Here is a 55,884-nt window from a genome sequence, read left to right on the forward strand (position 1 = left end):
CCTCGGTGATGATATGGGCACCAGTCTGGCGGTCGATATGGCGCTACGGACCCATGAAATCCCACACAGCTGGCCGCCAGAGGTTGAAGCGCAGGTCAGTAAGCTGAAAGAAGAAGTGCCGGAAGAGGCCAAAAAAGGACGCGTCGACTTACGTAAGCTGCCGCTGGTCACGATTGATGGCGAAGATGCCCGTGACTTTGACGATGCGGTCTACTGTGAGAAAAAACGCGGTGGCGGCTGGCGGTTGTGGGTTGCTATCGCGGATGTCAGCTATTACGTCCGTCCTGGCACGCCGCTGGATGACGAAGCGCATCAGCGCGGTACCTCGGTCTATTTCCCGTCACAGGTGGTGCCGATGCTGCCGGAAGTGCTGTCGAACGGTTTATGTTCGCTCAACCCGCAGGTCGATCGCCTGTGTATGGTGTGCGAAATGACCGTTTCCTCAAAAGGGAAACTGACCGGCTTCAAACACTACGAAGCGGTGATGAATTCGCATGCGCGTCTGACCTACAATAAAGTCTGGAACATTCTGCAGGGCGACAAAGAGCTGCGTCAGCAGTATGCGCCGCTGGTTAAAGATCTTGAAGAGCTGCACAACCTGTATCAGGCGCTGGAAGCAGCACGTGAAGAGCGTGGCGGCATCTCGTTTGAGACCGAAGAAGCGAAGTTCATCTTCAACGCCGAGCGCCGCATTGAGCGTGTTGAGCGCGTTTCGCGTAATGACGCCCACAAGCTGATCGAAGAGTGTATGATCCTGGCGAATATCGCCTCGGCACGCTTCGTTGAGAAAAATCAGGAACCGGCGCTGTTCCGCGATCACGATCGCCCGACCGACGAAAGCATCAAGAGTTTCCGTACCGTGCTCAACGAGCTGGGACTGAGTCTGCCCGGCGGCAACAAACCGCAGCCGATCGACTATGCCGCACTGCTGAAGCAGGTGGCCGATCGTCCTGATGCGGAAATGCTGCAAACCATGCTGCTGCGTTCGATGAAGCAGGCGGTTTACGATCCGGAAAACCGCGGTCACTTTGGTCTGGCACTCTCGTCATATGCTCACTTTACCTCGCCAATCCGCCGCTACCCGGATCTGACATTGCATCGCGCCATCAAGTATCTGCTGGCAAAAGAGCAGGGTGAAGGTAAAGGTCTGGTACAACGCGCCATCAAATATCTGATGCCGAAAGACAGCAACGCGATCAAAGATCGGATGACTGCGACCGGTGGCTATCACTACGAAATGCCGGAGATGCTGCAACTGGGACTGCACTGTTCCCTGACCGAACGCCGGGCTGATGAAGCGACCCGCGACGTCGCGGACTGGCTCAAGTGTGACTTCATGCAGGATCAGGTCGGCAACGTCTTCAACGGCGTGATCTCCAGCGTCACCGGCTTTGGCTTCTTTGTCCGCTTGAGCGATCTGTTCATTGATGGTCTGGTGCATGTCTCGACGCTGGATAACGACTACTACCGTTTTGATCCGGTCGGTCAGCGTCTGATTGGCGAGTCCGGCGGCCGCACCTATCGTCTTGGCGATATTGTGGAAGTACGGGTCGAAGCGGTGCACATGGACGAGCGTAAAATCGACTTTGCCCTGATCTCCAGCCAGCGTCAGGTACGCGGCGAAGGTAAAACCGAGCGCGATCGGGCGAAGCGTGATGGCAAACCACCGTCTAAACGCCGTCGTGATGTCAGCAAGAAGTCCAATTTTGAGCCAGACGCTGCTTTCCGCGGTGACAAGGGCAGACCGGCAGCGGCAAAAACCGAGAAAAAAAGTAAAACCGTCTCGGAAAAAAGCCGTAAAATCGCCGCCGCCACGCGGGCTAAGCGCGCCAGCAAAAAAGCGCAAACTGACTGATGCGCATAGCCGCCCTTTCTCAGCCGGGAAAGGGCGGTAATTTATTCATTTCCACACACTGAGCAGATCGATGAGCGAAATTATTTTTGGTATCCATGCCGTGCAGGCGCTGCTGGAACGCGACCCACAACGTTTCCAGCAGGTCTTTATCCTCAAAGGCCGCGACGATCGTCGCCTGCAACCCCTGGTCGCCGCGCTGGAAGCTCAGGGGATCGTAATTCAACTCGCAGAGCGTAAGTGGCTGGACAGCCAGGTGGAAGGCGGCGTGCATCAGGGTATCGTGGCGCAGGTTAAACCGGGCCGTCAGTATCAGGAAGGCGATCTGCCGGATCTGCTGCAGAGCCTGGAAAAACCGTTCCTGCTGGTGCTGGACGGGGTTACCGATCCGCATAACCTCGGAGCCTGTCTGCGCAGCGCCGATGCAGCGGGCGTGGATGCGGTGATCGTGCCAAAAGATCGTTCCGCTCCGCTGAACGCCACCGCCAAAAAAGTGGCCAGCGGTGCGGCTGAGAACGTGCCGTTAATCCGCGTTACCAACCTGGCGCGGACGCTGCGCTTGCTGCAGGAGTACAACATCTGGGTAGTCGGCACGGCCGGTGAAGCCGATCACACCGTGTATCAGAGCAAAATGACCGGCCCGATGGCGCTGGTGATGGGCGCAGAGGGCGAAGGCATGCGTCGTCTGACCCGTGAACATTGCGATGAGCTGATCAGTATTCCGATGGCGGGCAGCGTCTCTTCGCTGAACGTCTCGGTCGCTACCGGCGTCTGCCTGTTTGAAGCGGTGCGCCAGCGCAACGCCTGATCTCCGATGTGATCCTCGCCACAAATTAGTTTCTGTACCAGGCATAACTGCGCGTCATTCGTATATACCCAAAGGATTTCGGGTTGCATTGAGGCGGCAAGAGAACGAATCCCGATGAGCTTACATGAGTAAGTGATTCGGGTGAGTGAACGCAGCCAACAAAAATGCAGCTTGAAAGACGACGGGTATACTTACTGAGTGACATCCGCGAGGAGTGGTTATGACCTGGACAACACACACCGTTTTTAATCAGCCCCATCCTCTCAGTAACAGCAACCTGTTCCTTTCCGATACGCCGTTGAGTGAAGCGCTACAGCGCGAGGGCGCGGAGTGGGATCGTGAATGGCTGGCTTCCGTCGGGCTGCAGCTTGGCAGCGCTGAATCACTGGAGCTTGGCCGGCTGGCCAATGCCGAACCGCCCGAACTGCTGCGCTACGATGCGCGTGGCGTGCGGCTCGATGAAGTGCGTTTTCATCCCGCCTGGCATCTGCTGATGCAGGGCGTCTGCGCCAGCCGTCTGCACAACCTCAGCTGGCAACCGACGGTGCGCGAACATGCCAGCGTGGCGCGTGCCGCCCGTTTTATTCTGCATGCTCAGGTTGAAGCGGGCACGCTCTGCCCGGTGACGATGACCCACGCGGCAATCCCGCTGCTTCAGACTTATCTGCCGGCCGCGTTCGAAGGCTGGCTCGATCCGCTGCTCAGTGACCGTTATGACACCCATGCACAGCCCGGCGATCAAAAGCGCGGTTTGCTGATCGGCATGGGCATGACAGAAAAGCAGGGCGGCAGCGATCTGCTCACTACCACCACCCGCGCGGAGCCGCTGGGCGCGCGCGGCCCCGGTGAAATCTACCGGCTCACCGGTCATAAGTGGTTTTTTTCGGTGCCGCAAAGCGATGCGCATCTGGTACTGGCACAGACGCCGGCGGGACTGAGCTGCTTCTTCCTGCCGCGCCTGTTACCGGACGGTTCCCGCAATGCTATCCAGATCGAGCGGCTGAAAGATAAGCTGGGTAATCGATCCAATGCCAGCAGCGAAGTCGAGTTTCGCGGCGCCACTGGCTGGCTACTGGGAGAAGAGGGGGAAGGGGTCCGGCTAATCCTGAAAATGGGTGGAATGACCCGTTTTGACTGCGCGCTCGGCAGTCACGGCCAGATGCGGCGGGCTTTTTCAGTTGCGCTCTATCATGCACACCAGCGCCAGGTGTTGGGTAAAAATCTGGTGGATCAGCCACTGATGCGTCAGGTGCTGGCGCAGCAGTCGCTACAGCTGGAAGGACAGACCGCCTTACTGATGCGGCTGGCCCGTGCCTGGTCGCAGCCGGCAAAACCGCATGAGGTTGCCTTTGCGCGCCTGTTTACCCCGGCGGCGAAATACCAGATATGCAAAGCAGGTGCGCCGTTTGTGGCAGAGGCGATGGAGGTGTTAGGCGGCATTGGCTACTGCGAAGCGAGTGAGCTGCCGCGGCTGTATCGCGATATCCCGGTTAACAGTATCTGGGAAGGGTCGGGCAACGTGATGTGTCTCGACGTGTTGCGCGCGCTTTCGCGGCAGAGCGATGCGGCAGAGATGCTCAGCCAGGAATTTGAGGCAGTCAAAGGCAGTAACCGCCATTTCGATGCGCGCTGGCGTCAGCTTCGTCTGCGACTGCACAAAATACCGGAGGCGCAGGCGCGTGAACTGACCCGCAGTCTGCTGCTGCTGGCAACGGGCGCACAGTTGCTGAAATATGCCGAGCCGCCGCTGGCGGATGGCTGGTGCCGGCAATGGCTCGATCAGCGCGGCTCACGTCCACTTGATGCCGCGCTGGCCGACCGCTTACTGGCCCGCGCCTGCGGTGGGTGAGGCTCCGTACAGGATCGCGCTGGCGTACCATAAGCCAGGCATCACCGTTTCACTCAGCGCCACTATCTGATAGTAGGTCGCACCGGACTGATTGGCCCGGGCGGCCACGGCGCGCTGTGCATCATCGGGTGAACCGTGCACGTTGACGGTGATATTGCCCAGCTTCGGTAAACCGGCGCTTTGCGCCCGTGAAATTTCCTGCGCCTGTTGCGTCGGCGCGGGCGGCGCTTTTGGGGTCGTCTGAAACGCAGAACAGCCTGCCAGTGACAGGCTTAACATCAGTAAGTAAGCGAAACGCATAGGAAAACCCTCATTCAGGACGAAGCATTAAGTGTATGCCATCGTCCCGAATGCCGTCAGGATTTGAGGTTAAAAACGCTGACCAGCTGGGTCAGGTGATGGCCTTTATCACTCAGGGTCTGGGCGCTACTTTCCGCCTGCGCCACCAGTTCACTGTTCTGATGCGTCGCCTGGCTGATCTGGTTCATCGCCAGATTAACCTGACCAATGCCGGCAGCCTGCTGTTGCGCCGCCACGTTGATCTCGCCCATCAGCGCCTGGACCTGCTCAATGTGCGTCACGATGTGGGTCATCGCGTCGCGGGTCTGCTCAGATAACAGATGGCCTTCCGCCACATTGCCGATTGAGGTGGCGATTAGCCCATCAATCTCTTTCGCGGCCTGCGCCGAGCGCTGCGCCAGCGCCCGTACTTCGGCCGCTACCACCGCAAATCCGCGTCCCTGTTCACCGGCACGCGCGGCTTCAACCGCGGCATTCAGCGCCAGGATATTGGTCTGGAAGGCGATAGATTCGATCACATGGGTGATATCCGCAATGCTTTGCGACGAGATTTTAATGGCCGACATGGTGTTAACCGAGCGCACCACGGTCTGGCTGCCCTGGCTGACGATAGCGCTGGCTTCAGACACCAGCGACATCGCCTGGCGCAGGCTATCGGCGGTATGTTCTACCGTCGCACCAAACTGCTCCATGCTGGCCGAGGTCTGCTCGACGCTGCTGGCCTGACGCCCAATCTGCTCGCTGATATTGTGGCTGCTGGCGGCGATGGTATCGGTGCCGTCACTGATCTCCTGCGCGGCGCTGCGCACCTGACCGACGATCTTCTCCAGACCATCGCCAATGCCGTTGATGGCGTTGATCAACTGGCCCACTTCGTCGCGACGTGGCGTATCGAGATGCACCTGCAAATTACCGGCGGCATACTGCTGCGCCAGATGAATCACCTGCTGCAGCGGACGGGTAATCGCCCGGCGGCTGTACCAGACAAAGCCAAGCGCAAACACCAGCACCAGCGCCAGGCCGGTGAGTAAAAACAGGTTACGACTGTGGGTAATCGGTGCCAGCAGGCTGGCGCGGTTAACCTCACCAACAATCACCCAGTTCCAGCCCGGTAACTGCTGCCAGGCCAGCATGCGGTTCTCTCCGGCCATCTCCACCTGCCGTATCCCTTGCGGCTGGGTCAGCAGTTGCTGCTGTATCGCGTTATCCCAGCCCGGCAGTTTCCCTTCGTTTTGCTGATCAAACAGATACTGACCCTGAGCGCTGCCGGGCGCGCCGTTAATCACATAAAAGTGGCCGCTGTCGCCCAGCCGACGCGCGAGGATTTTCTCACGCATCAGGGCGTATTGCTGATCGATACCGACCCCGACAAACAGAATGGCGACTACCGTGCCGCTGGCATCTTTGACCGGCTGATACTGGGTGATGTAGCGATGGCCAAACAGCGTGGCGAGGCCACGGTAGATTTCCCCCTGATGCACGCTTTTCCAGGCGGCGCTGGCGCGATCGAGCTGGGTGCCGATGGCGCGACTGCCATCCTGCTTCTTCAGCGAGGTGGAAATGCGGATAAAGTCTTCGCCGTCACGCACGAAAATGGTGGCGACCGCAGCAGTGCGTTCGGTGAAATCGTCCACCGCTGTCTGGTCGAGGTTGAGCGTCTTTAAGCCAGCACGCAGCACCGGCGTCGAAAAGCTGCCCACCTGCACCCGGGCACTTTCATCGAGGCTAAAGCGCCTGGGTAAAAAGCTGGTAAACAGATTGGTGTAGTTGCTCACCTCTTCGGAAAGCGTGGCGTTGAACATGGTCGCCATTTCACTGATGCCCTGCACCTGATTGTGCATATCATCAATCGCGAGGTTTTCCAGCTGGCGTGAGGCGGTGTGGCTCTGGGTCAGCGTCAGAACCAGCAGTAATAACGCTACGCTGAGAGACGTCAGTACAGACAGCTTAACTCCAAGACTCAGGCCGCTGAGAGAGAGACGCTTCATAAATTACCTTTGATCACATTGGGGGGATACCGGATCAACGGCAGCAACGCGAAAAAGTTTAGTCCGCAAGCTGACGACCGGCAGCGGGGGAATGGCTTCGCAAATGTTGTGGCAGAACGTACACTCAAAGCCTGTGCTTCGCCCCTTTCAGGAGAGAATATGATTGAACTCACCACGGAAACGCTGGCAGGAATTGAGTGTCTGCACGCCGCGCCAGCTGGTCAGCGCCGTAACCGGCTGCCGACAGTGCTGTTTTATCACGGCTTTACGTCGTCGAAAGAGGTCTATGCCTATTTCGCCGTCGCCTTAGCGCAGGCCGGATTCCGGGCGGTGATGCCGGATGCGGATCTGCACGGCGCACGCTATCACGGCGATGCCGAAAGCCGCCTGAGTCGCTTCTGGGATATCCTGAAAAAAAATATTGATGAGCTGCCGCAGCTGGAATCGGCGCTGCGCGCTGACGATCTGATCGCCGGTGAGCGATTTGCGGTCGCCGGGGCGTCGATGGGCGGCATGACGGCGCTGGGGGCGATGGCCCGCTATCCGCAGATCCACAGCGTCGCCTCCATGATGGGTTCCGGTTACTTTATGCAGCTCAGCCAGACGCTGTTTCCGCCGCTGGTGGTGCGCTCGCCGGAACAGCAGGCACAGTTTGATGCCCGGATGGCACCGCTGGCGGAATACGATCCCAGCACCCGGCTGGACACGCTGGCCAATCGTCCGCTGCTGCTGTGGCATGGTGAAGCTGATGAGGTGGTGCCCTTTGCTGAAAGCGCCCGCCTGGAAGCCGCGCTGCGCAGCAAAGGATTAGCGCAGCATCTGACGTCACTGTCGGAACAGCAGATTGGACATAAGATTACGCCGTCAGGTTTGACGGCGCTGGTGAGCTTCTTTAAGCATCAGCTTTAAACATCAGACGTAAAAAAGGGCGGAGGGGTCTGCTCCGCCCTGGCCTGACCCATTTATTAGCGGGCAGTGAACCGTTCTGACAGTCGGGCTGGCGCACTGATCGGATTACTCTCCGGTGCATCCAGTCGATTAACGTAGACATAACCCTCAGCCGCTTTGCTGCTGTGACTTCTCATCTGCTGCGCACAGTCAGCATTGCTGGCAAGAGCGGGTAGAGACAGGAAGAGACCCAGTAAAGTGGCGATGACGTACCTTTTCATGGCCGACTCCTCACTTCAGGGAAGACACTCTGTTAGACGCTGGTAAGCCAAACCGTAACGCCTGCATTAAGTTTAGCGACTGGCGATATTATCGCCAGATCGTCTGCCTGAACCTCTTCATCAGCCTTTTTGAACAATCGCTGCTTAACGCGCTGTATTCACATGATTAGCACGAAAAGCCTGCGTATCTGGCACGCCGGATGGCATTTGTTGAAATGTGCGCTTGAGTTTAGTGGCCCCCGCCAGTATGATTACGCGTCAATTTTTCAGCCGCATTCTCAGGCTGTGTCCCACAAGCGCTCGTCACAACGAACTTTTGTGGGACACAGCCTATAACGTTCCTTGCTTCCATGGGCCGCGGTTGACCCCGACAGGAGGCTGAATAATCCGTAAGGAGCAATTTCGATGCGTCATTACGAAATCGTATTTATGGTCCATCCTGACCAGAGCGAACAGGTTCCGGGCATGATCGAGCGTTACACTGGTGCCATCACTGGTGCACAGGGCACGATTCACCGTCTGGAAGACTGGGGCCGCCGTCAGCTGGCTTACCCGATCAACAAACTGCACAAAGCGCACTACGTTCTGCTGAACGTTGAAGCGCCGCAGGAAGCGATCGATGAGCTGGAAACGAACTTCCGCTTCAACGACGCCGTTATCCGTAGCATGGTTATGCGCGTTAAAAACGCGGTAACTGAAGCATCACCGATGGTTAAAGCGAAAGACGAGCGTCGTGAGCGCCGCGAAGATTTTGCTAACGAATCCGCTGATGACTCAGATGCTGGGGATTCTGAAGAGTAATCCATCGTGACGGTTAATCGACTGCGCTTGTCTGGCACGGTGTGCAAGACGCCGGTTCGAAAAATTAGCCCGTCAGGAATTCCGCACTGTCAGTTTGTGCTTGAGCACCGCTCAGTGCAGGAGGAGGCCGGGTTTCACCGGCAAGCCTGGTGTCGTATGCCGGTGATTATCAGCGGCACTGCCCATCAGGTGATTACTCAACATATAACGGTCGGCACGCAACTCATACTCGACGGTTTCATTAGCTGCCATCAGGCACGCAATGGCCAGAGCAAAATGGTGTTACATGCCGAGCAGATTGAATTGATAGATTCTGGAGACTAGCCAAATGGCACGTTATTTCCGTCGTCGCAAGTTCTGCCGTTTCACCGCGGAAGGCGTTCAAGAGATCGATTATAAAGATATCGCAACGCTGAAAAACTACATCACTGAAAGCGGCAAGATCGTACCAAGCCGTATCACTGGTACTCGCGCAAAATACCAGCGTCAGCTGGCTCGTGCTATCAAGCGCGCGCGTTACCTGTCTCTGCTGCCGTACACTGATCGTCATCAGTAATCGGCAACTGTCCATTAACGACTTTAAGAGGATAAGGTAATGCAAGTTATTCTGCTTGATAAAGTAGCAAACCTGGGCAGCCTGGGTGATCAGGTTAACGTTAAAGCGGGCTACGCTCGTAACTTCCTGGTACCACAGGGCAAAGCTGTGCCTGCTACCAGGAAAAACGTTGAATTCTTCGAAGCACGCCGTGCAGAACTGGAAGCTAAACTGTCCGACGTTCTGTCTGCAGCAAATGCACGCGCTGAGAAAATCAATGCACTGGGCACCGTAACCATCGCGTCTAAAGCAGGCGACGAAGGTAAACTGTTCGGTTCTATCGGTACCCGCGACATCGCTGATGCAGTTTCTGCAGCTGGCGTTGAAGTGGCTAAGAGCGAAGTTCGTCTGCCGAACGGCGTTCTGCGCACCACCGGTGAGCACGAAGTGAACTTCCAGGTTCACAGTGAAGTATTCGCGAAACTGATCGTGAATATCGTTGCTGAGTAATTTTTATTACTGAGCACTGCGGGAACGCCGGCCTTGTGCCGGCGTTTTTGTTTTTATTGCCGCCTGAACGCTATTGCGCGCGGATAAAGCTGCCATCCGGCTGACGCGTAAACAGCACCGGGCCGTTAGCGCCCTCTATCGTCAGTCCGGTCACTGCGCCCTGTGCGTCCTGACGGATTTTGACCTGCTGACCGCTTTTCAGTGAACTCAGCGGCTGATCGCTGCCTTCCACTCGCGCCATCGCAAACACATCATTTACCGGCAGACTGTTGTCACGAAACAGCTGGGCCAGCGTCTGGCCTGAAGCGACCGTATAGTTGCGCCACTCTCCCTGTGAATCCGCTTTTGGCGTCGGCTGCGGCTGAGAAGAGGATGAGTCGGCTTTGTGGTCATAAATATCCGCCTGCATCGGCACCTCTTTCTCAGCGGACGGCGTAACCGGACGCTCCACCGGATAGCGCGGTGTACTGACCGGCCAGAGAAACGCCAGCAGCATCACCAGCAGCGCGATAACAATGCCACGGCGATGCGGCGCAGGCAGCGGGTCCATCCAGCCGATGTGGTCGGTAACATGCCAGATACGATGAAGCCATGTCGGTAGCCGTGATGACGCGTCTGAAGCCATTCGTGGTTCCTCCTCTCCAGCGGGTTGCTGCGGCTTGCGTGCGGCCAGCCAGGTTTGCAGCCGGGATACAATACGCGTTGCGCGCGTCCTGCGGCGTCGTGGGGCGATCTGGCCCATGTGTTCTCTCTTTTGGTGTGCAACAGACGGCGTAATTCCGTCAACAGTTATAGTATGGGCAATACCGGCGCGAAGTGCCTGCCAGCATTGATAAATTTGACGGGGGTATTGTTTCTCTTTCGCCGCGAAAAGTCATCTGCGATGCAGGGCATTTTACGCCAGCGGCCTGCACTGCTATGCTGCCGGTTCGAATTTATCCGAGAGTGAAAGGAACGAAGATGACTACCCCTTCTTTCGACAGCGTCGAAGCACAAGCAAGTTACGGTATTGGTTTACAGGTTGGCCAGCAGTTGCTGGAATCTGGTCTGCAGGGGCTGCAGCCAGAAGCACTGCTCGCGGGCCTGCGCGACGCGCTGGAAGGGAACTCGCCGGCGGTACCGGTTGATGTGGTTCATCGCGCACTGCGTGAAGTGCATGAACGCGCAGAAGGCGTGCGCCGTGAGCGCACCGAAGCGATGGCGGCAGAAGGCCAGGCATTCCTGCTGGAACATGCGCAGCGTGAAGGCGTGAGCAGCACCGAATCCGGCCTGCAGTTCAGCGTCATCACCCAGGGCGAAGGTCCTATCCCTTCCCGCCAGGATCGCGTACGTGTGCACTACACCGGTAAACTGATTGACGGCAGCGTGTTCGATAGCTCCGTAGCACGTGGTGAGCCAGCAGAATTCCCGGTCAGCGGCGTGATCGCGGGCTGGATTGAAGCGCTGACCCTGATGCCGGTTGGCTCAAAATGGGAACTGGTGATCCCACACAACCTCGCGTACGGCGAACGTGGTGCCGGTGCCTCTATCCCGCCATTCAGCACCCTGATTTTTGAAGTAGAGCTGCTGGAAATCCTGTAATACCCCGGCGCTGCTCCCCTTGCGGGGGCAGCGTTGCGTCCCCTCGCGGGCCTGACCTGAGCATCTGTCAGCGTGCCGGACAAGGGGAACGCCAGCGGCGGTTCTGCCCGCCGCTGCCTCTTGCTTCTTACTGCTGTAAATTTACTTGCCAGAGAGCAAAACCGATCGCATCCGTGCCCTTTGGCTGGAGCGGATACTGTGCATGCTGCTGAATAAAGTGGGTCGCTTTATCGCCTGGCGCGGTTTCAAAGCGAATATCCAGCGGCGTGGCAGAGGCAATCGGCGCCAGACGCCAGTTATTGTCCGCCTGCGGCCTGACTTCGCCCTGTTTTTTGGTTTCCGCACTGATATAGGCGGCCACCACGGAACGGTTCTCATCCGGTGAGGCGAAGGCAATATACTTATCGCCGGTACCGGCAAATTTGCCGCCGTAAGCGCGATAGTTGTTGGTTGCCACCAGGAAGGTTGCCTGCGGATCGATCGGCTTGCCCTGCCAGCTCAGCTGGCGAATGCGTGAGGCCTGCGGATGAATCAGCTGACACTCAGCGTCATAACGCGCTGGCTGGGTCACATCGATCTGATAATTAACCCCGTCAATTACGTCAAAGTTGTAGGTACGGAAATCCCAGTTGATCAGCGACTGGGTTTTGCTGCTGTGCGGATCGATCTGATTGAACTGGCCCGCCGAACATTCCAGCCATTCTTTGACCTGCGCGCCGCTGATTTTCATCACCACCAGGGTATTCGGATAAAGATAGAGATCGGCGGCATTGCGGAAGGTCAGCGCTCCTTTCTCAACTTCAACGTAGCTGGCCGGATCGTTCTTGCGGCCACCCGCTTTAAACGGTGCTGCCGCAGAGAGGACCGGCAGACGACCCAGATCCGGATCGCCCTGAATGAAATGTTCAACGTAGGCGCGCTGCGCATTATTCACGATCTGCACGGTCGGATCGTCCTGCACCAGTGACAGATAGCTGTACATCACATCGGCGGATTTGCCGATCGGCTTGGCCACAAATGCCCGCGTAGCACGATGATCGTCAGCCAGCACCTTCACTAGCGCCGGATCTTCCGCCGCTAATGACTTTTTCGCTGCGGTATCATAAATCGGCCGCGCCTCGGCTTTGCCGCTGCTGACCTGCCAGCGTCCGCCGTCATTATCCAGCACCAGATCGACCACACCCAGATGATCGCCCCACATGCCGGGCATCACGGCTGGAATGCCGTTCAGCGTCCCCTGGGCGATATCCGCCCCTTTGATACTGGCGAAATCACTGCCCGGGAATACCGCATGCGCATGGCCAAACATAATGGCGTTGATGCCTTTAACCTGGCTAAGGTAGTAAACCGAGTTTTCCGCCAGCGCATGATACGGCTCGCTGCTCAGGCCGGAGTGGGGAATAGCAACGATGATATCGGCACCCCTGGCGCGCATTTCAGGTACGTAGCGGCGGGCGGTTTCAGTGATGTCATCCACCCGCACTTTACCCTGCAGATTGGCTTTATCCCACACCATGATCTGTGGCGGCACAAAGCCGATGTAGCCAATCTTCACCGTCTGCGTTTTGCCGTCACGATCTACCACCTCGGTCGATTTAATCAGGTAGGGGGTGAACAGCGGCTTGCCACTTTTGCTGTCAATAACGTTGGCGTTGACATAAGGAAAGCGTGCGCCAGCCAGCGCTTTTTTCAGGTAAGGCAGGCCATAGTTAAACTCGTGATTACCCAGATTACCGACGCTGTAGTCGAGAGTGTTAAGCGCTTTATAAACCGGATGGATCTCGCCCGCGCTAAGCCCTTTGGCCGCCATATAATCGCCGAGCGGGCTACCCTGGATGATGTCGCCATTATCGACCAGCACGCTGTTTTTAACCTGCTGGCGCGCCGCATGAATCAGCGTGGCGGTCCGGACCAGGCCGAATTTCTCGGTCGGGGTATCTTTGTAGTAGTCGAAATCCATCATGTTACTGTGCAGATCGGTGGTCTCGAGTATCCGCAAATCGACCGTTGCCGCCTGCGCGGCGACGGAAACGCTCAGGGCCAGTAACATCATTCCAGGCTTAAACATGCTTGCTCCTGCTGCCAGATAAGTTAAAGCTCTCAAAATAATGTAAAAGCCTGATGAGTGGTCAGTTTAAATCGTGATGGATGTATCGTTTTGGCGCATCGGTCAGCGGACAACGGCTTTCAGACTGTGGCGGGGCCGGCAGGCGTGGCGATAAACAGGTAACTATGGTATTGATATATCTATAAATTGCGCCGTGCTGCCGCCGTACAATCGGCTGGCGGAGCGGAACTGCTAAAATGTAACCATCAGGCGTTGAACTGAACGTGCAGCAGATGGACACAACGAGGTGAAAAATGTTAGAGCAAATTTGCCAACTGGCACGCGAAGCGGGCGACGCGATTATGCAGGTTTACAACGACGCCGCGCCGCTTGACGTTTCTCACAAATCGGATGACTCGCCGGTCACCGCTGCCGATATCGCCGCGCATCAGGTGATCGTCAACGGTCTGGCGCAGCTTTCGCCTGAAGTACCGGTTCTGTCAGAAGAGGACCCACCGGCCTGGGAGGTGCGTCAGCACTGGCAGCGCTACTGGCTGGTCGATCCGCTTGATGGCACCAAAGAGTTCATCAAGCGTAACGGCGAATTCACCGTCAATATTGCGCTGATTGACGCCGGCAAGCCGGTGCTGGGCGTGGTCTATGCACCCGCGCTGGGGGTAATGTACTCTGCCGCGGAAGGCAAAGCCTGGAAAGAAGAGGGGGGCCACCGTGAACAGATTCATGCGCGTGACGCCCGGCCACCGCTGGTGGTGGTGAGCCGCTCACACGGCGACGATGATGAGATGAAGCAGTATCTGAAACAGCTGGGCGAACATCAGACCGTGGCAACCGGTTCATCGCTGAAGTTCTGCCTGGTGGCGGAAGGCAAAGCCCAGCTCTATCCGCGCTTCGGGCCGACCAACATCTGGGATACCGGCGCAGGACACGCGGTGGCGATGGCGGCGGGTGCCCATGTACACGACTGGCAGGGCAAAACCCTGGATTACGCGCCGCGTGAATCCTTCCTCAATCCCGGCTTCCGCGTCTCGTTGTTCTAACCGATTAAGCGGGAGGCTCGCCTCCCGCCACTCTGCAACCGCTACTGCGCCAGCAGGGAGGTCACCAGCGTCACCACCTGCTGCACTTCTTCCTGCGTCAACGGCCCATCCTTAACAAATTTCACCGTGCCGCGTTTATCCAGCACCACGATGGCGGAGCCGCCCTGTTGCAGCTGCCAGGCACGCTGCACATTGCCTTTGTCGTCAACGATGAATTGTGACCACGGATACTGCTGCTTATTGCTCTCAATACTGCTGCGGACAAACATGCCGGTCCCTGGAATCGCGTCATCCGTATTGACGATGGTGGTGGTCTGATAGCGATCATGCGGCAGCTTCGCGGCTTTGATCGCTTCAACTAATGCCGCATTCATTTGTTTGGCTGATGAACGCCCGGCAATATGCTGAATCACGCGAACTTTCCCGCTCAGCTGCGCACTGTTCCAGTTTTTATAGCTAAACTTATCCTGCTGCAATAACAGCTCACCTTTGTCATTCACGCCGACGGCCGGTACGCGCGCATCCTGCTTCAAATCATGCGCCATAACGCTTGCCGGTATCAGTAACGACAAAACTATCGCTGCCAGAGTGATTCGCATCGCTGTTTCCTTAAGTGATCAGACCAGTTAGTCATTTTATTGCAATAGTAGGCGGGGATGATGCTGCTGTCCTGGAAAGGTGTCAGGTTTGTTATCAGCAGCACAATTCCTTAACGACTGAAGGTTTATACTGCGTTGTGTGAGCGTAATAACAGAGTCTTCTGTAATGATGTGTCAACTCAGTAAAAAAATTCATTTTTCGGAACATCAGCAGCGCTGAGTGTTCTATAGTTTATCCCGAATTCGCGCTTCATGGGCTCGTACCTATTTTGGAAACGGCGAAGCGTGCTTAAAATTGTACAGGAGTTAATCAGTATGAAGATCTTCCAGCGCTATAATCCGCTGCAGATAGCGAAATATGTAAAAACGCTGTTCAAAGGAAGGTTGTATATCAAGGATGTCGGCGCGTTTGAGTTTGATAAAGGGAAAGTGTTAATCCCGCGCGTCAAAGACAAACAGCACCTGAGCGTGATGTCAGAAATTAACCGCCAGGTCGTTCGTCTGAAACTTGAGTTCAACTAATCAAAAGGGCGCCGATGGCGCCCTTAGTGTTTATCCAGGCAGGGCAGGCTCAGTCTGAGCGCCGGTCATGCTCACAATCCTCACGTACTACCTGTACCCCTGCTTGCTCCGCGCTGTCCCTGTCCAGACTGCCTGCAACCATTACGCCTGACAGGCCAGGCGCTTAGCCATTCTACTCTTCTTCGCTCTTGGTCATATTCAGCACCGGCGGCCGCTCATCAATGCGGGTCACCAGTAACTGGTCGATGCGGTAACTATCAATGTCCACCACTTCAAATTTATAACCGGCAAACTTCACGAAGTCGGTACGCTTGGGAATTTTACGCAGCATATACATCATAAAGCCGCCGATGGTTTCGTAATTGCCTGACTGCGGGAAGTCATCGATGTCCAGTACCCGCATCACATCATCAATCGGCGTACCGCCTTCCACCAGCCATGAATTCTCATCACGCGCCACAATCTGCTCTTCCATGCCCTGACCGACCAGGTCGCCCATCAGCGTGGTCATCACGTCATTCAGGGTGATGATGCCAACCACCAGCGCATATTCATTCATGATCACCGCGAAGTCTTCACCGGCGGTTTTGAAACTTTCCAGCGCTTCAGACAGCGTAAGCGTATCCGGCACAATCAGCGCAGAACGGATCTGCAAGCCGCTGTTCAGCGCCATACTCTGATTTCCCAGCACCCGCAGCAGCAGTTCTTTTGAGTCAACGTAACCGACGATATGATCGATATCGCCGCTGCACACCAGGAATTTAGAGTGTGGATGTTGGGCGATTTTGGTTTTAAGGCTGGTTTCATCTTCATGCAGGTCAAACCAGACGATGTTTTCGCGTGAGGTCATCGACGATGGAACGGTACGTGACTCCAGTTCAAACACGTTCTCGATTAACTCATGTTCCTGTTTCCGCAGCACCCCGGCCAGCGCACCGGCCTCCACCACCGCATAGATATCGTCAGAGGTGATATCGTCTTTGCGCACCATCGGCAGTTTGAAGATGCGAAAGAAGACGTTAGCCAGACCGTTAAACAGCCACACCAGCGGACGCATTAACAGCAGGCAGAAGCGCATAGGGTTAATGATGCGCAGAGCGATGGTTTCCGGGGCGATCATACCGACCCGTTTTGGCGTTAAGTCGGCGAACAGGATAAACAGGCTGGTGACGATGGTGAACGAGCAGATGAAACTGAGCTGCTCCGCCAGTTCTGGTGCGACAAAGCGGTTAAACAGGCTGCTGAACGCCGGCGAAAAAGCCGCATCGCCGACAATACCGCCGAGAATAGCCACGGCGTTCAGACCAATTTGCACCACGGTAAAGAACATGCCCGGCGTTTCCTGCATTTTCAACACGCGTTGCGCGTTGATATTGCCCTCATCCGCCAGCAGTTTGAGTTTGATCTTGCGGGCGGCCGCCAGCGAGATTTCCGACAGGGAAAAAAATGCACTGATTACGATCAGTAACAGGATGACAAGTAAGCTATCTAACATAAGAGATCCAAAGGGTTATCCACTTGTCATTTTTGGCCTGGGCAGCGTACAGGTGAGATCGTAACTGATCTGCTTACCCGTCAAACAGGGCTATCCGTGCCAAAAATGTCTGCGCCAGTTCGACAGGAAAGGACAATGTCGGGGCAGAAATGAAAACAGGCGAAATGCCTGTGGTGGCAGATTATAGCAGGTGCTATCACCGGGCCGCCAGAGGGCAAACGCCCTGTTGACGCGCGGAGAGCTGGCCGGTCCGGCGCGGTCTTGGTTCAGATTAATCCGAGTGAAGCCAGCGGCGACAATCATTCCTCTCCACAGCGGTTGTATCGCCCGCGTCATTTACCGACAATAACCGGGCATTTGACTTAGAAGTCGATTTTACGCCGCCGATTAGCATAAAGTGCGGCTATTATGAGGGTGTTGCCGTCGCGCTAGCGCAGGCAAAGATGATTAATAAGTGCCCCGCGGAAAAGGGGCCGGCATGTTTAACAGGAGTACAGGTGCCACGATTTCATGTTTATTGCATGGCCAGCCTGCTGCTTGCCGCGCCCGCCCTTGAGGCGGCAACGGTACGATTACAGGTAGAAGGTTTAACCGGGGATTTGCAAAAAAACGTCAGGGCGCGCCTGTCGACCATCGGCAACGATGAAGTCTCGAACGACGGCCGCTTTCGCGCACGCGTTTCGGTAGCGATAAAAGAGGGGCTGCGCGCGCTCGGCTATTATGAGCCGGAGATTGACTTTGAATCCCGTCCTGCGCCGCCAAAAGGCGGTCGTCCGGTATTGGTGGCGCGGGTCACGCCCGGCGAACCGGTTAAAATTGGCGGCAGCAGCATCGTCATAGAAGGCGATGCGCGTAACGATGCCGACTATAAAGCCTGGGTAGCGCAGGGACGGCCCAAAGTAGGCACCCAGCTTAACCACGGTCAGTATGATAAATTCAAAAGTGGTTTTTCTAATCTTGCTCTGCGCAATGGTTACTTCGATGGCAACTTTAAGAAAAGCCAGTTAGGCGTATCGGTCGAACGGCGCGAAGCGTTCTGGGATATTGATTACGACAGTGGTCAGCGTTACCGCTTTGGCGATGTCAGCTTTGAAGGCTCGCAAATTCGCGAGGAGTATCTGCAAAATCTGGTGCCCTTTAAGCAGGGCGACTATTACACCTCCCGCGATTTAGCCGAGCTGAACCGCCGTCTCTCCGCCACCGGCTGGTTTAACTCAGTGGTAGTGGCCCCGGAGTTTAAACAGGGCCGCGAAACCAAAGTTCTGCCGCTCAATGCGGTGATGTCACCGCGTACCGAAAACACCATTGAAACCGGGGTAGGCTACTCGACGGATGTCGGACCGCGCCTGAAAGGCACCTGGAAAAAACCGTGGATCAACGATCGCGGCCACAGTCTGGCAGCCAGCGCCTACGTTTCAGCGCCGGAGCAGCAGGTCGATCTGAGCTATAAAGTTCCGCTGCTGAAAAGCCCGCTGGAGCAGTATTACACCTTCTCCGGTGGCCTGAAGCGCACCGACCTCAACGATACCAAAGCCGATACCACCACGCTGGCGATGTCGCGCAACTGGGACAGCAGCAGTGGCTGGCAGAAAGCGATTAACCTGCGCTGGAGCCTGGACCACTTTACCCAGGGCAGCGTCACCAACACCACCATGCTGCTCTATCCTGGCGTCAGCGTGAACCGAACCCGCTCACGCGGCGGCTTAATGCCGACCTGGGGCGACACACAGCGCTACTCGGTGGATGTTTCTGATACCACCTGGGGTTCGGATGTCGATTTCCTGATTCTGCAGGCGCAGAACGTCTGGATCCGCACGCTCGGTGATAAACACCGTTTTGTCGCGCGCGGCAATCTCGGCTGGATCGAAACCAACGACTTCGAAAAAGTCCCGCCGGATCTCCGCTTCTTCGCGGGCGGCGACCGCAGCATTCGCGGTTACAAATACAAAGATATCTCACCACGCGATGAGGACGGCAAACTGACCGGTGCCTCTAAGCTCGCCACCGGATCGCTGGAATATCAGTACAACGTCAGCGGCAAATGGTGGGGAGCGGTCTTTGTCGACTCGGGCGAAGCGGTCAACGATATCAAACAGAGTAATGTTAAAACCGGCGCCGGCTTCGGCGTGCGCTGGTCTTCACCGGTGGGGCCGATCAAGCTGGATATCGCCCGACCGATTGGGGATGACGAGGAACATGGATTGCAATTTTACATAGGACTGGGGCCTGAACTATGAAGCTGTGGAAAAAGGTCCTGATCGGCATTCTGATTTTTCTGGTGCTGCTATTAGGCGGCGTGGCGTTTTTAGTCGGCACCACGCCCGGTTTACATCTGCTGCTAAACGGTGCCTCACGCTGGGTGCCGGGCTTATCGATCAAGCAGGTCGATGGTGGCTGGCGTAATCTGACCCTGAGCGGATTGCGTTATGAGATGCCCGGCGTCAGCGTCGATGCCGGTCAGATTCACCTCGCCGTCGATCTCAACTGTCTGCTGCACTCATCGGTCTGCGTGAACGATGTTTCGCTGAGCGATATCAGCGTGGTGGTCGACAGTAAGAAAATGACGCCGGCCAGCGAGCCGCCGCCGGAAGAGGAGAGCGGCAACGCCAACCTCAGCACGCCTTATCCAATCACCCTGCGGCATCTCGGCCTGCACAATATCAATGTGAAAGTTGATGACACCGCCATCTCGCTGCTGGATTTCACCACCGGCCTGCAGTGGCAGGATCGCGCGCTGACGCTTAATCCGACCCATATTCAAAGCCTGCTGATTGCCCTGCCGAAAGCGGCGCAGGTTGCTGATGAGCAGGTGGTACAACCGAAAGTGCAGCAGCCGAAACCGGCGGAGAAGCCGCTGGGTGAAACCCTGCAGGCGATGTTCGCGCAACCGCTGCTGCCGGCGTTACCCGATTTCCGCTTGCCGCTGGATATTGATGTGCAGCAGATCCTTGGCGAACAGCTGCGCATCACCGGCGACACCGACATTGCGATCGGTCGGCTGCTGCTGAAAGCCAAAACCGCTGACCGCCAGATGCAGCTCAGCACGCTGGAGGTGGACTCGAACCTCGGCAAGCTGAACGGCAGCGGCCAGGCCACGCTGGCGGATAACTGGCCGGTCGATTTCACCCTTAACGGTGACGTGAATACCGATCCGATCAAAGGCGAAAAAATCGCGCTGAAGCTTAACGGTGCCATGCGCGATGAGCTGAAGTTGGCGCTCAACCTTTCCGGTCCGGTGAAAGCACAGCTCGATGCTACTACCCAGCTGGCGGTGGCGGGTTTGCCGCTGTCGCTGCGGCTCACCAGCCCACAGCTGCGCTGGCCTTTAACCGGTGCGGTGCAGTACCAGGCCGATAACCTCGACTACCAGTTCAAAGGCAAAGCGACCGACTACGTCATGTCGCTGCGTACCGCGGTGAAAGGGGAAACGGTGCCGCCGGCGAACATTTCACTGACGGGTAAAGGTAACGTCGAGCAGTTCAGCCTCGATAAACTGCGCATCGCGGCATTGCAGGGCAATATCGATCTGACTGCGCTGGTCGACTGGAGTAAGGCGATCAGCTGGCGCAGTGAACTGACGCTGGCCGGCATCAATACCGCTCAGCAGTATCCCGACTGGCCCGCCCGGCTGGATGGCAAAATTACTACCCGCGGCAGTCTCTACGGCGGAAGCTGGCAGTTAAGCGTGCCGCAGCTACAGCTGAAAGGGAATGTGAAGCAGAATGCGGTCACGGCGGATGGCTCGCTCACCGGCAACAGCTACAACCAGTGGAAGATACCCGGCATTAAACTGGCGCTGGGTCGTAATCATCTGGATGTGAAGGGCGCTTTGGGTGAGCAGCTGGATCTTGATGCCAGCATCGACGCGCCTCAGCTCGACAATGCGCTGCCGGGCCTGGGCGGCGTGGTCAACGGCACGATTAAAGCGCGTGGCACCCTGAGCGCGCCGCAGCTGCTGGCCGATCTCAATGCCCGTGGCCTGCGCTGGCAGCAGATGCAGATTAACCGCGTCACGCTGAACGGTGATGTCCGCTCCGGCGAGCAGGTGGCCGGCAAGCTGCAGTTGCGCGTCGAACAGCTGAAGCAGGATGCGCTCAGCATTAACCTGCTGACCCTGAATGCCGACGGCAACGAGCATCAGCATCAGCTGAAGCTCAATGTGCAGGGCGAGCCGGTGTCAGGTCAGCTGGCGCTGAACGGCAGCTTTGACCGCCAGGCGCAGCGCTGGAAAGGCGAACTGAACAATACCCGCTTCGATACCCCGGTAGGAGAATGGCGACTGACGCGGGCGATGGCTATCGACTACCTCAATAGCAAACAGACCGCCACCATCGGGCCGCACTGCTGGCAGAACCCGAATGCCCAGCTCTGCGTACCGGAACCGGTGGAAGCCGGTCCGAGCGGCAAGGCGCACGTGGTACTGAATCGCTTTGATCTGGCGATGGTTAAACCGTTTATGCCTGATGCGACCCAGCTCAGCGGCGTATTCAGCGGTGACGTGCGGGTTAACTGGCGTGCCGGCGAAGGCCTGCCAACCGGTACGGTGTCGCTGAAGGGTAACGGCGTCAAAGTTCAGCAGGATGTGCAGGGCAATACGCTGCCCGTCGCCTTCGATACCCTGAACCTGAATGCGGCGCTGCGTGACGGCCGTGCGCAGCTCGACTGGCTGATCCGCATCGCCAACAACGGTCAGCTGGATGGTAACGTCCAGATCACCGATCCGGAAAACCGCCGCACGCTGGGCGGCAACGTCAATATCCGCAATCTGTCGCTGGCGATGCTGAACCCGGCACTGATGCAGGGCGAGAAGATCAAAGGCAACCTGAACAGCAGTTTACGGCTGGCGGGCAGCGTGCAGCAGCCGCAGGTGTTTGGTCAGCTCGGCCTGTCTGATGTCGATGTTGATGGCAGCTTCATGCCGGTCGATCTGACCGCCGCCAACCTCAATCTGGTGTTTAACGGCATGAGTTCGACCCTCAACGGGCTGATTCAGACCGCGCAGGGCAACATCAACCTCAACGGTAACGCCGACTGGAGCCAGCTTGATAACTGGCGTGCACGTGTAGCGGCGCAGGGCAGCCGGGTCCGGGTAACGGTGCCGCCGATGGTGCGGATGGATGTCTCGCCGGATCTGGTGTTTGAAGCCACGCCTGCGGCATTTAACCTGTCGGGCCGGGTGGATGTTCCCTGGGCGCGCATCACGGTGCAGGAAGTGCCGGAAAGCGCCACCGGCGTCTCTTCGGATGAAGTGATGCTGGATCAGAACCTCAAGCCGATTCAGCCGCAAACCGCCGCCATTCCAATCAACAGCAATTTGGTGATCCACGTCGGTAATGATGTGCGGCTCTCCGCGTTCGGACTGAAAGCGAAGCTCAATGGCGATCTCAAACTGGTGCAGGACAAATCCGGCCTCGGCCTCAACGGCCAGATCAATATTCCTTCCGGCCGTTTCCACGCCTATGGCCAGGATCTGATTGTGCGTAAGGGCGAGCTACAGTTTGCCGGACCGCCTGACCAGCCTTACATCAACCTTGAAGCGATCCGTAACCCGGAGGCGACTGAAGATGATGTCACCGCCGGACTGCGCGTCACCGGCCTGGCAGACGAGCCAAAAGCTGAAGTCTTCTCCGATCCGGCGATGTCGCAACAGGAAGCGCTCTCTTACCTGCTGCGCGGTCAGGGACTCGGCAGCGACGGCGACAGTAACGCGTTAACCTCAGCGCTTGTTGGCTTAGGGGTTGCACAAAGTGGGCAGGTTGTGGGTAAAATCGGCGAGACATTCGGTGTCAGTAATCTGGCCCTTGATACTGCCGGTGTTGGCGACAGCCAGCAGGTGCAGGTCAGCGGCTATGTACTACCGGGTCTGCAGGTAAAATACGGTGTTGGCATATTTGATTCACTGGCGACGTTAACCTTGCGTTACCGCCTGATGCCTAAACTCTATCTGGAAGCCGTGTCCGGTGTGGATCAGGCTCTCGATTTGCTCTATCAGTTTGAGTTTTAGCAATGCGAATAATTGTCTACGGCAGTTTACGGCGCAAACAGGGAAACAGTCACTGGATGACGAATGCGCAATGGCTGGGTGATTTCCAGATTGAGGGCTTTGAGCTCTACAGTCTGGGACATTATCCCGGCGTGATTGAAGGCAATGGAGCGGTGCAGTGTGAAGTGTACCGCATTGATGCCTCCACCCTTGGCGAGCTGGATGCGTTACGCACCAAGGGAGGGGAGTACAAACGTCATCTGATTCAGACGCCGTTTGGCAGCGCATGGCTTTATGTTTATCAACGCTCAGTGGCAGGACGCCAGCGTATCATGAGCGGGGACTGGCTAAAGCGTGATGAAGAGCCAGAGGCCTGAACAAAAACACCGTCCAGTTGGACGGTGTTTTTTTTTCGACTTATCGGCTGACAGCAGAATTACTTCTTCTGTGCGCGCTCGTAAGAGGAGATGATTTCGGCTTTAGCAGCTTCGGCATTATCCCAGCCATCCACTTTCACCCATTTGCCTTTTTCCAGATCTTTGTAATGTTCAAAGAAGTGGGTGATCTGTGCGCGCAGCAGTTCTGGCAGGTCGTTCACATCTTTAATGTGATCGTACTCTTTAGAGAGTTTGGTGTGCGGAACCGCAACCAGTTTGGCATCTTCGCCAGACTCGTCGGTCATTTTCAGCACGCCAACCGGACGGCAGCGGATCACAGAACCTGGCTCCAGCGGGTATGGCGTTGGGACCAGCACGTCAACCGGATCACCATCCAGTGACAGGGTGTGGTTGATGTAGCCGTAGTTGCACGGATAGAACATGGCGGTAGACATGAAGCGGTCTACAAACAGGGCACCAGACTCTTTATCAACTTCATATTTGATCGGATCGGCATTGGCCGGGATCTCAATGATTACGTAGATATCTTCTGGCAGGTCTTTACCTGCTGGCACCTGGTTCAAACTCATCGGGCATTCCTTCAGTAGTCGTATGTTGAGTGTCGGCTATTATAGCCAACTGACTCTGAAAGTATGCCCTCTTTTTGGCGTTTCGGAATGCACCCTAACGCTACTTTGCCGCGACAAACAGCGAAACAATTCCGGCTGCAATCAGCGGTCCGACCGGCACGCCGCGGAAAAACGCCACGCCAATCACCGTACCAATCAATAACCCGCCAATGACCGAGGGCTGAACGCTCATAAAGTTAACGCCGCGACCGCCCAGCCAGGCGACAAAAATGCCGACCAGAATCGCCACGATCGACTTCCAGTTGGCAAAGGATTTGAGCAAGGTTGAGGCGGGCAGCGATCCGCTGGCCAGCGGCGCCATCACCGCCACGGTCAGGATAATGATGCCTAAGGTAATGCCCTGCTTCTCTACATAGGGGAAAAATTGCGCCAGCGGCGTAATCTTGATCGCCAGCAGCACCAGAATGGAGATGGTGACGGCGTTGTTGTGAACGAAATAACTCAGAATGGCGAGGCAGATCAGAATAATGGTCGAGGCATAAGCAGCCATGGTTTCTCCCTGAAAATGAATGGATGCGCTGAGGACTTCAGCCAGCGCATAAACGGGTGGTAATCAACAATCATCCGGATTAGCGCAGCTGCCGGTGCTCAGCGATTGCAACATCAGCGCCTGGTTACGCACCAGGCTGACGCTCTGCGCACTCAGCGCCACGCTGCCGAGCGTGCCCTGCGCGCTGAGCTGACTGCGGCTGGCCGCCAGCCAGCTGTCACGGTAGCTGAGCCAGGCACGCTGGGCCTGACGTAAGCTGTTTTTAGGCTCGCCGGTTAACCGGTTCATCAGTTTGCCATACTGATTATTCATCTCCTGATCCCAGGCTTTACTGGCTGCGGCATAACACTGATTCATCGCAAGGGTGGTCGATGCGCCGTTCAGGCAGTGCGCCAGAGCGGCATCCGCCGGCCGATCCTGCGCCATTGCCACGTCGCTGGCCAACAGCAGGGCCAGAAGCCATCCTGTTTTCATTATTCTTCCCCGGGTAACTGATAAGCGGCGTCCAGCTTGATAGATGTCTCCGTGATGATCAAGTCGATAACCATTCATTAAGGTTAAAGTTTAGCGGGGTGATGGCCGATACCTGTTCCGTTTTAGGGCCGCTGGAAATTTCGCCTTTTCTCATACACGGAAACTATCAAGATGAAACAGTTATCACTTCGCACGGGGTTGCTGGCATTGCTGGCATTTATGACACTGCTGCTGTTGGCGGTGAGTTTTATGGGTATCGTGGCAATTAACAAAGGGAACCGGTCGCTGGATGTAATTAATCGCATTCAGGGAGTTGAGCTGAACAGCCTGTATCAGAGCAACGCGGATTTAATGCGCGCCCGCGCCAACGCGGCGCTGGCGGTGAGAAAAATTGAAATTGGTTTGCTGGAAGAGGGGGCCGGCGTCACTAAGCTGGCACAGGCCGATGTGCTGACATCACAGCAGAACCTGAAGCGTTTTATTGATGCGGGCACGGTCACGGCACACGGCAAAAAGCTGGCGGATGCGGTGGCAGGCAGCTACAAAGCCTATCTTGAGCAGGGAATCCGGCCAATGATGAGCGCGCTGGATAAGCAATATACCGACGAATATTACCAGCTGCTGGAGGGCAACCTGGCCTCACTGGCTGCCCGCTACAGCAAAGCGGTGGATGATTTCGGCCAGTACGCCAATCAGGTAACCGCCGCGCAGCTGGCTCAGGCGGCCTATAACGAAACCAAAATGAAAGTTCTGATCGCCGTTGCGGTGGTGCTGACGCTGCTGTTGCTGGTGCTCGCCTGGCAGCTGCTGCGCCGGATGCTACTTCAGCCGCTTAACAACGCCATTGTGCATCTCGAACAGGTTGCCGCTGGCGACTTATCACAAACCCTACCGGCAGCCGGTAACAATGAACTGGGACGGCTCAACCATGCGCTGGCAGAGATGCAGCAGGCGTTGCGCGCCTCGGTCAGCCAGGTGCGGGAAGCCAGCCTGCAAATCGACATCGGCAGCCGTGAACTGGCCGCGGGCAACGTCAATCTGTCGCAGCGCACCGAAGAGTCCGCAGCCTCGCTGGAGCAGACTGCAGCCAGCATGGAGCAGTTAACCGCAACGGTGCGGCTCAATGCCAGCAACGCGCAGCAGGCACATCAGCTGGCGAATGCGGTGTCAGATACCGCCGATCGCGGCGCTGAAGTGGTGTGCTACGTGATGGAGAAAATGCATGAGATCACCGACAGCGCCAATCGCATCGGCGACATTCTCAGCGTAATCGACGGTATCGCCTTCCAGACCAATATCCTGGCACTTAATGCAGCGGTTGAAGCGGCGCGCGCCGGTGAACAGGGCCGCGGTTTCGCGGTGGTTGCCAATGAAGTGCGCACCCTGGCGCAGCGCAGCGCCAACGCCGCCAAAGAGATCCGTACGCTGATCGGGGATTCGCAGACGCGGGTCAAAGAGGGCAGCGAGATGGCGACGCGTGCCGGGGAAACCATGGATGAAATTTCAGGTGAGGTGATGCGCGTCACCGCGCTGATGAAAGAGATCTCAATGGCCTCTGACGAGCAGAGCCGCGGCATTGAGCAGGTCAACCTGGCAGTAACGCAGATGGATGAAGCCGCACAGCAGAACGCCGCGCTGGTGGAGCAGGCAACTGCGGCGACCCAGTCGCTGGAGGCCCAGTCCGGTCAGCTACAGGCGACCATGGCGCAGTTCCGCTTGCAGCCGGTCTGAAAGCAAAAAAAGGCGCGATATTCGCGCCCTCAGACAGCAGACCAACTCAATGTGATGGGAGCACACGTCAGTAGCAAAGCATCGCGGGCCACGGATGGCATTTTTGCGTCTTTGCGGAGGACGTTTGCTCCCTGAGCCAGGGCCTGTTTAATAACGTCAGGGCGCGATATTCGCGCCCTTTGATTGTCGTCAGATTAGCCCTGGCGGCAATCCGGGAATTCGCCCAGGAAACGCTCAACGTCGTTGACCATCGCCTCGTTACCGCAGTAAAACGGGCAGCGCTGATGCAGCGTGACCGGCGGGATATCCAGAATACGTTTCTGACCATCGCTGGCCTTACCGCCTGCCTGCTCCGCGAGGAACGCCATCGGGTTGCACTCATACAGCAGACGCAGCTTACCTTGCGGATGGCTGGCGGTGCTTGGGTAGAGGTAGATGCCGCCCTTCAGCAGGTTACGGTGGAAATCGGCCACCAGCGATCCGATATAGCGGGAAGTGTAAGGACGGTGCGTAGCAATATCCTCTTCCTGACAGAACTTCAGGTATTTCTTCACGCCCTGCGGGAAACGAATGTAGTTACCTTCGTTAATCGAATAGGTATAACCGGTTTCCGGGTAGGTCATGCGCTCGTGGCTCAGGCAGAAAACGCCCAGCGACGGATCGTAGGTGAACGCATGCACGCCTGCACCGGTGGTGTAGACCATCATGGTTGACGAACCGTACACCACGTAACCGGCAGCGACCTGCTTGTTGCCCGGCTGCATAAAGTCAGCTTCGACAACCGGCGTACCCGGCTCACTGACGCGGCGATAGATAGAAAAGATAGTACCGACAGAAACGTTAACGTCGATGTTCGACGACCCATCCAGCGGATCCATCAACACCACGTATTTACCGTTTTCCTCACCTTCAAAGATAACGAACTCGTCCTCTTCTTCAGACGCGATACCGGCGACGATGCCACGGGCTTTCAATGCCGCTTTCAGTTTTTCGTTGGCGAACAGATCCAATTTCATCTGCTGCTCACCCTGAACATTCTCAACCCCACTGGCACCGAGAATATCCACTAAACCGGCTTTGTTAATGTCGCGGTGGATAATTTTGGCACCCAGCTTGATGGCTGAAATCAGCGCCGTCAGTTCACCTGTGGCGTGCGGAAAGTCGTGTTGCTTCTCGACGATAAATTCGCCTAACGTTTTCATAACACATTCCCTGAATCTTCGATGGAGTGGCAGCATGCGTAACAGTCTGCCAACGTATGCGTACGCAGTTTAGCCGATTGAACTTCAAAAACCATAGTCCTAATCCGTTTCTTCCGTCTGCGAGCAGCGTTACACTGTGCGCCGAACTTTTGAGTAATGGATCTCGTTATGCGCATTCACATCCTTGGGATTTGTGGCACGTTTATGGGCGGTCTGGCGATGCTGGCCCGTTCGCTTGGCCATCAGGTGACCGGTTCGGACGCCAACGTTTACCCGCCAATGAGCACGCTGCTTGAGCAGCAAGGCATTGAATTAACAGAAGGTTATGACGCAAGCCAGCTCGATCCGGCACCGGACTTAGTGATCATCGGTAATGCGATGACGCGTGGCAATCCTTGTGTGGAAGCCGTTCTGGAACGCAACATTCCTTACCTCTCTGGCCCGCAGTGGCTGCACGACTTCGTGCTACGCGATCGCTGGGTACTGGCCGTGGCGGGAACCCACGGCAAAACCACCACAGCCGGCATGGCAGCGTGGATTCTGGAGGCCTGCGGGCTGGAACCAGGCTTCATTATTGGTGGTGTGCCAGGAAACTTCGACGTCTCGGCAAAATTAGGAAAAAGTCCATTCTTCGTGATCGAAGCGGATGAGTACGATTGCGCGTTTTTTGATAAGCGATCCAAGTTTGTCCATTACTGCCCGCGCACGCTGATCCTCAATAACCTTGAATTCGATCATGCGGATATTTTTGACGATCTGCGGGCGATCCAGAAGCAGTTCCATCATCTGATCCGGATCGTGCCGGGGCAGGGTAAGATCCTGCTGCCCGAAAACGATCACAACCTCAGGCAGGTGATGGCGATGGGCTGCTGGAGCGAGCAGGAGAGTATCGGCGAACACGGCCGCTGGCAGGCGAAAAAACTCACGGCGGATGCGTCGCACTGGGAAGTGTGGCTTGATGGCGCCAGAGTGGGCGAGGTGAACTGGGCGCTGGTCGGTGAGCACAACATGCACAACGGACTGATGGCGATCGCCGCAGCGCGGCATGTCGGCGTGAAGCCGGAGGATGCCGGCCAGGCGCTGAACAGCTTCATCAACGCGCGTCGCCGGCTGGAGCTGCGCGGCGAGGTCAACGGCATCAAAGTGTATGACGATTTCGCGCATCACCCGACCGCGATTCTGGCGACCCTGGCTGCGCTGCGTAGCAAAGTGGGCGGAACGGCACGAATTCTGGCGGTGCTGGAGCCACGATCGAACACCATGAAAATGGGCGTGAATAAAAACGAACTGGCACCGTCGCTGGCGCGTGCTGACGAAGTTTTCCTGTTCCAGCCGCACCACATCCCGTGGCAGGTTTCAGACGTGGCTGACGCCTGTATGCAGCCGGCGCACACCACCGCGGATATCGATACGCTGGTCTCGATGATTACCAAAGCGGCGCAGCCGGGTGATTCGATTCTGGTGATGAGCAACGGCGGATTCGGCGGCATTCATCAGAAGCTGCTCGATAAACTGGCTTAACAGAACAAGCGCCCGCCGGGGCGCTTTTTTTTACCTTAACCTGACACCGGCCCGCATTTTATTTCCCGCCAGACTTCACCGCTCCTGACTTCACACGCCACGGCATCCTTAACGTTTCACCGTACAGCAACAGAAACTTATCGCCGCGCGCGGTGAATAGCCTCCTGAGCTGAAGCAAATGCGCGTGATGTGGCGTCTGTCGTGAGAATGATCGGCAGCGAACTGCCTGAAAGCGCGCCGGAGCGGGATAAATAAGCGGACCGACAAAGACAATGCCCGACCGTTTACTCACCCGTAGCCTGAGCATGCAGAGAATGGCCGTGCATCCTGGGGTCTGGAAGCGCGCGTCGGACCGCGGCAGAGGATTGGGGATAATCGCGGATGTCCGGCCGCTGCCGGTAAACGCCGGCTGTGATGGCACAGCGGCATCGGGTCGCGTAACGCTGCCTGCAGGCGGGCAAACTGCCCGCCCCGACATCGCTTAGCTTTCGGCCAGCTCGCGCAGATACTGGAAGATCTGTCGCGCAGATTTCGGCGGCTTGTTGCCCGCTTTCTCTTTCTGCGCGTTGCGGATCATGCTGCGCAGTTGCTGACGATCGGCCTGAGGATAAAGGGCGATCACATCCGTCATGGCGTCATCGCCCTGTTCAATCAGGCGGTCACGCAACATCTCCAGCTTATGGAACAGCGCAACCTGCTGGTTGTGGCGGTTCTTCAGCTTATCCAGCGCCTGGCGGATCGGCTCGACGTCCATGCTGCGCATGATTTTACCAATCAGCTGCAACTGGCGACGGCGACCCTCTTTCTTAATACGCTGCGCGAGTTCGATTTCGGCACGCAGGCGCTCATCCAGCGGGATCTTATCAAGGGCATTTTTGCCCAGGTCGACCAGTTCGGCACCCAGGCGTTTCAGCTCTTCAGCGTCGCGCTTTATTTCGCTCTTACTGACCCAGATAATCTCTTCATCTTCTTCTTCATGATTATCTGGCACATCGTCGAGCCACTCATCGGGCTGTTTGGTCATTAGTGGACTCCCAAAAAAAGAGGCTAATCCTACCAGTTTATCGGGTGACTGCGAAATTGTTCTCTGACTCTGATAGACTCAAATCATACATACATAAGATTAGACGGCAGGTCGATGAACGTATCTACTCAGGTTGCAGAACAGCGAAAAGTGTTAGAGCAGGCGATTGCGCAGGCGCTCGAACTGGCTAAAGCAAGCACTGACAGCGCGGAAGTGGCGGTCAGTAAAACCACTGGCATCGGCGTCAGCACCCGCTACGGTGAAGTGGAAAACGTCGAATTCAACAGCGACGGCGCGCTTGGCATCACCGTTTATCATCAGAATCGTAAAGGCAGCGCCTCGTCGACCGATCTCAGCCCGGACGCGATTAAACGCACCGTGCAGGCGGCAATCGATATTGCGCGTTATACCTCGCCCGATCCGTTTGCCGGTCCGGCGGATGCTGACCTGCTGGCGTACGACGCGCCCGATCTGGATCTCTATCATCCGTGGGAGATCGATGCCGATCGCGCGATTGAGCTGGCGGCACAGGCGGAACAGGCGGCGTTGCGGGCAGACAAACGCATCATCAATACCGAAGGCGGCAGCTTCAACAGCCACGTCGGTATCAAAGTCTTTGGTAACAGCCACGGCATGTTGCAGAGCTATTGCTCCAGCCGTCACTCGCTCTCCAGCAGCGTGATTGCCGAGCAGGATGGCAACATGGAGCGCGATTACGCTTACACCATTGGCCGCGCATTTGAAGATTTGCAGAGTCCGGAGTGGGTGGGCGCGGAATGTGCGCGTCGCACGCTGTCGCGTCTGGCACCGCGTAAGCTTTCCACCATGAAGGCGCCGGTGATTTTTGCCGCTGAAGTGGCAACCGGTCTGTTCGGCCATCTGGTCGGGGCGATCAGCGGCAGCAGCGTCTACCGCAAATCGACCTTCCTGCTCGATTCAATGGGACAGCAGATCCTGCCAGAGTGGCTGACGATTAACGAACAGCCGCACCTGCTGAAAGGTCTGGCGTCGACGCCGTTCGACAGCGAAGGCGTGCGGACCCAGGCGCGCGACATCATTAAAGATGGCGTGCTGCAAACCTGGTTAATGACCAGCTACTCCGCCCGAAAACTTGGCCTGACCAGCACCGGCCATGCCGGTGGCATCCATAACTGGTGCATCGCCGGTCAGGGCCACAGCTTTGACGACCTGCTGAAGCAGATGGGGACCGGCTTAGTGGTCACCGAACTGATGGGGCAGGGCGTCAGCGCCATTACCGGCGATTACTCGCGCGGTGCGGCCGGTTTCTGGGTCGAGAATGGCGAAATTCAGTATCCCGTCAGTGAGATCACCATCGCCGGCAATCTGCAAGAGATGTGGCGCAACATGGTGACCGTCGGTGATGACATCGAAACCCGCAGCAACATCCAGTGCGGTTCGGTGTTACTGCCTGAAATGAAGATAGCGGGACAATAAGAAAGATGGATTCTGAAAGCAGCCTGATGGCTGCTTTTTTTTCATCACAATAAGAAAGGAAAGAGCGATGCGTAAGCATGTGATTGCAATGTTGTCTGCTTCTCTGTTGTTCTCCAGCGTCAGCCTCTATGCGGCCGATCTGGAACAGGATATGGATACGCTGAATGCCAACCTGAAGATCGTCAAGAAAACCGACGATGCGCAGGAGATGCAGCAGGCGCTGACCAAAATGCGTGCCGCGGCGCAGGATGCGCGTAAGGGTACGCCGGACAAGCTGGAAGGCCAGCCGGCTGACAGCGCACAGGTTAAAGATTTTCACGCCGGTATCGACTCGCTGATTGCACAGATTGATGTGGTCAGTACGCTGGCAAAAGCCAATAACGTCGACGGTGCGAAACGCGAAGCGGCGAAGTTTGACGACATCCGCAACGCTAACCATAAGAAATTCCGTTAACGCCCGCGCCGGTCACCCCCGACCGGCGATTTTTATCATCACTTCTGCTTATTACTCACCGTTTTACCGCTCACCTCGCTGAACGTCACCGCACAGCCTGCGCGCATCCTGATGACATTACACACATTTAACGCATTCTGGGCGCTGAGTCGCATTAAACGTGCAGCCTGCGATCTGGCGCACGCTCTTCACCTCGATTTCCGCTTGGTGCTGGAAATGTTGCGTCTCCACAGAGATCGCTATCAGGGGTAATTTATTTTCAACGCGAATTATCCGGTCTAACAGGAGTAGCAAGGTGAGCAATAACGGCGTTCCGGTGCAAGACGCGCCACCGGAGAAAGTGCAGCAGCTGGCAGACAGGGTAATGGCGCAGATTGCGACGATCTACCAGCAGCACGGCATTGTGCCGAATGCGGTCCAGCAGCAGATGCTGGTGTCACATGTCGGTGCGATGGCATCCCGCTCCCTGAGCGGTGAGCCGCTGCCAGAAGTGGAAGCCGAGCTGTTTGAGGATATCCCGCCGGAAACGCTGCAGCTGGCGCAGCGGGTAGTGGATCTGTTTGGCAATCTGCCACGCGAAGAAGCATGGCTGCTCTCGGTGCATATCGAAGTCGCCCGATCAAACAACTGAAGAGGACGTGAACATGGTAACCGTAGTGATTGGCGATCGTTTAGGTAAAGGGCAGAAAGTTGCGGCAGGTATCGAGAAAGCCGGTGGACGCGCGGTGGTGGTACCCGGCGTGGCGGCAGACATGAAGCTTGGCGACGTGATGAAGGCGGAAAATGCCGATTTCGGTATCTCCTTCTGCGGCAGCGGCGGCGCAGGCGCCATCACCGCACAGAACAAATATGGCTACAAGGCGAAACACGGGATGCGGTCGATCGATGAAGGCGTCACTGCCATCAACGAGGGCGCTACCGTACTGGGTTTCGGTTTCATGGATAAAGAAGAGCTGGGCGAACGGCTGGTGCAGGCCTGGAACAAGAAGTACGGCAGCTGATCATGAAACAACAATACGTTACGCAGGTGACGGTAGAGGGAAAAGGCGACAGCAAAGCGAAAGCCTTTGCGGATGCCCTGAGTCGCGTACAGAACCAGGTTCTGCGCGCGACGCAAAAAATTCTGCTGCGGATAGAGCCCGAGGATGTCCGGGTGCTGAACGCACGGGAGAGCGTCAAAACCGAAAAATTTCTGTTCTTCTTTTTGGCGCGCCAACGGCGGACCTACAGCGTAGAGCTGGAGATCACCGTCAGCGTCACCGTTTTCGACACCGAACAGGTCACGTTCACGGTGACACCTTAAAAACAGTGCCCTTTCATGTCAGAAAGCCGGTTGCCCGACGGCGCGCTGGCCGCAGCTTCGCGGCGGTCAAGGCTACGGCCAGGCGACGGCTGACGCGTGATGGGTAAAAACGACAACAAAGGTACAACAACATGTTTTTAATCATTTTGTTTAAGTCGTTGATCATTGGCGGGCTGGTGGGTGTCGGCGTCGGTGCCGGCGCTGCGCGGATGTTTCACGCGCCGACCACCCAGGGGATGGGCGCCTTTCGTACATTGGGCGAACTCAACTCGTGCGAAGGCGATCCAGCCTCTCACTTCTCCTTTGGTCTTGGCTTCTTCTTTAACGCCTGGGCATCTTCTGTTGCAGCCGGTTCGTTCACGCAGGATGTGGATCACCGCATCATTCCAAACTGGGGCGCCGCGGCGCTGATGATCAAAAACCGCAATGTGGCCGAAACGCTGCACGACCCGAAAAAAATGGCTATCGCCTGTGGCATCATCGGCATGATCGTGGTGGCCTTCCTCAACTCTACTGCCTCAGCCGTACCGGCCGCGCTGCAGGTCACCGCGGTGAAGGTGCTGGTGCCAGCGGCTAACCTGCTGGTCAATACCGTAATGCCGGTGATCTTCTGGCTGGCGGCGATTGATGCGGGCCGCAAATCGGGCTTCTGGGCCACCATTTTTGGCGGCCTGGCGCAGCTGATTATGGGTAACGCCGTGCCGGGACTGGTGCTGGGTATTTTGATCGGCAAAGGCGTGGAAGAGAGCGGCTGGAACAAGGTCACCAAAGTGATGATGACCGCCATCGTGTTGCTGTTTGTCCTCAGCGGTTTCTTCCGCGGCTTCGACATGAAGCTGTTGCAGTCCTTCCAGCTCGGCATTCCTGGCTGGCTCGAGATGATTCATAACTCAGTAAGCGGCAAATAAGAGGCGATGCTGATGAACGAAAATAAAGGCTTCTGGTACGCCGACTGGTCTTTCCCGATCTTTGTTGGCCTGCTCTCATCCGGCGTGTTTGCCGGGACACACATGTACTACCTGTATGGCATTGGCGCTTTCAACGAGGTGGCGTTTGTCTCGATGCTGCGTGCTGGCATGGAGACCGGCGTCTACGGCGCGGTCGCCGCATTCGGTGCCAGCTTTCTGTTCGCCCGCATTATTGAAGGATCGCTGGTCGGTATTCTCGATATCGGCGGCGCGATTCAGACCGGCGTCGGGCTGGGCGTTCCGGCGCTGTTGCTGGGTGCCGGCATCATCTTCCCGGTCGCGAACTTTGCCGCCTCGCTGGTCACCGGTCTGGTCATCGGTGTGGCGATTGGCTACCTGATTATTCTGGCGCGTAAATTCACCATCAATCAGAGCGACTCCACCTACGGAGCCGACGTGATGATGGGGGCCGGTAACACCTCGGGCCGCTTCCTTGGGCCGTTGATCATTCTGTCAGCGATGGCCGCCTCCATTCCGATCGGCCTCGGTTCGCTGCTGGGCGCGTTACTGTTCTACCTGTGGAACAAGCCCATTACCGGCGGCGCTATTCTCGGTGCGATGATCCTTGGTGCGATTTTCCCGATTGCGCTCTGATGTCACCGGCGGTCCGGCAGCGGGCCGCCGCTAAGGAGTCACCATGTTCGACTTAATTATTCGCCGTGCACGCCTCAGCGATGAGCAGGTGGTGGATATTGCCTTGCAGGACGGCAAAATCGCCGCCATCGGCGAGGTAAAGGGCCAGGCGCACAGCGAGCGCGATCTGGCTGGCCGCTGCTACCTCAGCGCCGGCTGGATCGATTCCCACGTCCACTGCTACCCGAAATCCCCGATTTATCATGATGAGGCGGATGCAATCGGCGTCAGTCATGGCGTCACCAGCGTGGTGGATGCCGGCAGCACCGGCGCGCAGCACATTGATGATTTCTATCAGCTGACGCGCACGGCTCAGACCCAGGTTTATGCGCTGATCAACATCGCCCGCACCGGCATTGTCACCCAGAACGAACTGGCTGACATGACGCAGATTGACGAGCAGGCGGTGGCAGAGGCGGTGGCCCGACTGCCCGATTTTATCGTTGGCCTTAAGGCGCGCATCAGCAGCAGCGTAGTGGGCAAAAACGGTGTTCAGCCGCTGGTAAAAGCCAAAGCGATCCAGCAGGCAGCAGGCGGCCTGCCGCTGATGGTTCACATCGGTAACAATCCGCCCGATCTGGCGCAGATTGCCGATTTGCTGACCTCCGGCGACATCATTACCCACTGTTTTAACGGCAAACCCAACCGCATTCTGACGCCGCAGGGTGAACTGAAGGCTGCGGTAAAGCAGGCTATCGCTCGTGGCGTCAGGCTGGATGTCGGCCACGGCAGCGCCAGCTTCAGCTTTGAGGTCGCCCGCGTGGCCATCGCTCAGGGCATTCTGCCTGACACCATCAGCTCCGACATCTATTGCCGCAACCGGCTGGCGGGTCCGGTACACAACCTGGCGCACGTGATGTCGAAATTTTTCAGCGTCGGCATGACGCTGCCGCAGGTGATTAACTGCGTCACGGCCCACGCGGCGGACGCGCTGCGCCTGACGCGTAAAGGCCGGCTGGAGGTAGGTTACGACGCCGACCTGACCATTTTTACCGTCAAACAACAGACCCGACCGTTTATCGATTCAGAAGGTGAACAGGTGGCGGGTGAGCAGCATCTGGTCCCGCTGGCGGCAGTGGTCGCCGGTCAGTGGATCGCGACAGAAGAAGGAGCAGCAAATGAGCTCGGTATATGAAAAATATGGCCTGAAGCCGGTGATTAACGCCTCTGGCCGTATGACGATTCTTGGGGTTTCAACCCCGACCTCTGATGTGATCGATACGGTAAAATATGGACTCGATCACTACTTCGAAATGAAGGACCTGGTGGACAAGACCGGTGCCTACATTGCCGGTTTGCTTGGCGTGGAGAATGCGCTGGTGGTTTCCTGCGCCTCAGCCGGCATCGCTCAGAGCGTGGCGGCGGTAATCGTTAAAGATAACCACTGGCTGCTGGATAATCTGCACGCGGCGCCGCTCAGCGTGCCGCATCAGATTGTGGTACCAAAAGGGCATAACGTTAACTACGGTGCGCCGGTCGGCAGCATGGTGACGCTGGGCGGCGGACAGCTGGTCGAAGCGGGCTACAGCAATGAGTGTTCGCCAGCACAGCTGGCAGCGGCGATCACCCCACAGACTGCCGCGATCCTCTATGTGAAATCGCATCACTGCGTGCAGAAAAGCCACCTCGACGTGGCGCAGGCGGCGGCAGTGGCGCGTGAACATGGCGTACCGTTGATCGTCGATGCGGCCGCAGAAGAAGATCTGCACTGTTATTACCAGGCGGGTGCGGATCTGGTGATCTACAGCGGTGCAAAAGCGATCGAAGGCCCGACCAGCGGGCTGGTGATTGGCCGTCATGACTATGTTGAGTGGGTGAAACGTCAGACCAACGGCATTGGCCGTGCGATGAAAGTCGGCAAAGAGGGCATTCTTGGCCTGACGCAGGCCATTGAAAACTATCTGACGCAGCCGAAAATCAGCGGCGCGCAGATGGTGGAAAAAATGACGCCGTTTATCAACCAGCTTAACCAACTGAAAGGCGTCACTGCCCGGGTAGTGTGGGATGCGGCGGGACGGGATATCGCCCGTGCCGAGATCGCCTTTGATGAGGCGACGATCCAGCAGCGTACCGGCGATCTGGTGCAGGCGCTGAAAAAGGGTGACACCGCCATCTATTTTCGCGGCTACAAAGCTAACGAAGGGATCATTGAGGCGGACGTGCGTAGCGTCAGCGCCGATCAGTTGCAGACCATTTTTGCCCGTATTCAGGCGCTGTTAACCGGAGAGAAAAACGCATGACGCTGACACCTAATTTTTATCAGGATCGCCTGTGCCTTAACGTGCTGGCAGGATCGAAAGAGAATGCACGCGCCATCTGGCAGGCGGCGGAAGGACACGTGCTGGTCGGGGTGCTGTCAAAAAACTACGCCAGTAATGAGGCAGCGATCGCTGATATGCGGGAATATGCCGCATTGATCGATAATGCGCTGTCGGTCGGCCTGGGAGCGGGCGATCCGGGTCAGTCGCAGATGGTGAGTGAGATCTCGGCCGTACTGCAACCGCAGCATGTGAACCAGGTGTTCACTGGCGTCGCCACCAGCCGTGCGCTGCTGGGTCAGTCGCAGACGGTGGTCAATGGTCTGATCTCGCCCACCGGCACGCCGGGCAAGGTAAAAATCTCCACCGGACCCCGCAGCGCAAAAAGCGACGACGCGATCGTTCCGATCGGCACCGCCATCGCCATGCTGCAGGACATGGGTGGCAGCTCGGTGAAGTACTTCCCGATGGGCGGCCTGCAGACGATTGATGAATATCGTGCGGTGGCGGAAGCCTGCGCCAGACAGGATTTCTGGCTGGAGCCAACCGGTGGTATCGATCTGGATAACGTTGAGCAGATCATTCGTATCGCGCTGGAGGCTGGCGTCAGTAAAGTGATCCCGCACGTCTACAGTTCGATCATTGATAAAGCCAGCGGTGAAACCCGTATTGAAGATGTGCAGCAACTGCTGGCAATCTGTAAAAAGCTGCTGGCCTGAGGATCTTTGCCAGACGCCCGCCGCTAACCGGGTGGGCGTCAGACAACATGGACGTTGCCCCACTATCCCCGTAGGCTGACTGCTGAATCCCGGCTTTTTTCCAACCGCAGCAACAGGTAAACCATCGTGAGATTTCCCAATCAGCGCCTTGCGCAACTGTTTGATGCCCTGCAAAACGAAACGCTGCCCCAGGATGAACTGGCGCGGCGTTTTGCCGTGTCGACGCGCACCGTACGCACCGATATCACCTCGCTGAATGCGCTGCTGGCGCAGCACGGCGCGCAGTTTATCCTGAACCGCGGCGCAGGTTACCAGTTGAAGATTGAGGATGCTCAGCGTTTCCAGCACCTGCAACAGCAGACCGCATCGCCGCTGCGGGTGCCGCGTACTTCGCCGGATCGTGTGCGCTATTTACTGACCCGGTTTCTCACCGCGGCCTATTCGATCAAGCTTGAGGAGCTGGCGGAAGAGTGGTTCGTCAGCCGCGCCACGTTACAAAATGATATGGCGGAAGTGCGGGAGTGGCTGGGTCGCTATCACCTGACGATCGAGAGCAAACCGCACTACGGCATGAAGCTGTTTGGCAGCGAAGTGGCGATCCGTACCTGCCTGACCGATCTGCTGTGGGAGATCGATCAGGCGCAGCCGGACAGCCCGCTGCTGACGATCGAAGCGTTAAACAGCGGCATGCTCGATACGCTGCGTCCGCTGTTGCAAAGCTGCTTTGCCCAACACAACATCCGCATCAGTGATGAAGGCGAACGTTACCTGCGGCTCTACTGTGCCGTGGCGGTTCGGCGCATCAGTGAGGGCTATCCGCTCAACGATCCCGGCGCTGAAGAGATTGGCGACGAGGTGCGGGAAGCGGCGCACCAGCTGATTAACCTGATGCGGCCGCTGGTAAGCAAACCGATCTCGCCCGCTGAGGAGAACTGGCTGCGGGTGAATATCGCCGCGCGCCGTATCCAGGCGATCGCCCCCAGCGCCATCAATGCCGATGATGCCGACGCCCTGGTCGATTATCTGCTGAGTTTTATCAACACCCATTACAACTTCAACCTGCAAAACGACCAGCAGCTGCGTGCCGATCTGCTCACCCATATCAAAACCATGATCACCCGGGTGCGCTACCAGATTCACATTCCTAATCCGCTGCTGAGCAACATCAAACAGCACTATCCGATGGCCTATGACGTCACGCTGGCGGCGGTAACCAGCTGGGGCAAATATACTCCTTACGTAATCAGCGAAAACGAAATCGGCTTTCTGGTGCTGCATATCGGCGTCGGGCTGGAGCGGCATTATGATGTCGGCTATCAGCGCCATCCGCAGGTGCTGCTGGTGTGCGACAGTGGTAATTCAACCTTACGCATGATCGAGGCGATGCTGCTACGCAGGTATCCGCAGCTGCAGGTGACGGCGCGATTGTCGCAGCGGGAATATGAGGCGCGCAGCCGGATTGATGAGGATTTCGTCATCTCAACCATTCGCCTCAGCGAAAAAGAGAAGCCGGTGGTGGTGATGTCGCCGTTCCCGACCGGTTTCCAGCTGGAGCAGATAGGCAAGCTGGTACTGGTGGATCGCACCCGGCCTTACATGTTGGCTAAATTTTTTGATGCTCAGCATTTTCACATTGTTGACCGGCCGATGACGCAGTCTGAACTGTTTCGGCAACTCTGTGACCAGCTGGAAGCGGAAGGGTATGTTGATTCAGCATTTTATCCGTCGGTAGAGGAGCGCGAAGCGATTGTCAGCACCATGCTGGGCGAAGGCATTGCGCTGCCGCACTCGCTGGGGCTGCTGGCGAAGAAAACCGTGGTCTATACCGTGCTGGCACCGCACGGCATTGCCTGGGGAGACGACACCGCCTACGTGATTTTTCTGCTGGCAATCAGCAAAAGTGAATATGAAGAAGCGATGGCGATCTACGATCTGTTCGTGACGTTTCTGCGCGAAAGGGCGATGAGCCGGCTGCGTGACAGTACGGACTTCGCCTGCTTTAAGGCGGTGGCGATCGACTGTCTCAGCCGGTTATAAGAGTGAAGGGATGCTCCCCGGCAGCGCGGGGAGAGAGTCAGTTCTTTTTCGCCAGCAGGCGCGGTATCTCGCGCAGGCACCAGGCTTTGGCTTCACCCATGCTGTCACGACGCCACGCCATAATAATATCCACCTCACGGGTATATTCCGGACTCACCACCCGCAGACGGCCTTCGGCAATATCCTGCTCAACCAGCGAATAGGGCATGGTGGCGACGCCCAGCCCGGCCAGCAAGGCCCGGCGTTTGTCTTCCATGCTGCTGACGGTCAGGCGCTGTTGCTTATCCAGCAACTGTACGGTCAGAACCGGGCGCTCACGCGCCGTATCCGCCACTGCAATACCGCGATATTTCACGCGCGTCACTTCAGACTGCGGTTCGGGCTCGTCATGAATCGGGTGGTCGGCGCTGGCGACATAAACACTCATCATGGTGTAAAGCTTGCGGGTGTTGATCTCGGTCGAAGCGCGGAAATGCAGATCGGGGGCAATCATAATGTCGGCCCGTCCCTGTTCCAGCCGTTCCCACGCGCCAGCCAGCACTTCAGTGACCAGCGAAAACTGGGTATTGGCTTTGTCAGCCAGCCGCGTCACCAGCGGAAACAGCGCCTCGGTCGGCACCAGCGCTTCGGTAACGATGGTCAGATGGGTTTCCCAGCCGCGCGCCAGTGCTTCCGCATCGGTGGTCAGCTTATCGGCCGCTTCCAGCAGCACCCGGCCACGCTCCAGCAGCATGCGTCCCACGTTGGTAAACTTGGTGCGGTGGCCGGAACGGTCAAACAGCACCACATCCAGCTCCTCTTCCAGTTTTTGCATGGTGTAGCTGAGAGCGGAGGGCACCCGGCCCAGCTCGTCAGCGGCTGCTGCAAAACTTCCGCGTCGATCAATTGCATCCATAACGCGTAAAGATTCAAGGGTTAACGCACGCTCTTTAGCCATCCCGGTTCTCTGTCAGGAAATTTGAACATGCCAGGCAGATTAACTGGCTAACAATCCGGCGTCCAGACTTTTACCATATGGGCATAAAGTCCGTGGCCGATCCTCGCCACCGGATGCTGGAGGTAAACAATGATAACAACACGCAGTGCGTCCGCTTGTGGTCAGGCCGATTTCGGTTGGTTGCAGGCGCGCTACAGTTTCTCTTTTGGCCACTATTTTGATCCTAAACTGATGGGTTATGCCTCGCTACGGGTACTCAACCAGGAAGTGCTGGCACCGGGCGCCGCTTTTCAGCCGCGCACCTATCCGCAGGTCGATGTGCTGAACATCGTGCTGCAGGGTGAAGCGGAATACCGCGACAGCGAGGGCAACCACATCACCGTACGTGAAGGGGAAGCGCTGCTGCTCTCTGCTCAGCCGGGCGTGAGTTACAGCGAGATCAACCTGAGTAAAGAGCGCCCGCTGACGCGGATGCAACTGTGGCTGGCCGCCTGTCCGGAGCGGGAAAACCCACGGATGCAGAAAATCGCGCTGTCAGAAGGGCAAACCACCCAGTTGCTGGCCTCGCCAGACGGCGCGGACGGCAGTCTGCAACTGCGCCAGCAGGTGTGGATTCATCAGGTGGAACTGGCACCCGGTGAACAGCATTCGATGCAGTTACACGGTCCGCGCGCCTATCTGCAATCGATTCATGGCTCGCTGGACGCTGTCTCTGGTACCGAGTATCAGGAAAAACTCGGCTGTGGTGATGGGGCATTTTTGCAGGAAGAACAGCAGCTCAGGCTGACGGCGAAAACGGCCACCCGGGCGTTAATTATTGATATCCCGGTCTGATGATTCAGCCATAAAAAAGGCGGCCATGGCCGCCTTTTTGCTGTCTGAGGGTTTACTTCAGCATAGTGAACGCGGTGGTCACGTGCTTAACGCCACTTACCCGGCTGGCCACATCGGCCGCTGCCTGGGCTTCCTGCGGCGTTACCAGACCCAACAGGAACACTTCGCCATTTTCGGTGGTGACTTTCACATTGGATGATTTCACCTGATCGCTGCCCAGCAGCTGCGAACGGATTTTGGTAGTAATCCAGGTATCCGAAGAGGAGGTTCCCAGCGTCACTTTCTGGCCGATACGAATTTCGTTATAGACCTCGGTTGCGCCATCCACGCCCATGGTGATCTGTTTAGCCCGGTCGGCGATCTCCTGCGAAGGGGCCTGGCCGGTCAGCAGGACTTTGCCCTGATAAGCGGTAGCGATAACGCGGGCATCACTTTTGATTTGTTGATCTTTGGCTAAGGCGTTAGAGACACGTAATTCCAGCGTGCCATCATCGACCTGGGTGCCGACGGTGCGTGGATCGGTGGCCGTCTTGGTGGCGACAGCGGCGCTGCCGGCAACCACGGCAACACAGCCTTGCAGCAGCATTGCGGTTAACAGGATGGCTACAGCGTTCAATGCTTTCATTGGAGCTCCTTCGGTCATTCCTGGTGTGGAAACAGGGTGTTATCGATCAGATCGCATAAACAGTTGAGGGTCAGCATGTGCATCTCCTGAATACGGGCACTGCGGTGCGACGGGATGCGAATTTCCACATCATGTGGGCCCAGCAGTCCGGCAAGTTCGCCACCATCATACCCGGTAAGCGCAACGATAGTCATATCGCGCGTCACTGCCGCCTCAACGGCTTTAACAATGTCACGGGTATTACCGCGCGTGGAGATGGCCAGCAGTACGTCGCCCGCCTGGCCGAGGGCCCGCACCTGCTTGGCGTAAACCTCGTCATGCAGACGATCGTTGCCAATCGCGGTCAGCATCACATTGTCGGCACTCAACGCCAGCGCCGGCAGGCTGGGGCGCTCAGTTTCGAAACGGTTGATCATGCTGGCGGCAAAGTGCTGAGCATTGGCTGATGAGGCACCATTGCCGCAGCTGAGGATTTTATTGCCGTTCAGTAACGACTGCACCAGCGTCATCGCCGCACGGGAAATGGCATCGGGCAACGCTTCTGCAGCGGCAATCTGGGTTTGGATACTTTCGGTAAAACACGCTTTAATTCTGTCCTGCACACGACCACCTGGTTCTAAACGTCTGCATTAAAGGCATTCGGCAGCCACTCGAGCGCCGTGCCGGTAATGGCGATGATGTCGAAACGGCAATTCACTGTTTCAAAACTGCCGCCGCGTTGTGCCAGCCAGAGAGCGGCAGCACGCAGCAGCTTATGTTGTTTCTCGCGGGTCACGCTGGCGAGGGCGCCACCGTAACGCGCATCGCGCCGGTAGCGAACTTCGACAAACACCCAACAGTGCCCGTCGCGCATAATCAGGTCAAGTTCCCCGCCGCGACAATGGACATTGCTGGCTTCCCATTTAAGGCCTGCCTGCTCCAGATAGCGGCGGGCACGCTGTTCGTGCCCGGCACCAATCTGACGGCGATTTAGTTGGCCGGCGCGATTTCGCCCCGACGATACTGGTTCCATGTCAACTTCCTGTTGATCACACAATCCGCATCGGCGCTGAGCTTGCCGGTATTGCCGTCCAGCGTAAAGCCCGGTGACTGACGCATCTGGTTAAAGTGATTCGCCAGCGTCCAGGCATCAATTCCCATCGCATACAGACGCACCAGCGAATAGTCATTGTTAAAGGACTTAGACGCCTGCTGCATCAGACCCGGATTGGTGCCGGAGAGCAGCGGAATATCACTGAACTGCAGGCCATCCATCTCCAGCCGGAAGTCGGCACCGGCACCCGCCTGGGCACTGCGGGAACTGGCATACAGCGCGATGTTGCTGCGGCTACCGGTACGCATGGTGATCATCGGTTTAATCAGCTGCAGCTCGCCTTGTGTTGAGACGATATAGACCGCATCGACCGCGCCGTCACCGCTGGGGCTGGCGACGTCTGGCGTGCTCTGCTGCGGAGCCGGAATGTTCACGCCCGCAATCGAGACGCCCTGCGGCTCGGCAGGTGCGGCGTTAACCGGCGTGCCGGATAAACTGATGCCTGCGCCACTGTTGATGCCCTGTTTCAGCTCAGCGGTGGAACCGAAGCGCTGCTGCAGCACGGTGCTGCCGCCCAGCGTCTGCCACTCCTGAGTAAATGCGTTAGTCACGCGATCGCCCAGTCCACTGCGTGGCACCAGCAACAGCGGCTGACGCTTGCCCTGATCCCAGATATGGTGCGCGGCATCGCGCGCTTCGTCTTCAGGAGAAAGCGCAAAGTAACAAATATTCGGATGGTTCTGGATCTTTTCCGGCTCGTTAAGCGCCAGCACATTTAATGGCGTCTGGCTGTTAGCGACCTGCTCAACGTCACTCTTCAGCAGTGGGCCAACCACGATGGTGGCGCCATCCTGCTGTGCCTGCTGCATCACCTGCTGAATCGGCTGGCTGCTGGTGTCGTAGACTTTGATCTGCGCATTGCTGGCCGGTTGTGCGGCGGCTGGCTGCGTCGCCGCGGGTTGGGTTGCAGCAGGCTGTGCGGCGGCCGGCTGTGGCGTTGCCGCATCGGCAGGCTGCGCTTGCGGCGCGCTGATTGGCGCAGCAGAAGGACTGACGACCGCATCAGCAGAGGCGGGCTGTGCACTGGCGGTAGCATCCGCTGTCGCGGGCTGGGTAGCCGCCGGCTGCGGCGCTGGCGTCAGTGCGCCATTTTTGGCGTCATTAAAGCCTTTCTGAATCGCATTGGCGAACACCTGCGCCTGGCCGTTCAGCGGCAGCAACAGCGCAATGATGCTGGTGGAGGCTTTAATGTAGTTCTGCATCTGACTCAGCTGAGTCGGTAAGGTTTTGGCTGCCGGGTTCTGCGGATAACGGGTCTGCCAGTCTTTAATGGCGGACTTCAGCATCTCAGCATCCTGGGTATTGGCACGCCAAACCGCGAGCAGATCCAGCCAGCCCTGCAAAACATTTTCGTCGGCGTTGATCACCAGATTACTGACTTCCTGCGGTGGCATCTGCGTCAGTGCCTGCCAGGTGGCGTCAATATTACTTTGATGATCCGGGCCTTTCAGTAGCGGCTCCTGCGCAATATAGGTACGCAGCAGCGAGAGCGAAGGGCGGCCCTGGGCGATAGCAATCTGCAAACCGTAATAGCGGGCCAGCTGATCCTGCGACAGCGCGCTGGTTTTCACCTGCTCTAAACGCGACTGCGCTTCTTTGACCTGCTGTTTTGACAGCTGCAACTGCGCCTGCAACAGCAATAGCTCCTGCTGCTGGGTGTCTGAAAGCTGTTGCGGCAGCTGGCTGAGCTGCTGGGTCGCCTCAGGATACTTTCCTTCCTTCAACAGGGCGCGGATTGCAAGTAATTGCCAGTCGGTCTTGCTATCATCGCTGCTCTGCTGCGCTTGTTGCAGATAATAGGCTGAGCTGGCGGTAGCAGGCCCCTGAATATTGACGGTTGAGGTTTGCGGCCCCTGACCGCTACACGCGGCTAAAATCAGCCCGGCAAGAATGACAGGCAGAAAGCGTCCTGCTTTACGACGAACGACTTTTGAAGGAAGCATACTGTATCCAGTGATGTTTTTTTCAAGATGCTCAATATTAAATCGGCAATTCGGATGAAACAATGAAACAACTCGATCGGGCAGAGATTTCTGCCAGCACGCTCTACATCGTTCCAACCCCGATTGGTAATTTGGGTGATATCACCCAGCGGGCGCTGACGGTGCTTTCGAGCGTCGATCTGGTCGCTGCGGAAGATACACGTCATACCGGGCTGTTGCTACAACATTTCGCCATCACTGCGCGACTCTTCGCACTTCACGACCACAACGAGCAACAGAAGGCCGAGCTGCTGCTGACGAAGCTGCAAGAGGGGCAAAGCATAGCCTTAGTTTCCGATGCAGGCACGCCGCTGATTAACGATCCCGGCTACCATCTGGTGCGGCGCTGTCGCGAAGCCGGGATTCGGGTGGTGCCGCTGCCAGGCGCCTGTGCCGCTATCGCCGCCCTGAGTGCTGCCGGATTGCCGTCCGATCGTTTCTGTTACGAAGGGTTTCTGCCGGCCAAAACCAAAGGCCGATGCGATACCTTACGTGCGCTGGTGCAGGAGCCACGTACCCTGATCTTCTACGAATCGACCCACCGTCTGCTGGACAGCCTGCAGGACATGGTGACCGAACTGGGCGCGGACCGGTATGTGGTGCTGGCGCGCGAGCTGACCAAAACCTGGGAGTCGATTTACGGTGCGCCGGTCGCCGAGCTGCTGGCGTGGGTGAAAGAGGATGAAAATCGTCGCAAAGGCGAGATGGTGCTGATTGTCGAAGGCCACAAGGCCGACGAAGAGGCGCTACCGCCTGACGCACTGCGCACGCTGGCGCTGTTGCAGAAAGAGTTACCGCTTAAGCGAGCCGCTGCCCTGACCGCTGAGATCCATGGCTTGAAGAAAAATGCGCTCTACAAATATGCGCTGGAGCAGCAAGAGGCGTGACAAATGGCGGCGAATGCCCTATCATCCCGCGCCGAAGCTGACCAGACAGTCGCCGCTTTGTCGTCGTCCTCACTTGTGGGGAGACGGGCAGAGGGGAGGAAAGTCCGGGCTCCATAGGGCAGGGTGCCAGGTAACGCCTGGGAGGCGCAAGCCTACGACCAGTGCAACAGAGAGCAAACCGCCGATGGCCCAGTAATGGGATCAGGTAAGGGTGAAAGGGTGCGGTAAGAGCGCACCGCGCGACTGGCAACAGTTCGTGGCACGGTAAACTCCACCCGGAGCAAGGCCAAATAGGGGTTCACAAGGTACGGCCCGTACTGAACCCGGGTAGGCTGCTTGAGCCAGTGAGTGATTGCTGGCCTAGATGAATGACTGTCCACGACAGAACCCGGCTTAACGGTCAGCTTCGACTACTTCTAAAAACCCCGCTTCGGCGGGGTTTTTGCTTTGCGGGCTAAGTGCAGACAGTGATGAATGACTGTCCACGACGCTTTTTATAAAAGAAGGCGGCTCAACAGTCAGCTTCGACTTGTTACTAAAAACCCCGCTTCGGCGGGGTTTTTGCTTATTAGCCGCTGAGGCATCAGTTCCCACCCGTTGAGATGTGAGTACCGAAAATACCAGACGGAATTAACCGCGGCCGTGCGGCTCATCCCAGTCAAACGCCGGTCCCAGCGAAATCACGCCGTTCGGGTTGATGGTCTTATGGCTGCAATAGTAGTGATGGCGGATATGCGGCAGGTTAACCGTCTCTGCAATACCGGGCATCTGGTAAATATCGCGCAGGAAACCGCTGAGATTAATGAAATCACCGATGCGATGACGATCGCATTTAAAATGGGTCACGTAGACCGGATCAAAACGCACCAGCGTGGTCCACAGGCGCAGATCCGCTTCGGTCAGCCGATCGCCAGTCAGGTAGCGATGCTGACCGAGGATCTGCTCCAGCCGTGACAGCGAATGAAACAGCGCGGTGACCGCTTCATCATAGGCCGATTGGGAGGTGGCGAAGCCCGCCTTGTAGACGCCGTTATTCACCGTGTCGTAAATCCAGCCGTTCAGCTCATCGATTTTTTCACGCAGGGCAGGCGGATAATAGTCACCGGCTCGGGCCCCAACCGCATCAAACGCGCTGTTGAACATCCGGATGATATCGGCCGATTCATTGCTAACGATGGTGTTCTGCTGCTTGTCCCACAATACCGGCACCGTTACGCGGCCGCTGTAGTGTGGATCGGCGTGCAGATAGAGCTGATAGAGAAATTCATTTTGATAGAGCTTATCGCCGGTTGCCTGCTCAAATTCATCATCGAAGGTCCAGCCATTTTCCAGCATCAGCGGATGCACCACTGACACATCAATCATGCTATCCAGCCCTTTAAGCTGACGCATCAGCAGGGTGCGGTGCGCCCATGGGCAGGCCAGCGAAACGTAGAGATGATAACGGTCACGCTCGGCGGTGAATCCCGCTTTGCCGTCCGGGCCGGCGCTGCCATCGGCCGTGACCCAGTTGCGCCAGGCAGAGGCTGAACGCTTGAAGCGTCCGCCGGTCGATTTGGTGTCGTACCAGGTGTCATGCCAGACACCGTCAATTAGCTGTCCCATATTGCCTCCAATGCAAACAGGGCGAGGTTATTTCCTCGCCCTGTTAAGTCTGTCTGTGATGATGCTTATCTGAGTTTAGCGTGCAATCGCCGACTGTGGTTTTCTTTTGCTCAGCAGACGGTCGATGCTGTAAGCGCCCGGACCCACCAGACCTAACACCAGGAAGCCGCCGGCAATTGACAGGTTCTTCATGAACATCAGCTGGTTGACGCCTTCGGCAAAGTTACTGTGGAACAGAAACGCCGTCAGGATGGTGAAACCGGCAGTAAACAGCGCGGTAAAACGGGTCAGGAAACCGAACAGAATCGCCAGGCCGCCGCCGAATTCGAGCAGGATAACCAGCGGCAGCATCACGCCAGGCACGCCCATCGCTTCCATATATTGCTGGGTCGCCGCATAACCAGTGATTTTGCCCCAGCCCGCGGTAATGAACAGGATTGGCATCAGGATGCGAGCCAGTAACAAACCAGTATCTTCGAATTTTTTCATCATTTACTCCAGCGCTATAAATATTGCAGGACCGTTGCCCGCAGGGTTTATTCCCGCTGAAAGCTGTGCTGCCATTCATTGGGTTGATAGCTGGAGATGATAGTCGCGGCGCGGAAAGGTTGTAAGCGATATAAACTGTCGATGTTTTTCAGAAATTCTGAAGAAGAGAAGCCGGTCTTTTCAGGACCGGCTTTAAGCAGGATTAACGCGGCGGCAAGGCGGATTTGATCATGCGCCAGGTGCTCCAGGCGCCAAACCCGCGTTTTGCCCAGCGTAACAGCATGTTGGGACTGCGAATCGAGTAGATCGCCAGCGCGCTGCTGCCGATCGCCAGATAGCGACGTAAACTGAGGAAAGTAAACCAGCCGCGGTCGTAATGGGCGGTCCCTTCCAGCCAGTCACGGCGCGCAGCGCTGAGATCAAGCCGCTGCTGCTGCACATGCTTAAGCAGTTCATGGATGCGTTCTTCACGCTCGCGGCGGCTCATTAACGCTGATCCTCAAGTAAGCTGCGGTCAGTATCCAGCTCTTTGCGCGTGTGGCGCAACAGCGTGGACTGACGCGATTTACGTAGCGTCCAGAGTCCGAGGATAATCGCCAGCAGGAACAGCGCCCCGGTGGTGATACCGATGGCCATCAGGCGATACTGTGCATCCACTGCCCAGATGATCAATACCATCAGACTCATCAGGCCAAAAGCGGTGAACAGCATCGTCAGGCCAACCATCAACAGCAGCTGTATCAGGTTAGCTTTCTCTTCTTCCAGTTCCACCACTGCCAGACGAACGCGCGTCTCAACCATACCAACCAGCGTGGTAACGATACGCTGACCTATGTTAATGACCCCTTTAGCCGGGCCGTGGTTATGCTGTGAATCTGCCATAATTAACGACGCGAAATGAGGATGCCCAGTGCGACGCCAATCGCAGCACCGATACCGACACCATGCCATGGATTTTCACGCACGTAGCCTTCTGCTTTCTGCGCGGCTTCGCGGGTGGTGGCAGCGATGCGTTCGCTTGACTCGCCTAAGCGCTCACGTGAGCTGTCCAGCGCCACACGCGCTTTGTTACGCAGCTTATCCAGCTCGCCTTTGGATTTCTCAGTGCTGCTGCTCAGCACCTCTTCCAGGGTGTCAGCAAGGTTTTTCAGTTCAGCACGCAAATGTTCCGATGATGTGTCTTTAGACATAAAATACTCCTTTAACATCAGTAGATTAATTCCGATTAATAGGGCTCCGCCTGTAACTTCTTCAGCTCCCGGCGCGCGTCATCCAGTTTTTGTTCTCGTTTAGCAATCTTCTCCTTGTCATGGCCCTCATCACGCTCTTCCCTGAGTTCGTGTTCGCGCTCAGCAACTTTCTGCTTCTGAGCGTTAATTCTTTCCAGATGCGCAGCCTCAAGCTTCTTGTCAGTACAGTCGGCACGCACCTCGGTCAGTGCACGCTCCAGACCGTTGACGCGACGCTGATTGTTATGCTTCTGCGCCATCTCAATCTCACGCTGAATATCCTGCTCTTTCTGCTGACACAGCGATTCAGCCGCCAGCAACGATCCTGACAGCGAAAACAGCGCGATTCCCAGTAATACTTGATATTTCATCAGGCTTTGTACCTTCCGTTGTTACCTGACCCGTCACCACGCCACGAATCCGCTTGCGCCACGTGCTGAGAATCAACTCTCGGTTAAGCATAGACATCAGCGGTAAAAAGTTCAAAGAACACCGGGAGATAGAGTTCACTTCAGACCGTGCCAGCCTGCGCCACGGTCTGAAGTGTTAACAGCGAGGAAAAGGAGATTACGCCAGCGACAGGCGTTGAGACTGTTCGTGTTGCGCCACAATAAAGCCCTGAGGCAGCAGACGGCGCAGAACTTTTTGCGCCGCCAGACTCTGTTCTTCACTGTCGAAATGAATGATCAGCGCGTCGCCGGCCGGGGTAATGCTCTTAATGCGAATCCCCTGGGCGCTCAGCTGTTGATAAAGGTAGAAGCCGTCGGGCAGGGTAGCACCCGCGTGCGATACGCGAATCTGCACCACCGTTTCATGCCGCATCAGCGTCGGTGCAATGCCAATGGCAATCAGCGCAAAAACGCCAGCAATCAGCCACGGTAACCACCGTTTAGGAATAGCCTGTAGCAATTTCATTACTCAGCTTTCCCGTTTTGATCCGCCTGTCGTTTACGCCACAACACCACCAGCGATCCCACCAGGCCAAACACCAGCAGCGCCAGCGGCAGCATCATCAGGAAGAACATCAGTTCGTCCTCATAACGGCGGAAAATCGGCGTTTTGCCCAGTGCAAAGCCCAGCACGGTTAAAATGACCACCCAAAGGAAGGCGCTGACCCAGTTAAAGAACTGAAAGCGGGCATTGCTCAGGCCGGACAATCCGGCAATGGTTGGCAGCAGAGTGCGGACAAAGGCGATAAAGCGGCCAATCAGCAGCGCCGATAAACCGTGCCGGTGAAACAGGCTGTGGGCGCGCAGATGATATTGCGCCGGCAGGTGTGATAACCATTTTTGCACCGTGGGCGTATTGCCGAGCCAGCGCCCCTGAATATAACTCACCCAGCAACCGAGGCTGGCGCCGGTCGTCAGGACCAGAATGGTAAGTGGAAAAGTCATGGTGCCTTTAGCAATCAGCACGCCGACCAGAATCAGCAGACTGTCGCCGGGCAAAAAGGCGGCGGGGAGCAGGCCATTTTCCAGAAACAAAATCATAAACAGCACGCCGTAAATGGCCCATACCAGCGTGGGGTCGGAAAGCGTTTCGTAGTCCTGTTGCCACAAGGCATGCAGCAACGCTTGCAAAATATCCATCAATCTTTCCTGAACATCATTGTTAAACATGTCCCACGGGACTTGAGCACAGACTGGCAGTTAGTTGTAAATTTTAGGCGCGCAGCCTGGGCAGGATTTTCCGGATCCTTCCAGAATTGATCGTTAAATCAGCGACTTTATAAACCCCTGTCGCAAAGGGTAAGAAAAGGGCGATAACTGTAACAAAAATCACCCATCCGAAACAGGAAAACTGATCGGTGAACAGGAGTTTTACCTTGTGAAACGGTGTGTAAAAAGGAGCTTTACATGACCTGACACTATTGCAGATTAACTGACCATGCTGAACGCTTTTCAAACCCGTTAGCGGGCGTTATTTGACCCGTCTGGCAGGATGACCGGATTTTCCCCGAACATGTAACGGTCCACGTTAAATTCGAAATCATCCGCCGTGGCATTGAACAGCATCTGTTTAGTATTTTCCAGATGTTGCCACATCGCCAGTTTACTGGCGGCCGGATCTTTGCGCATCAGGGCTTTAAGGATCTGATCATGGTCATCGCACCAGCTGAGGATGCTGCGCTGGTCGATGTGCTCGTGGAGTTTGAGCCAGTAAGGATTGTGCAGGCGATGCAGCCACATTTTTTCAACGATGGCAGCTAACGCGCTGTTCTGGGTGGACTGGGCAATACGAACGTGGAACTGCATATCCCATTCGGAATCACGGAAATGATCTTCCTGACGGGCTTTTTCCTGAATCGCCATCAGGTCGATAATATCCTGGCGGGTCACCTGCGTGGCGGCGAACTCGGCCACGTTACTTTCGATCAGCTGACGTGCCTGTAATAACTCGAACGGGCCAAAAGTGGCGAACTCCAGCTGACTGCTGGTCGGTGCAATGCGGTTCTGCTGCTGGCTGGCCATTACGTGGATACCCGAGCCCTTGCGTACCTCAACATAGCCTTCGACTTCCAGCATGATGATCGCTTCACGGACTACGGTGCGACTCACTTCCATCTCTTCAGCAATCAGGCGCTCGGCCGGCAGTTTCTCGCCGATCGGGTAGATTCCGGCTTCAATGCGGCGTTTCAGCTCGCTGGCCAGCTGTTGATAGAGTCGACGGGATTCAGTGAGGTCCATAGCACAGTCCAGGTAGCAAACAGAGAGTTGTTATACCACTTTGCGTCGTGCGAGGAAATGGGCTGGCCTACGCCAGCCCGGAAGACTAACTGCGAGCCACTGCGGCCTGCGGTGCGGTTACGGTTGGCGTAAGCTCTGAAATCGGTTTGTTTTTCAATACCGTCCAGATCACTACGGCACCCAGCAGGTCGAATACCGCCAGCGCGGCAAACAGCGGACTGAAGCCCAGCGTATCGGCCAGTGCACCCACCACCAGCGCAAACATGGTGCTGGCTGTCCAGGCTGCCATGCCGGTTAAGCCGTTAGCGGTCGCCACTTCATTGCGGCCGAAGACGTCAGAGGAGAGGGTGATCAGGGCGCCAGAAAGTGCCTGATGAGCAAAACCACCGACGCACAGCAGGGCGATGGCCACGTACGGGCTGGTAAACAGGCCGATTGTACCCGGCGCAATCATCAGCACCGCACCCATGGTGACCACCAGTTTACGTGAGACGATCAGATTGACGCCAAACCAGCGCTGAAACAGCGGCGGCAGATATCCGCCAATAATACAGCCAAAGTCGGCGAACAGCATCGGCATCCAGGCAAACAGCGCAATCTCTTTCAGATTGAAGCCGTAAACCTTAAACATGAACAGCGGGATCCAGGCGTTGAAGGTCCCCCAGGCCGGTTCAGCCAGAAAACGCGGCAGCGCAATGCCCCAGAACTGACGATTGCGGATAATTTCCAGCGCCGACATTTTGCGGGTGTTACCGGTCTGATGCTGCGCTTCCTGACCGGAAATGATGTAGTCGCGCTCTTCATCACTGAGTTTAGTCTGCTGTTTCGGGTGTTTGTAAAACACCAGCCAGCACAGGGCCCACGCCATGCTCAGCACGCCGGTAATGATAAACGCCATCTGCCAGCTGTGGGCCATAATCGCCCACACCACCAGCGGCGGTGCCAGCATCGCCCCGATTGACGAGCCGACGTTGAAATAGCCGACCGCCACCGAGCGTTCTTTGGCCGGGAACCATTCGCTACTGGCTTTCAGACCCGCCGGGATCATCGCCGCTTCTGCCGCACCCACCGCACCGCGAGCCAGCGCAAAACCGCCCCAGCTACCGGCCATCGCAGTGGCGGCGCAGAAGATAGCCCACAACACAGCAAACACTGCATAACCGACTTTGGTGCCCAGCAGATCGAGCACATAGCCCGCCACAGGCTGCATCAGCGTATAACAGGCTGAATAGGCTGCGACGATGTAGGAGTACTGCTGCGTGGTGATATGCAGTTCAGTTTGTAAGGTGGGGGCCGCCACCGCGATGGTGTTGCGGGTCAGATACCCTAACACCGTGCCGAGAGTCACCAGTCCAATCATGTACCAGCGTAACCCTTTGATTTTACGCATCCTCTACCTCTTCCAGTTCTGTATGCGGTCATGCCGCTGTTGTTATCTGGAGCGGGACAGCTCGTGATGCAGCTCTGCTCACGCCCGCAGGTCCTGTCTGAGCGACCGTTACTGACCTTGCCGTTTGTGAGTCAAAACACCCTCACGATGGAGCGAGAGCCTAACTTGTTATACAACTTTAAAAGTTGAGAGCCATCACAAAAACCCTTTCTGCGCTGTGGGATACTGGAAACCTGCGAAATGACAGCCATTTAGCACGCTACAGGCGACAAAAGTGTCCATAACCGCCGGCAGACAACGTCGTTTATGTGAGCAGGATCGCAAATAAATCCGCAGCGCGCTGAAATTGGTATGATAACTTTGAGCCATTAGCGGTTCAGTTGATGAGGAAGTTTCTATGTCGCGTTTTATGACCGAGGATTTTTTGCTGGATAACGAGTTCGCCCGTCGTCTCTATCACGACTATGCGAAGGATCAGCCGATTTTCGACTATCACTGCCATTTGCCGCCGCAGCAGATTGCCGAAAATTATCGCTTCGCTAACCTTTACGATATCTGGCTGAAAGGCGATCACTACAAGTGGCGGGCGATGCGCGCCAACGGTGTACCGGAGGCGCTCTGTACCGGCGACGCCAGCGATCGTGAAAAGTTTGATGCCTGGGCGCGTACCGTGCCGCATACCATCGGCAACCCGCTCTATCACTGGACTCATCTGGAATTACGCCGGCCTTTCGGGATTACCGATACGCTGCTGTCGGAAAAAACCGCGGATAGCATCTGGCATCGCTGCAACGAACTGCTGGCGCAGGACAGCTTTACCGCGCGCGGCATCATGCAGCAGATGAAGGTGAAAATGGTCGGTACCACCGACGATCCGCTGGACGATCTGCGTCATCATCACGCACTGGCGCAGGACAGCAGCTTTACTGTCAAAGTGCTGCCGAGCTGGCGGCCGGACAAAGCATTCAATATTGAAGCGGAAACCTTCCTGCCGTGGATTGAGACGCTGGAGCAGCTGACCGACATCAGCGTGCAGCGTTTTGACGATCTGCGCAGCGCGCTCTATCAGCGGCTGGATCACTTTGCGGCGCACGGCTGTAAAGTCTCCGATCACGCGCTGGACGTGGTCTGTTATGCCGAAGCGGATGACGCTACGCTGGATGGGATTCTGGCGCGCCGCCGCAGCGGCACGGCACCCAATCCGCAGGAGACCGCCCAGTTCAAAACCGCGGTGCTGGTGTGGCTGGGCAGTGAATATGCCCGTCGCGGCTGGGTGCAGCAGTATCACATTGGCGCGTTACGCAACACCAACCCGCGTCAGTATCAGCTGTTAGGGCCGGATGTGGGCTTCGACTCGATTAACGATCAGCCGCTGGCTGAACCGCTGGCCCGGCTGCTGGGCGCGCAGAATCTCAATAATGCGCTGCCAAAAACCATTCTCTACTGCCTTAATCCGCGCGATAACGAAGTGCTGGCGACCATGGCCGGTAACTTCCAGGGTGAAGGTCAGGCCGGCAAGATGCAATTTGGTTCCGCCTGGTGGTTCAACGATCAGCTTGATGGCATGCAGCGGCAGATGACCCAGCTGGCGCAGATTGGTTTGCTGAGTCGCTTCGTCGGGATGCTGACCGACAGCCGCAGCTTCCTCTCTTACACCCGCCACGAATATTTCCGCCGTCTGCTGTGCCAGATGATCGGTCGCTGGGTGGAGCAGGGCGAAGCGCCAGCGGATG

Annotated in this window: 57 protein-coding genes and 1 other RNA gene (2 of these 58 running past the window's edge); 31 read left to right on the forward strand and 27 right to left on the reverse strand. The window is 56.8% G+C overall.

Going from position 1 to position 55,884, the window contains the following annotated elements:
- The 3 genes from rnr to FHW04_RS17855 form a co-directional block, all read left to right on the forward strand.
- A protein-coding gene (gene rnr / locus FHW04_RS17845) for a ribonuclease R (protein WP_069729037.1) crosses the window boundary here: on the forward strand, positions 1-1,855 show its 3' portion. It extends 638 nt beyond the left edge of the window; the window shows 1,855 of its 2,493 coding nt (coding positions 639-2,493); its start codon lies beyond the left edge, outside the window; its stop codon occupies positions 1,853-1,855.
- Between the two features lie 70 nt (positions 1,856-1,925).
- Positions 1,926-2,660 carry a 23S rRNA (guanosine(2251)-2'-O)-methyltransferase RlmB gene (rlmB, locus tag FHW04_RS17850; protein ID WP_031376415.1) on the forward strand — a complete coding sequence of 245 codons (735 nt, stop codon included), beginning with the start codon at positions 1,926-1,928 and terminating at the stop codon, positions 2,658-2,660.
- Positions 2,661-2,880: 220 nt separating this feature from the next.
- Positions 2,881-4,509 (forward strand): isovaleryl-CoA dehydrogenase, encoded by a 1,629-nt coding sequence (locus tag FHW04_RS17855; RefSeq protein ID WP_089561909.1) that lies wholly within the window; start codon positions 2,881-2,883, stop codon positions 4,507-4,509.
- Here FHW04_RS17855 and bsmA read toward each other — a convergent pair.
- Positions 4,483-4,809, reverse strand: a complete 327-nt coding sequence (gene bsmA, locus FHW04_RS17860; protein ID WP_089561910.1) for a biofilm peroxide resistance protein BsmA — start codon at positions 4,807-4,809, stop codon at positions 4,483-4,485. The genes FHW04_RS17855 and bsmA overlap by 27 nt on opposite strands.
- Positions 4,810-4,865: 56 nt before the next feature.
- A complete protein-coding gene (locus FHW04_RS17865) occupies positions 4,866-6,797 on the reverse strand; it encodes a methyl-accepting chemotaxis protein (RefSeq protein WP_089561911.1) in 1,932 nt (643 codons plus the stop codon).
- Positions 6,798-6,956: 159 nt separating this feature from the next.
- Here FHW04_RS17865 and yjfP point away from each other — a divergent pair, with 159 nt between their 5' ends.
- Positions 6,957-7,706 carry an esterase gene (gene yjfP / locus FHW04_RS17870; protein WP_089561912.1) on the forward strand — a complete coding sequence of 250 codons (750 nt, stop codon included), beginning with the start codon at positions 6,957-6,959 and terminating at the stop codon, positions 7,704-7,706.
- A gap of 56 nt (positions 7,707-7,762) precedes the next feature.
- Here yjfP and FHW04_RS17875 read toward each other — a convergent pair whose 3' ends face one another.
- Complete coding sequence (locus FHW04_RS17875; RefSeq protein ID WP_031376411.1) at positions 7,763-7,966, reverse strand: hypothetical protein; 204 nt, start codon at positions 7,964-7,966, stop codon at positions 7,763-7,765.
- Positions 7,967-8,371: 405 nt separating this feature from the next.
- Between FHW04_RS17875 and rpsF the strand changes: the two genes are divergently transcribed.
- Genes rpsF through rplI form a run of 4 tightly spaced genes read left to right on the forward strand, consistent with a single transcriptional unit; the run spans position 8,372 to position 9,812 of the window.
- Positions 8,372-8,767 (forward strand): 30S ribosomal protein S6, encoded by a 396-nt coding sequence (gene rpsF / locus FHW04_RS17880; protein WP_031376410.1) that lies wholly within the window; start codon positions 8,372-8,374, stop codon positions 8,765-8,767.
- A gap of 6 nt (positions 8,768-8,773) precedes the next feature.
- A complete protein-coding gene (gene priB / locus FHW04_RS17885; protein WP_046289269.1) occupies positions 8,774-9,091 on the forward strand; it encodes a primosomal replication protein N in 318 nt (105 codons plus the stop codon).
- Between the two features lie 4 nt (positions 9,092-9,095).
- On the forward strand, positions 9,096-9,323 hold the full coding sequence (gene rpsR / locus FHW04_RS17890; protein ID WP_000135199.1) for a 30S ribosomal protein S18: 228 nt from the start codon (positions 9,096-9,098) through the stop codon (positions 9,321-9,323).
- A gap of 39 nt (positions 9,324-9,362) precedes the next feature.
- Positions 9,363-9,812, forward strand: coding sequence for a 50S ribosomal protein L9 (gene rplI / locus FHW04_RS17895; protein ID WP_031376408.1), 450 nt, complete (start codon positions 9,363-9,365; stop codon positions 9,810-9,812).
- Between the two features lie 70 nt (positions 9,813-9,882).
- Here rplI and FHW04_RS17900 read toward each other — a convergent pair whose 3' ends face one another.
- Complete coding sequence (locus tag FHW04_RS17900; protein WP_084227864.1) at positions 9,883-10,554, reverse strand: OapA family protein; 672 nt, start codon at positions 10,552-10,554, stop codon at positions 9,883-9,885.
- A 218-nt stretch (positions 10,555-10,772) separates the two neighbouring features.
- On the opposite strand from FHW04_RS17900, the gene fklB reads away from it, so the two are divergent.
- Entirely contained in the window at positions 10,773-11,393 is a 621-nt protein-coding gene (fklB, locus tag FHW04_RS17905) for an FKBP-type peptidyl-prolyl cis-trans isomerase (protein WP_031376406.1), read from the forward strand.
- Positions 11,394-11,520: 127 nt separating this feature from the next.
- Here the strand turns inward: fklB and FHW04_RS17910 are convergent, their stop codons facing one another.
- Positions 11,521-13,461, reverse strand: coding sequence for a bifunctional 2',3'-cyclic-nucleotide 2'-phosphodiesterase/3'-nucleotidase (locus FHW04_RS17910; RefSeq protein WP_089561913.1), 1,941 nt, complete (start codon positions 13,459-13,461; stop codon positions 11,521-11,523).
- A 293-nt stretch (positions 13,462-13,754) separates the two neighbouring features.
- On the opposite strand from FHW04_RS17910, the gene cysQ reads away from it, so the two are divergent.
- Positions 13,755-14,498, forward strand: a complete 744-nt coding sequence (gene cysQ / locus FHW04_RS17915) for a 3'(2'),5'-bisphosphate nucleotidase CysQ (protein ID WP_031376404.1) — start codon at positions 13,755-13,757, stop codon at positions 14,496-14,498.
- A gap of 41 nt (positions 14,499-14,539) precedes the next feature.
- Here cysQ and FHW04_RS17920 read toward each other — a convergent pair whose 3' ends face one another.
- Positions 14,540-15,097 (reverse strand): YtfJ family protein, encoded by a 558-nt coding sequence (locus FHW04_RS17920; protein ID WP_031376403.1) that lies wholly within the window; start codon positions 15,095-15,097, stop codon positions 14,540-14,542.
- 315 nt (positions 15,098-15,412) lie between these two features.
- On the opposite strand from FHW04_RS17920, the gene FHW04_RS17925 reads away from it, so the two are divergent.
- The gene (locus FHW04_RS17925; protein WP_003855513.1) at positions 15,413-15,619 is read left to right on the forward strand and encodes a DUF1107 domain-containing protein; all 207 of its coding nucleotides are present in this window, start codon (positions 15,413-15,415) and stop codon (positions 15,617-15,619) included.
- Between the two features lie 172 nt (positions 15,620-15,791).
- Here the strand turns inward: FHW04_RS17925 and FHW04_RS17930 are convergent, their stop codons facing one another.
- Entirely contained in the window at positions 15,792-17,114 is a 1,323-nt protein-coding gene (locus tag FHW04_RS17930; protein WP_031376402.1) for a hemolysin family protein, read from the reverse strand.
- A gap of 521 nt (positions 17,115-17,635) precedes the next feature.
- Here FHW04_RS17930 and tamA point away from each other — a divergent pair.
- The 3 genes from tamA to FHW04_RS17945 are packed head-to-tail and all read left to right on the forward strand — an operon-like array spanning position 17,636 to position 23,474.
- Positions 17,636-19,351: an autotransporter assembly complex protein TamA gene (tamA, locus tag FHW04_RS17935; protein ID WP_176035892.1), complete on the forward strand. Its 1,716-nt coding sequence runs from the start codon at positions 17,636-17,638 to the stop codon at positions 19,349-19,351.
- Positions 19,348-23,118 (forward strand): autotransporter assembly complex protein TamB, encoded by a 3,771-nt coding sequence (gene tamB, locus FHW04_RS17940; protein WP_089561914.1) that lies wholly within the window; start codon positions 19,348-19,350, stop codon positions 23,116-23,118. Before tamA ends, tamB begins: the two co-directional genes overlap by 4 nt.
- Before the next feature lie 2 nt (positions 23,119-23,120).
- Entirely contained in the window at positions 23,121-23,474 is a 354-nt protein-coding gene (locus FHW04_RS17945; RefSeq protein ID WP_031376400.1) for a gamma-glutamylcyclotransferase family protein, read from the forward strand.
- 59 nt (positions 23,475-23,533) lie between these two features.
- Here the strand turns inward: FHW04_RS17945 and ppa are convergent, their stop codons facing one another.
- The 3 genes from ppa to FHW04_RS17960 all read right to left on the reverse strand — a co-directional run bounded on the left by ppa (position 23,534) and on the right by FHW04_RS17960 (position 25,088).
- Positions 23,534-24,064: an inorganic diphosphatase gene (gene ppa / locus FHW04_RS17950; RefSeq protein WP_031376399.1), complete on the reverse strand. Its 531-nt coding sequence runs from the start codon at positions 24,062-24,064 to the stop codon at positions 23,534-23,536.
- A 100-nt stretch (positions 24,065-24,164) separates the two neighbouring features.
- Positions 24,165-24,614 carry a DUF441 domain-containing protein gene (locus FHW04_RS17955; RefSeq protein WP_031376398.1) on the reverse strand — a complete coding sequence of 150 codons (450 nt, stop codon included), beginning with the start codon at positions 24,612-24,614 and terminating at the stop codon, positions 24,165-24,167.
- Between the two features lie 63 nt (positions 24,615-24,677).
- Positions 24,678-25,088 (reverse strand): lysozyme inhibitor LprI family protein, encoded by a 411-nt coding sequence (locus FHW04_RS17960; RefSeq protein WP_031376397.1) that lies wholly within the window; start codon positions 25,086-25,088, stop codon positions 24,678-24,680.
- Positions 25,089-25,259: 171 nt separating this feature from the next.
- Here FHW04_RS17960 and FHW04_RS17965 point away from each other — a divergent pair, with 171 nt between their 5' ends.
- Complete coding sequence (locus tag FHW04_RS17965; protein ID WP_089561915.1) at positions 25,260-26,819, forward strand: methyl-accepting chemotaxis protein; 1,560 nt, start codon at positions 25,260-25,262, stop codon at positions 26,817-26,819.
- A 194-nt stretch (positions 26,820-27,013) separates the two neighbouring features.
- On the opposite strand, the gene fbp is transcribed toward FHW04_RS17965, so the two are convergent.
- Positions 27,014-28,021: a class 1 fructose-bisphosphatase gene (gene fbp / locus FHW04_RS17970; protein WP_031376395.1), complete on the reverse strand. Its 1,008-nt coding sequence runs from the start codon at positions 28,019-28,021 to the stop codon at positions 27,014-27,016.
- A 168-nt stretch (positions 28,022-28,189) separates the two neighbouring features.
- Between fbp and mpl the strand changes: the two genes are divergently transcribed.
- Positions 28,190-29,542, forward strand: a complete 1,353-nt coding sequence (mpl, locus tag FHW04_RS17975; protein ID WP_031376394.1) for a UDP-N-acetylmuramate:L-alanyl-gamma-D-glutamyl-meso-diaminopimelate ligase — start codon at positions 28,190-28,192, stop codon at positions 29,540-29,542.
- Between the two features lie 481 nt (positions 29,543-30,023).
- Here mpl and yjgA read toward each other — a convergent pair whose 3' ends face one another.
- Positions 30,024-30,566: a ribosome biogenesis factor YjgA gene (yjgA, locus tag FHW04_RS17980; RefSeq protein ID WP_031376393.1), complete on the reverse strand. Its 543-nt coding sequence runs from the start codon at positions 30,564-30,566 to the stop codon at positions 30,024-30,026.
- A gap of 114 nt (positions 30,567-30,680) precedes the next feature.
- Here yjgA and pmbA point away from each other — a divergent pair, with 114 nt between their 5' ends.
- From pmbA to FHW04_RS18035, 11 genes are all read left to right on the forward strand, one after another.
- Positions 30,681-32,021, forward strand: a complete 1,341-nt coding sequence (pmbA, locus tag FHW04_RS17985; protein WP_089561916.1) for a metalloprotease PmbA — start codon at positions 30,681-30,683, stop codon at positions 32,019-32,021.
- A gap of 67 nt (positions 32,022-32,088) precedes the next feature.
- Positions 32,089-32,475 carry a cytochrome b562 gene (gene cybC, locus FHW04_RS17990; RefSeq protein ID WP_031376391.1) on the forward strand — a complete coding sequence of 129 codons (387 nt, stop codon included), beginning with the start codon at positions 32,089-32,091 and terminating at the stop codon, positions 32,473-32,475.
- Positions 32,476-32,770: 295 nt separating this feature from the next.
- Entirely contained in the window at positions 32,771-33,106 is a 336-nt protein-coding gene (locus tag FHW04_RS17995; protein ID WP_089561918.1) for a glycine dehydrogenase, read from the forward strand.
- 7 nt (positions 33,107-33,113) lie between these two features.
- Positions 33,114-33,476 (forward strand): SFCGS family glycine-rich protein, encoded by a 363-nt coding sequence (locus tag FHW04_RS18000; RefSeq protein ID WP_089561919.1) that lies wholly within the window; start codon positions 33,114-33,116, stop codon positions 33,474-33,476.
- Positions 33,477-33,478: 2 nt separating this feature from the next.
- Positions 33,479-33,778, forward strand: coding sequence for a DUF4312 family protein (locus FHW04_RS18005; protein WP_031376388.1), 300 nt, complete (start codon positions 33,479-33,481; stop codon positions 33,776-33,778).
- 131 nt (positions 33,779-33,909) lie between these two features.
- The gene (locus FHW04_RS18010) at positions 33,910-34,686 is read left to right on the forward strand and encodes a DUF4311 domain-containing protein (protein ID WP_031376387.1); all 777 of its coding nucleotides are present in this window, start codon (positions 33,910-33,912) and stop codon (positions 34,684-34,686) included.
- 12 nt (positions 34,687-34,698) lie between these two features.
- Positions 34,699-35,340 (forward strand): DUF4310 family protein, encoded by a 642-nt coding sequence (locus FHW04_RS18015; protein WP_031376386.1) that lies wholly within the window; start codon positions 34,699-34,701, stop codon positions 35,338-35,340.
- A 43-nt stretch (positions 35,341-35,383) separates the two neighbouring features.
- Entirely contained in the window at positions 35,384-36,514 is a 1,131-nt protein-coding gene (locus FHW04_RS18020; protein ID WP_031376385.1) for an amidohydrolase/deacetylase family metallohydrolase, read from the forward strand.
- Complete coding sequence (locus tag FHW04_RS18025; protein WP_046289267.1) at positions 36,498-37,619, forward strand: DgaE family pyridoxal phosphate-dependent ammonia lyase; 1,122 nt, start codon at positions 36,498-36,500, stop codon at positions 37,617-37,619. The genes FHW04_RS18020 and FHW04_RS18025 overlap by 17 nt, the downstream gene beginning before the upstream one ends.
- Positions 37,616-38,356, forward strand: coding sequence for a 2-dehydro-3-deoxy-phosphogluconate aldolase (dagF, locus tag FHW04_RS18030; protein ID WP_031376384.1), 741 nt, complete (start codon positions 37,616-37,618; stop codon positions 38,354-38,356). The genes FHW04_RS18025 and dagF overlap by 4 nt, the downstream gene beginning before the upstream one ends.
- A gap of 126 nt (positions 38,357-38,482) precedes the next feature.
- Positions 38,483-40,393, forward strand: a complete 1,911-nt coding sequence (locus FHW04_RS18035) for a BglG family transcription antiterminator (RefSeq protein ID WP_089561920.1) — start codon at positions 38,483-38,485, stop codon at positions 40,391-40,393.
- Between the two features lie 37 nt (positions 40,394-40,430).
- On the opposite strand, the gene FHW04_RS18040 is transcribed toward FHW04_RS18035, so the two are convergent.
- Positions 40,431-41,330: a LysR family transcriptional regulator gene (locus tag FHW04_RS18040; protein WP_089561921.1), complete on the reverse strand. Its 900-nt coding sequence runs from the start codon at positions 41,328-41,330 to the stop codon at positions 40,431-40,433.
- Between the two features lie 129 nt (positions 41,331-41,459).
- On the opposite strand from FHW04_RS18040, the gene FHW04_RS18045 reads away from it, so the two are divergent.
- Positions 41,460-42,164, forward strand: a complete 705-nt coding sequence (locus tag FHW04_RS18045) for a pirin family protein (RefSeq protein WP_031376381.1) — start codon at positions 41,460-41,462, stop codon at positions 42,162-42,164.
- 52 nt (positions 42,165-42,216) lie between these two features.
- Here the strand turns inward: FHW04_RS18045 and dolP are convergent, their stop codons facing one another.
- From dolP to FHW04_RS18065, 4 genes are read right to left on the reverse strand one after another with little or no spacing between them, the layout of a single operon-like run.
- Positions 42,217-42,789, reverse strand: a complete 573-nt coding sequence (gene dolP, locus FHW04_RS18050; RefSeq protein WP_031376380.1) for a division/outer membrane stress-associated lipid-binding lipoprotein — start codon at positions 42,787-42,789, stop codon at positions 42,217-42,219.
- A 14-nt stretch (positions 42,790-42,803) separates the two neighbouring features.
- Positions 42,804-43,391 carry a DnaA initiator-associating protein DiaA gene (gene diaA / locus FHW04_RS18055; protein WP_031376379.1) on the reverse strand — a complete coding sequence of 196 codons (588 nt, stop codon included), beginning with the start codon at positions 43,389-43,391 and terminating at the stop codon, positions 42,804-42,806.
- Between the two features lie 14 nt (positions 43,392-43,405).
- A complete protein-coding gene (locus tag FHW04_RS18060) occupies positions 43,406-43,801 on the reverse strand; it encodes a YraN family protein (RefSeq protein ID WP_031376378.1) in 396 nt (131 codons plus the stop codon).
- Entirely contained in the window at positions 43,759-45,825 is a 2,067-nt protein-coding gene (locus FHW04_RS18065; RefSeq protein WP_089561922.1) for a penicillin-binding protein activator, read from the reverse strand. Before FHW04_RS18065 ends, FHW04_RS18060 begins: the two co-directional genes overlap by 43 nt.
- 62 nt (positions 45,826-45,887) lie before the next feature.
- Here FHW04_RS18065 and rsmI point away from each other — a divergent pair, with 62 nt between their 5' ends.
- Both rsmI and rnpB read left to right on the forward strand, forming a co-directional pair.
- Complete coding sequence (gene rsmI / locus FHW04_RS18070) at positions 45,888-46,751, forward strand: 16S rRNA (cytidine(1402)-2'-O)-methyltransferase (protein WP_089561923.1); 864 nt, start codon at positions 45,888-45,890, stop codon at positions 46,749-46,751.
- Positions 46,752-46,784: 33 nt separating this feature from the next.
- An RNA gene (rnpB, locus tag FHW04_RS18075) (RNase P RNA component class A) lies at positions 46,785-47,163 on the forward strand.
- A 218-nt stretch (positions 47,164-47,381) separates the two neighbouring features.
- Here rnpB and FHW04_RS18080 read toward each other — a convergent pair.
- From FHW04_RS18080 to FHW04_RS18125, 10 genes are all read right to left on the reverse strand, one after another.
- Positions 47,382-48,356: a glutathione S-transferase family protein gene (locus FHW04_RS18080; protein ID WP_046289265.1), complete on the reverse strand. Its 975-nt coding sequence runs from the start codon at positions 48,354-48,356 to the stop codon at positions 47,382-47,384.
- Positions 48,357-48,431: 75 nt separating this feature from the next.
- A complete protein-coding gene (locus FHW04_RS18085; protein ID WP_069729050.1) occupies positions 48,432-48,845 on the reverse strand; it encodes a DoxX family protein in 414 nt (137 codons plus the stop codon).
- Positions 48,846-49,047: 202 nt separating this feature from the next.
- Positions 49,048-49,332, reverse strand: a complete 285-nt coding sequence (locus FHW04_RS18090) for a YqjK-like family protein (protein ID WP_031377218.1) — start codon at positions 49,330-49,332, stop codon at positions 49,048-49,050.
- Positions 49,332-49,727, reverse strand: coding sequence for a phage holin family protein (locus tag FHW04_RS18095; RefSeq protein ID WP_031377217.1), 396 nt, complete (start codon positions 49,725-49,727; stop codon positions 49,332-49,334). The genes FHW04_RS18090 and FHW04_RS18095 overlap by 1 nt, the downstream gene beginning before the upstream one ends.
- 2 nt (positions 49,728-49,729) lie before the next feature.
- Positions 49,730-50,035 carry a DUF883 family protein gene (locus tag FHW04_RS18100; RefSeq protein ID WP_031377216.1) on the reverse strand — a complete coding sequence of 102 codons (306 nt, stop codon included), beginning with the start codon at positions 50,033-50,035 and terminating at the stop codon, positions 49,730-49,732.
- 35 nt (positions 50,036-50,070) lie between these two features.
- Positions 50,071-50,445, reverse strand: coding sequence for a DUF1090 domain-containing protein (locus FHW04_RS18105; protein ID WP_069729051.1), 375 nt, complete (start codon positions 50,443-50,445; stop codon positions 50,071-50,073).
- 196 nt (positions 50,446-50,641) lie between these two features.
- Entirely contained in the window at positions 50,642-50,989 is a 348-nt protein-coding gene (mzrA, locus tag FHW04_RS18110; protein WP_069729052.1) for an EnvZ/OmpR regulon moderator MzrA, read from the reverse strand.
- Complete coding sequence (locus FHW04_RS18115) at positions 50,989-51,663, reverse strand: DedA family protein (protein ID WP_089561924.1); 675 nt, start codon at positions 51,661-51,663, stop codon at positions 50,989-50,991. The genes mzrA and FHW04_RS18115 overlap by 1 nt, the downstream gene beginning before the upstream one ends.
- A 321-nt stretch (positions 51,664-51,984) precedes the next feature.
- Positions 51,985-52,761, reverse strand: coding sequence for a transcriptional regulator ExuR (gene exuR / locus FHW04_RS18120; protein ID WP_031377212.1), 777 nt, complete (start codon positions 52,759-52,761; stop codon positions 51,985-51,987).
- An 85-nt stretch (positions 52,762-52,846) separates the two neighbouring features.
- Positions 52,847-54,151: an MFS transporter gene (locus FHW04_RS18125; RefSeq protein ID WP_031377211.1), complete on the reverse strand. Its 1,305-nt coding sequence runs from the start codon at positions 54,149-54,151 to the stop codon at positions 52,847-52,849.
- Positions 54,152-54,548: 397 nt separating this feature from the next.
- Here FHW04_RS18125 and uxaC point away from each other — a divergent pair, with 397 nt between their 5' ends.
- On the forward strand, positions 54,549-55,884 hold the 5' portion of the coding sequence (gene uxaC, locus FHW04_RS18130; RefSeq protein ID WP_089561925.1) for a glucuronate isomerase. The gene runs 80 nt beyond the window's last position; only the first 1,336 of its 1,416 coding nucleotides appear in the window; its start codon is at positions 54,549-54,551; its stop codon lies off the right edge, out of view.

This window comes from Pantoea sp. AN62 (assembly GCF_050432985.1).
GTDB lineage: Bacteria > Pseudomonadota > Gammaproteobacteria > Enterobacterales > Enterobacteriaceae > Pantoea > Pantoea brenneri.

Bases quoted from the DNA above. Each gene is read 5' to 3' on its own strand.
- FHW04_RS18025 (WP_046289267.1), top strand. From the start codon at position 36,498: ATGAGCTCGGTATATGAAAAATATGGCCTGAAGCCGGTGATTAACGCC.
- FHW04_RS17855 (WP_089561909.1), top strand. From the start codon at position 2,881: ATGACCTGGACAACACACACCGTTTTTAATCAGCCCCATCCTCTCAGT.
- FHW04_RS17925 (WP_003855513.1), top strand. From the start codon at position 15,413: ATGAAGATCTTCCAGCGCTATAATCCGCTGCAGATAGCGAAATATGTA.
- FHW04_RS17955 (WP_031376398.1), bottom strand. From the start codon at position 24,614: ATGGCTGCTTATGCCTCGACCATTATTCTGATCTGCCTCGCCATTCTG.
- rlmB (WP_031376415.1), top strand. From the start codon at position 1,926: ATGAGCGAAATTATTTTTGGTATCCATGCCGTGCAGGCGCTGCTGGAA.
- rplI (WP_031376408.1), top strand. From the start codon at position 9,363: ATGCAAGTTATTCTGCTTGATAAAGTAGCAAACCTGGGCAGCCTGGGT.
- FHW04_RS18095 (WP_031377217.1), bottom strand. From the start codon at position 49,727: ATGGCAGATTCACAGCATAACCACGGCCCGGCTAAAGGGGTCATTAAC.
- exuR (WP_031377212.1), bottom strand. From the start codon at position 52,761: ATGGACCTCACTGAATCCCGTCGACTCTATCAACAGCTGGCCAGCGAG.
- mpl (WP_031376394.1), top strand. From the start codon at position 28,190: ATGCGCATTCACATCCTTGGGATTTGTGGCACGTTTATGGGCGGTCTG.
- FHW04_RS18085 (WP_069729050.1), bottom strand. From the start codon at position 48,845: ATGAAAAAATTCGAAGATACTGGTTTGTTACTGGCTCGCATCCTGATG.
- pmbA (WP_089561916.1), top strand. From the start codon at position 30,681: ATGAACGTATCTACTCAGGTTGCAGAACAGCGAAAAGTGTTAGAGCAG.
- FHW04_RS18020 (WP_031376385.1), top strand. From the start codon at position 35,384: ATGTTCGACTTAATTATTCGCCGTGCACGCCTCAGCGATGAGCAGGTG.
- FHW04_RS18080 (WP_046289265.1), bottom strand. From the start codon at position 48,356: ATGGGACAGCTAATTGACGGTGTCTGGCATGACACCTGGTACGACACC.
- fbp (WP_031376395.1), bottom strand. From the start codon at position 28,021: ATGAAAACGTTAGGCGAATTTATCGTCGAGAAGCAACACGACTTTCCG.
- ppa (WP_031376399.1), bottom strand. From the start codon at position 24,064: ATGAGTTTGAACCAGGTGCCAGCAGGTAAAGACCTGCCAGAAGATATC.
- FHW04_RS18090 (WP_031377218.1), bottom strand. From the start codon at position 49,332: ATGAGCCGCCGCGAGCGTGAAGAACGCATCCATGAACTGCTTAAGCAT.
- FHW04_RS18045 (WP_031376381.1), top strand. From the start codon at position 41,460: ATGATAACAACACGCAGTGCGTCCGCTTGTGGTCAGGCCGATTTCGGT.
- FHW04_RS18105 (WP_069729051.1), bottom strand. From the start codon at position 50,445: ATGAAATATCAAGTATTACTGGGAATCGCGCTGTTTTCGCTGTCAGGA.
- tamB (WP_089561914.1), top strand. From the start codon at position 19,348: ATGAAGCTGTGGAAAAAGGTCCTGATCGGCATTCTGATTTTTCTGGTG.
- dagF (WP_031376384.1), top strand. From the start codon at position 37,616: ATGACGCTGACACCTAATTTTTATCAGGATCGCCTGTGCCTTAACGTG.
- FHW04_RS18125 (WP_031377211.1), bottom strand. From the start codon at position 54,151: ATGCGTAAAATCAAAGGGTTACGCTGGTACATGATTGGACTGGTGACT.
- FHW04_RS18065 (WP_089561922.1), bottom strand. From the start codon at position 45,825: ATGCTTCCTTCAAAAGTCGTTCGTCGTAAAGCAGGACGCTTTCTGCCT.
- rsmI (WP_089561923.1), top strand. From the start codon at position 45,888: ATGAAACAACTCGATCGGGCAGAGATTTCTGCCAGCACGCTCTACATC.
- FHW04_RS18100 (WP_031377216.1), bottom strand. From the start codon at position 50,035: ATGTCTAAAGACACATCATCGGAACATTTGCGTGCTGAACTGAAAAAC.
- yjgA (WP_031376393.1), bottom strand. From the start codon at position 30,566: ATGACCAAACAGCCCGATGAGTGGCTCGACGATGTGCCAGATAATCAT.
- FHW04_RS18015 (WP_031376386.1), top strand. From the start codon at position 34,699: ATGAACGAAAATAAAGGCTTCTGGTACGCCGACTGGTCTTTCCCGATC.
- FHW04_RS18040 (WP_089561921.1), bottom strand. From the start codon at position 41,330: ATGGCTAAAGAGCGTGCGTTAACCCTTGAATCTTTACGCGTTATGGAT.
- rpsR (WP_000135199.1), top strand. From the start codon at position 9,096: ATGGCACGTTATTTCCGTCGTCGCAAGTTCTGCCGTTTCACCGCGGAA.
- FHW04_RS17900 (WP_084227864.1), bottom strand. From the start codon at position 10,554: ATGGGCCAGATCGCCCCACGACGCCGCAGGACGCGCGCAACGCGTATT.
- FHW04_RS17960 (WP_031376397.1), bottom strand. From the start codon at position 25,088: ATGAAAACAGGATGGCTTCTGGCCCTGCTGTTGGCCAGCGACGTGGCA.
- FHW04_RS17875 (WP_031376411.1), bottom strand. From the start codon at position 7,966: ATGAAAAGGTACGTCATCGCCACTTTACTGGGTCTCTTCCTGTCTCTA.
- FHW04_RS17930 (WP_031376402.1), bottom strand. From the start codon at position 17,114: ATGTTAGATAGCTTACTTGTCATCCTGTTACTGATCGTAATCAGTGCA.
- cybC (WP_031376391.1), top strand. From the start codon at position 32,089: ATGCGTAAGCATGTGATTGCAATGTTGTCTGCTTCTCTGTTGTTCTCC.
- mzrA (WP_069729052.1), bottom strand. From the start codon at position 50,989: ATGAAATTGCTACAGGCTATTCCTAAACGGTGGTTACCGTGGCTGATT.
- FHW04_RS18115 (WP_089561924.1), bottom strand. From the start codon at position 51,663: ATGGATATTTTGCAAGCGTTGCTGCATGCCTTGTGGCAACAGGACTAC.
- FHW04_RS17910 (WP_089561913.1), bottom strand. From the start codon at position 13,461: ATGTTTAAGCCTGGAATGATGTTACTGGCCCTGAGCGTTTCCGTCGCC.
- dolP (WP_031376380.1), bottom strand. From the start codon at position 42,789: ATGAAAGCATTGAACGCTGTAGCCATCCTGTTAACCGCAATGCTGCTG.
- rpsF (WP_031376410.1), top strand. From the start codon at position 8,372: ATGCGTCATTACGAAATCGTATTTATGGTCCATCCTGACCAGAGCGAA.
- FHW04_RS17965 (WP_089561915.1), top strand. From the start codon at position 25,260: ATGAAACAGTTATCACTTCGCACGGGGTTGCTGGCATTGCTGGCATTT.
- FHW04_RS17920 (WP_031376403.1), bottom strand. From the start codon at position 15,097: ATGCGAATCACTCTGGCAGCGATAGTTTTGTCGTTACTGATACCGGCA.
- FHW04_RS18010 (WP_031376387.1), top strand. From the start codon at position 33,910: ATGTTTTTAATCATTTTGTTTAAGTCGTTGATCATTGGCGGGCTGGTG.
- tamA (WP_176035892.1), top strand. From the start codon at position 17,636: ATGGCCAGCCTGCTGCTTGCCGCGCCCGCCCTTGAGGCGGCAACGGTA.
- yjfP (WP_089561912.1), top strand. From the start codon at position 6,957: ATGATTGAACTCACCACGGAAACGCTGGCAGGAATTGAGTGTCTGCAC.
- FHW04_RS18060 (WP_031376378.1), bottom strand. From the start codon at position 43,801: ATGGAACCAGTATCGTCGGGGCGAAATCGCGCCGGCCAACTAAATCGC.
- FHW04_RS18005 (WP_031376388.1), top strand. From the start codon at position 33,479: ATGAAACAACAATACGTTACGCAGGTGACGGTAGAGGGAAAAGGCGAC.
- FHW04_RS17865 (WP_089561911.1), bottom strand. From the start codon at position 6,797: ATGAAGCGTCTCTCTCTCAGCGGCCTGAGTCTTGGAGTTAAGCTGTCT.
- cysQ (WP_031376404.1), top strand. From the start codon at position 13,755: ATGTTAGAGCAAATTTGCCAACTGGCACGCGAAGCGGGCGACGCGATT.
- FHW04_RS17945 (WP_031376400.1), top strand. From the start codon at position 23,121: ATGCGAATAATTGTCTACGGCAGTTTACGGCGCAAACAGGGAAACAGT.
- bsmA (WP_089561910.1), bottom strand. From the start codon at position 4,809: ATGCGTTTCGCTTACTTACTGATGTTAAGCCTGTCACTGGCAGGCTGT.
- fklB (WP_031376406.1), top strand. From the start codon at position 10,773: ATGACTACCCCTTCTTTCGACAGCGTCGAAGCACAAGCAAGTTACGGT.